The 55,574-nt window shown below is 59.0% G+C and carries 57 protein-coding genes and 1 pseudogene (2 of these 58 cut by a window edge); 40 read left to right on the top strand and 18 right to left on the bottom strand.

Annotated elements, in window-relative coordinates:
• The 6 genes from BLL42_RS06220 to BLL42_RS06195 form a co-directional block, all read left to right on the top strand.
• Positions 1–298: the final stretch of a flagellar motor protein gene (locus BLL42_RS06220; RefSeq protein ID WP_071551261.1), read on the top strand. The gene continues 443 nt to the left of window position 1, outside the view; only the last 298 of its 741 coding nucleotides appear in the window; its start codon lies off the left edge, out of view; the stop codon is at positions 296–298.
• A gap of 12 nt (positions 299–310) precedes the next feature.
• Positions 311–1,198 (top strand): flagellar motor protein MotD, encoded by an 888-nt coding sequence (gene motD / locus BLL42_RS06215; protein WP_071551260.1) that lies wholly within the window; start codon positions 311–313, stop codon positions 1,196–1,198.
• 50 nt (positions 1,199–1,248) lie between these two features.
• A complete protein-coding gene (locus BLL42_RS06210; protein ID WP_071551259.1) occupies positions 1,249–2,037 on the top strand; it encodes a ParA family protein in 789 nt (262 codons plus the stop codon).
• A gap of 34 nt (positions 2,038–2,071) precedes the next feature.
• Positions 2,072–2,968, top strand: a complete 897-nt coding sequence (locus BLL42_RS06205) for a CheW domain-containing protein (protein ID WP_071551258.1) — start codon at positions 2,072–2,074, stop codon at positions 2,966–2,968.
• Positions 2,969–3,056: 88 nt separating this feature from the next.
• On the top strand, positions 3,057–3,542 hold the full coding sequence (locus BLL42_RS06200) for a chemotaxis protein CheW (RefSeq protein WP_071551257.1): 486 nt from the start codon (positions 3,057–3,059) through the stop codon (positions 3,540–3,542).
• Entirely contained in the window at positions 3,543–3,935 is a 393-nt protein-coding gene (locus tag BLL42_RS06195) for a DUF2802 domain-containing protein (RefSeq protein ID WP_071551256.1), read from the top strand.
• A gap of 92 nt (positions 3,936–4,027) precedes the next feature.
• On the opposite strand, the gene BLL42_RS06190 is transcribed toward BLL42_RS06195, so the two are convergent.
• A complete protein-coding gene (locus BLL42_RS06190; protein ID WP_071551255.1) occupies positions 4,028–4,357 on the bottom strand; it encodes an EscU/YscU/HrcU family type III secretion system export apparatus switch protein in 330 nt (109 codons plus the stop codon).
• Positions 4,354–5,925: a flagellar hook-length control protein FliK gene (fliK, locus tag BLL42_RS06185; protein ID WP_071551254.1), complete on the bottom strand. Its 1,572-nt coding sequence runs from the start codon at positions 5,923–5,925 to the stop codon at positions 4,354–4,356. The genes BLL42_RS06190 and fliK overlap by 4 nt, the downstream gene beginning before the upstream one ends.
• 249 nt (positions 5,926–6,174) lie before the next feature.
• On the opposite strand from fliK, the gene ccmA reads away from it, so the two are divergent.
• From ccmA to BLL42_RS06135, 10 genes are all read left to right on the top strand, one after another.
• Entirely contained in the window at positions 6,175–6,756 is a 582-nt protein-coding gene (gene ccmA, locus BLL42_RS06180) for a cytochrome c biogenesis heme-transporting ATPase CcmA (protein ID WP_236721972.1), read from the top strand.
• On the top strand, positions 6,753–7,421 hold the full coding sequence (gene ccmB, locus BLL42_RS06175; RefSeq protein WP_071551252.1) for a heme exporter protein CcmB: 669 nt from the start codon (positions 6,753–6,755) through the stop codon (positions 7,419–7,421). Before ccmA ends, ccmB begins: the two co-directional genes overlap by 4 nt.
• Before the next feature lie 95 nt (positions 7,422–7,516).
• A complete protein-coding gene (locus tag BLL42_RS06170; RefSeq protein ID WP_054596312.1) occupies positions 7,517–8,269 on the top strand; it encodes a heme ABC transporter permease in 753 nt (250 codons plus the stop codon).
• A complete protein-coding gene (gene ccmD / locus BLL42_RS06165; RefSeq protein WP_019692354.1) occupies positions 8,269–8,445 on the top strand; it encodes a heme exporter protein CcmD in 177 nt (58 codons plus the stop codon). The genes BLL42_RS06170 and ccmD overlap by 1 nt, the downstream gene beginning before the upstream one ends.
• Positions 8,442–8,897, top strand: coding sequence for a cytochrome c maturation protein CcmE (gene ccmE, locus BLL42_RS06160; RefSeq protein ID WP_071551251.1), 456 nt, complete (start codon positions 8,442–8,444; stop codon positions 8,895–8,897). The genes ccmD and ccmE overlap by 4 nt, the downstream gene beginning before the upstream one ends.
• A 3-nt stretch (positions 8,898–8,900) precedes the next feature.
• Complete coding sequence (locus BLL42_RS06155; RefSeq protein ID WP_071551250.1) at positions 8,901–10,889, top strand: heme lyase CcmF/NrfE family subunit; 1,989 nt, start codon at positions 8,901–8,903, stop codon at positions 10,887–10,889.
• The gene (locus BLL42_RS06150) at positions 10,886–11,422 is read left to right on the top strand and encodes a DsbE family thiol:disulfide interchange protein (protein ID WP_071551249.1); all 537 of its coding nucleotides are present in this window, start codon (positions 10,886–10,888) and stop codon (positions 11,420–11,422) included. Before BLL42_RS06155 ends, BLL42_RS06150 begins: the two co-directional genes overlap by 4 nt.
• Positions 11,419–11,892, top strand: coding sequence for a cytochrome c-type biogenesis protein (locus BLL42_RS06145; protein ID WP_071551248.1), 474 nt, complete (start codon positions 11,419–11,421; stop codon positions 11,890–11,892). Before BLL42_RS06150 ends, BLL42_RS06145 begins: the two co-directional genes overlap by 4 nt.
• Positions 11,885–13,093 carry a c-type cytochrome biogenesis protein CcmI gene (gene ccmI / locus BLL42_RS06140; RefSeq protein ID WP_071551247.1) on the top strand — a complete coding sequence of 403 codons (1,209 nt, stop codon included), beginning with the start codon at positions 11,885–11,887 and terminating at the stop codon, positions 13,091–13,093. Before BLL42_RS06145 ends, ccmI begins: the two co-directional genes overlap by 8 nt.
• A 14-nt stretch (positions 13,094–13,107) precedes the next feature.
• On the top strand, positions 13,108–13,515 hold the full coding sequence (locus BLL42_RS06135) for a hypothetical protein (protein ID WP_071551246.1): 408 nt from the start codon (positions 13,108–13,110) through the stop codon (positions 13,513–13,515).
• A 54-nt stretch (positions 13,516–13,569) separates the two neighbouring features.
• Here BLL42_RS06135 and BLL42_RS06130 read toward each other — a convergent pair whose 3' ends face one another.
• Together BLL42_RS06130 and BLL42_RS06125 are read right to left on the bottom strand one after the other, a co-directional pair.
• Entirely contained in the window at positions 13,570–14,145 is a 576-nt protein-coding gene (locus BLL42_RS06130; protein WP_071551245.1) for a PIN domain-containing protein, read from the bottom strand.
• Positions 14,142–14,609, bottom strand: a complete 468-nt coding sequence (locus tag BLL42_RS06125) for a helix-turn-helix domain-containing protein (protein WP_071551244.1) — start codon at positions 14,607–14,609, stop codon at positions 14,142–14,144. The genes BLL42_RS06130 and BLL42_RS06125 overlap by 4 nt, the downstream gene beginning before the upstream one ends.
• A 154-nt stretch (positions 14,610–14,763) precedes the next feature.
• On the opposite strand from BLL42_RS06125, the pseudogene BLL42_RS06120 reads away from it, so the two are divergent.
• Positions 14,764–14,895: pseudogene (locus BLL42_RS06120) on the top strand (type II toxin-antitoxin system HicB family antitoxin); the annotation flags it as partial.
• A 133-nt stretch (positions 14,896–15,028) separates the two neighbouring features.
• Entirely contained in the window at positions 15,029–15,658 is a 630-nt protein-coding gene (locus BLL42_RS06115) for a DUF5666 domain-containing protein (RefSeq protein ID WP_174553326.1), read from the top strand.
• Positions 15,659–15,719: 61 nt separating this feature from the next.
• Here BLL42_RS06115 and BLL42_RS06110 read toward each other — a convergent pair whose 3' ends face one another.
• From BLL42_RS06110 to gcl, 8 genes are all read right to left on the bottom strand, one after another.
• Positions 15,720–16,718, bottom strand: coding sequence for a sulfate ABC transporter substrate-binding protein (locus tag BLL42_RS06110; protein ID WP_071551243.1), 999 nt, complete (start codon positions 16,716–16,718; stop codon positions 15,720–15,722).
• 89 nt (positions 16,719–16,807) lie between these two features.
• Positions 16,808–17,632, bottom strand: coding sequence for an ion transporter (locus BLL42_RS06105; RefSeq protein ID WP_071551242.1), 825 nt, complete (start codon positions 17,630–17,632; stop codon positions 16,808–16,810).
• A 21-nt stretch (positions 17,633–17,653) separates the two neighbouring features.
• Positions 17,654–18,574, bottom strand: a complete 921-nt coding sequence (locus tag BLL42_RS06100) for an urea transporter (RefSeq protein WP_071551241.1) — start codon at positions 18,572–18,574, stop codon at positions 17,654–17,656.
• A gap of 155 nt (positions 18,575–18,729) precedes the next feature.
• Entirely contained in the window at positions 18,730–20,145 is a 1,416-nt protein-coding gene (gene pyk / locus BLL42_RS06095) for a pyruvate kinase (protein WP_071551240.1), read from the bottom strand.
• Positions 20,135–21,415, bottom strand: coding sequence for a glycerate kinase type-2 family protein (locus BLL42_RS06090; protein WP_071551239.1), 1,281 nt, complete (start codon positions 21,413–21,415; stop codon positions 20,135–20,137). Before BLL42_RS06090 ends, pyk begins: the two co-directional genes overlap by 11 nt.
• A 168-nt stretch (positions 21,416–21,583) precedes the next feature.
• Positions 21,584–22,471 (bottom strand): 2-hydroxy-3-oxopropionate reductase, encoded by an 888-nt coding sequence (locus BLL42_RS06085; RefSeq protein ID WP_071551238.1) that lies wholly within the window; start codon positions 22,469–22,471, stop codon positions 21,584–21,586.
• 145 nt (positions 22,472–22,616) lie between these two features.
• Complete coding sequence (gene hyi, locus BLL42_RS06080) at positions 22,617–23,399, bottom strand: hydroxypyruvate isomerase (protein ID WP_071551237.1); 783 nt, start codon at positions 23,397–23,399, stop codon at positions 22,617–22,619.
• Between the two features lie 145 nt (positions 23,400–23,544).
• Positions 23,545–25,320 carry a glyoxylate carboligase gene (gene gcl / locus BLL42_RS06075; RefSeq protein WP_071551236.1) on the bottom strand — a complete coding sequence of 592 codons (1,776 nt, stop codon included), beginning with the start codon at positions 25,318–25,320 and terminating at the stop codon, positions 23,545–23,547.
• Between the two features lie 268 nt (positions 25,321–25,588).
• Here gcl and BLL42_RS06070 point away from each other — a divergent pair, with 268 nt between their 5' ends.
• Positions 25,589–26,029 (top strand): GlcG/HbpS family heme-binding protein, encoded by a 441-nt coding sequence (locus BLL42_RS06070; RefSeq protein ID WP_071551235.1) that lies wholly within the window; start codon positions 25,589–25,591, stop codon positions 26,027–26,029.
• 73 nt (positions 26,030–26,102) lie between these two features.
• Here BLL42_RS06070 and BLL42_RS06065 read toward each other — a convergent pair whose 3' ends face one another.
• A complete protein-coding gene (locus tag BLL42_RS06065; protein WP_071551234.1) occupies positions 26,103–26,711 on the bottom strand; it encodes a TetR/AcrR family transcriptional regulator in 609 nt (202 codons plus the stop codon).
• 133 nt (positions 26,712–26,844) lie between these two features.
• Here BLL42_RS06065 and BLL42_RS06060 point away from each other — a divergent pair, with 133 nt between their 5' ends.
• On the top strand, positions 26,845–27,759 hold the full coding sequence (locus BLL42_RS06060) for a DUF808 domain-containing protein (RefSeq protein ID WP_071551233.1): 915 nt from the start codon (positions 26,845–26,847) through the stop codon (positions 27,757–27,759).
• 140 nt (positions 27,760–27,899) lie between these two features.
• Here the strand turns inward: BLL42_RS06060 and BLL42_RS06055 are convergent, their stop codons facing one another.
• On the bottom strand, positions 27,900–28,691 hold the full coding sequence (locus BLL42_RS06055; RefSeq protein WP_071551232.1) for an MlaA family lipoprotein: 792 nt from the start codon (positions 28,689–28,691) through the stop codon (positions 27,900–27,902).
• Positions 28,684–29,982: a lipid asymmetry maintenance lipase MlaY gene (mlaY, locus tag BLL42_RS06050; protein ID WP_071551231.1), complete on the bottom strand. Its 1,299-nt coding sequence runs from the start codon at positions 29,980–29,982 to the stop codon at positions 28,684–28,686. Before mlaY ends, BLL42_RS06055 begins: the two co-directional genes overlap by 8 nt.
• A gap of 223 nt (positions 29,983–30,205) precedes the next feature.
• Between mlaY and BLL42_RS06045 the strand changes: the two genes are divergently transcribed.
• Positions 30,206–30,577 (top strand): hypothetical protein, encoded by a 372-nt coding sequence (locus BLL42_RS06045; protein ID WP_071551230.1) that lies wholly within the window; start codon positions 30,206–30,208, stop codon positions 30,575–30,577.
• Positions 30,578–30,638: 61 nt separating this feature from the next.
• On the opposite strand, the gene BLL42_RS06040 is transcribed toward BLL42_RS06045, so the two are convergent.
• The gene (locus tag BLL42_RS06040) at positions 30,639–32,234 is read right to left on the bottom strand and encodes a glycoside hydrolase family 17 protein (protein ID WP_071551229.1); all 1,596 of its coding nucleotides are present in this window, start codon (positions 32,232–32,234) and stop codon (positions 30,639–30,641) included.
• 288 nt (positions 32,235–32,522) lie between these two features.
• Between BLL42_RS06040 and BLL42_RS06030 the strand changes: the two genes are divergently transcribed.
• The 3 genes from BLL42_RS06030 (at position 32,523) to BLL42_RS06020 (ending at position 35,568) form a co-directional block, all read left to right on the top strand.
• A complete protein-coding gene (locus BLL42_RS06030; RefSeq protein WP_071551228.1) occupies positions 32,523–33,374 on the top strand; it encodes a glycine betaine ABC transporter substrate-binding protein in 852 nt (283 codons plus the stop codon).
• Positions 33,375–33,601: 227 nt separating this feature from the next.
• Positions 33,602–33,913 (top strand): DUF485 domain-containing protein, encoded by a 312-nt coding sequence (locus tag BLL42_RS06025; protein ID WP_071551227.1) that lies wholly within the window; start codon positions 33,602–33,604, stop codon positions 33,911–33,913.
• Positions 33,910–35,568, top strand: coding sequence for a cation acetate symporter (locus BLL42_RS06020; protein ID WP_071551226.1), 1,659 nt, complete (start codon positions 33,910–33,912; stop codon positions 35,566–35,568). Before BLL42_RS06025 ends, BLL42_RS06020 begins: the two co-directional genes overlap by 4 nt.
• Positions 35,569–35,840: 272 nt before the next feature.
• Here BLL42_RS06020 and gltA read toward each other — a convergent pair whose 3' ends face one another.
• Entirely contained in the window at positions 35,841–37,130 is a 1,290-nt protein-coding gene (gltA, locus tag BLL42_RS06015) for a citrate synthase (RefSeq protein WP_071551225.1), read from the bottom strand.
• 363 nt (positions 37,131–37,493) lie between these two features.
• Between gltA and sdhC the strand changes: the two genes are divergently transcribed.
• The 12 genes from sdhC (at position 37,494) to BLL42_RS05955 (ending at position 51,858) form a co-directional block, all read left to right on the top strand.
• A complete protein-coding gene (gene sdhC, locus BLL42_RS06010; RefSeq protein ID WP_019692324.1) occupies positions 37,494–37,868 on the top strand; it encodes a succinate dehydrogenase, cytochrome b556 subunit in 375 nt (124 codons plus the stop codon).
• On the top strand, positions 37,862–38,230 hold the full coding sequence (gene sdhD / locus BLL42_RS06005; RefSeq protein WP_071551224.1) for a succinate dehydrogenase, hydrophobic membrane anchor protein: 369 nt from the start codon (positions 37,862–37,864) through the stop codon (positions 38,228–38,230). The genes sdhC and sdhD overlap by 7 nt, the downstream gene beginning before the upstream one ends.
• Before the next feature lie 3 nt (positions 38,231–38,233).
• Complete coding sequence (gene sdhA, locus BLL42_RS06000; protein WP_071551223.1) at positions 38,234–40,009, top strand: succinate dehydrogenase flavoprotein subunit; 1,776 nt, start codon at positions 38,234–38,236, stop codon at positions 40,007–40,009.
• An 11-nt stretch (positions 40,010–40,020) separates the two neighbouring features.
• Positions 40,021–40,725, top strand: coding sequence for a succinate dehydrogenase iron-sulfur subunit (locus BLL42_RS05995; protein WP_071551222.1), 705 nt, complete (start codon positions 40,021–40,023; stop codon positions 40,723–40,725).
• Positions 40,726–40,987: 262 nt separating this feature from the next.
• Positions 40,988–43,819: a 2-oxoglutarate dehydrogenase E1 component gene (locus BLL42_RS05990; protein WP_071551221.1), complete on the top strand. Its 2,832-nt coding sequence runs from the start codon at positions 40,988–40,990 to the stop codon at positions 43,817–43,819.
• A 42-nt stretch (positions 43,820–43,861) separates the two neighbouring features.
• On the top strand, positions 43,862–45,079 hold the full coding sequence (gene odhB, locus BLL42_RS05985) for a 2-oxoglutarate dehydrogenase complex dihydrolipoyllysine-residue succinyltransferase (RefSeq protein WP_071551220.1): 1,218 nt from the start codon (positions 43,862–43,864) through the stop codon (positions 45,077–45,079).
• Between the two features lie 110 nt (positions 45,080–45,189).
• The gene (gene lpdA / locus BLL42_RS05980) at positions 45,190–46,626 is read left to right on the top strand and encodes a dihydrolipoyl dehydrogenase (RefSeq protein ID WP_071551219.1); all 1,437 of its coding nucleotides are present in this window, start codon (positions 45,190–45,192) and stop codon (positions 46,624–46,626) included.
• A 196-nt stretch (positions 46,627–46,822) separates the two neighbouring features.
• Positions 46,823–47,989 carry an ADP-forming succinate--CoA ligase subunit beta gene (sucC, locus tag BLL42_RS05975; protein WP_008148602.1) on the top strand — a complete coding sequence of 389 codons (1,167 nt, stop codon included), beginning with the start codon at positions 46,823–46,825 and terminating at the stop codon, positions 47,987–47,989.
• Positions 47,989–48,870, top strand: coding sequence for a succinate--CoA ligase subunit alpha (gene sucD / locus BLL42_RS05970; RefSeq protein ID WP_019692317.1), 882 nt, complete (start codon positions 47,989–47,991; stop codon positions 48,868–48,870). The genes sucC and sucD overlap by 1 nt, the downstream gene beginning before the upstream one ends.
• A 391-nt stretch (positions 48,871–49,261) precedes the next feature.
• On the top strand, positions 49,262–50,575 hold the full coding sequence (gene brnQ / locus BLL42_RS05965; protein WP_071551218.1) for a branched-chain amino acid transport system II carrier protein: 1,314 nt from the start codon (positions 49,262–49,264) through the stop codon (positions 50,573–50,575).
• 144 nt (positions 50,576–50,719) lie between these two features.
• Positions 50,720–51,457, top strand: coding sequence for a DUF599 domain-containing protein (locus BLL42_RS05960; protein WP_071551217.1), 738 nt, complete (start codon positions 50,720–50,722; stop codon positions 51,455–51,457).
• Complete coding sequence (locus tag BLL42_RS05955) at positions 51,457–51,858, top strand: MAPEG family protein (protein WP_071551216.1); 402 nt, start codon at positions 51,457–51,459, stop codon at positions 51,856–51,858. The genes BLL42_RS05960 and BLL42_RS05955 overlap by 1 nt, the downstream gene beginning before the upstream one ends.
• Positions 51,859–51,924: 66 nt before the next feature.
• Here BLL42_RS05955 and BLL42_RS05950 read toward each other — a convergent pair whose 3' ends face one another.
• Complete coding sequence (locus BLL42_RS05950) at positions 51,925–52,164, bottom strand: hypothetical protein (protein WP_071551215.1); 240 nt, start codon at positions 52,162–52,164, stop codon at positions 51,925–51,927.
• A 159-nt stretch (positions 52,165–52,323) separates the two neighbouring features.
• Between BLL42_RS05950 and BLL42_RS05945 the strand changes: the two genes are divergently transcribed.
• From BLL42_RS05945 to BLL42_RS05930, 4 genes are all read left to right on the top strand, one after another.
• A complete protein-coding gene (locus BLL42_RS05945) occupies positions 52,324–52,800 on the top strand; it encodes a PaaI family thioesterase (RefSeq protein WP_071551214.1) in 477 nt (158 codons plus the stop codon).
• Entirely contained in the window at positions 52,797–53,249 is a 453-nt protein-coding gene (locus BLL42_RS05940; RefSeq protein ID WP_071551213.1) for a PaaI family thioesterase, read from the top strand. The genes BLL42_RS05945 and BLL42_RS05940 overlap by 4 nt, the downstream gene beginning before the upstream one ends.
• Positions 53,250–53,338: 89 nt before the next feature.
• Positions 53,339–55,243 (top strand): molecular chaperone HtpG, encoded by a 1,905-nt coding sequence (gene htpG / locus BLL42_RS05935; RefSeq protein WP_071555707.1) that lies wholly within the window; start codon positions 53,339–53,341, stop codon positions 55,241–55,243.
• 61 nt (positions 55,244–55,304) lie between these two features.
• On the top strand, positions 55,305–55,574 hold the beginning of the coding sequence (locus BLL42_RS05930; RefSeq protein ID WP_071551212.1) for a dienelactone hydrolase family protein. Its footprint extends 459 nt past the window's final position; only the first 270 of its 729 coding nucleotides appear in the window; its start codon is at positions 55,305–55,307; its stop codon lies off the right edge, out of view.

The following is a 55,574-nucleotide window of genomic DNA, read 5'->3' as shown; positions in this document are numbered from 1 at the left end:
CATGGGCGGCTACGCGCCGACCATCGGCATCATCGGTGCGGTCATGGGCCTGATTCACGTCATGGGTAACCTTGGCGATCCGTCGCAACTGGGTAGCGGCATTGCCGTGGCTTTTGTCGCGACCATCTACGGTGTGGCCAGCGCCAACCTGGTGTTGCTGCCGATTGCCAGCAAGCTCAAGTCCATCGCATTGCGCCAGTCGCGTTATCGCGAAATGCTGCTGGAAGGCATTCTGTCGATTGCCGAAGGTGAAAACCCTCGCTCCATCGAGTTGAAGCTTCAGGGTTTCATGGACTAAGGGAATAACCTCATGGCACGCCGCCGTCAGCATGATGAACACGTCAACCACGAGCGCTGGCTGGTGTCCTACGCGGACTTCATCACGCTGCTGTTCGCCTTTTTCGTGGTGATGTACTCCATCTCTTCGATCAACGAAGGCAAGTACAAGGAAATTTCCGAAGCGCTGGTCGGGGTCTTTACCAACTCAGACCGCGCCCTCAAGCCGATCCCCATCGGCGACGAGCGTCCGAAGACGGTCACCCCGGCCAAGCCGCTGGTCAAGGACAGCGAGCAGATCGACGCCGGCATCGCCCAGGCCGCCAAGGATCCGCTCAAAAGCATTGCCGACGACATCAGTGCAGCGTTTGGCGATTTGATCAGCTCCAACCAGATGACCGTGCGTGGCAACGAGCTGTGGGTCGAAATCGAACTCAACTCCAGCCTGCTGTTTGGTAGCGGCGATGCCATGCCCAGCGATATTGCGTTCAATATCATCGACAAGATCGCGGTGATTCTGAAACCGTTCGACAACCCGATTCACGTTGAAGGCTTCACCGACGATCAACCGATCCGCACCGCGCAGTACCCGACCAACTGGGAGCTGTCCTCGGCGCGTTCGGCGAGCATTGTGCGCATGCTGGCCATGCAGGGTGTCAACCCCGGGCGTCTGGCCTCGGTGGGGTACGGCGAGTTCCAGCCGGTAGCCAATAACGCGACCGTCGAAGGGCGTGCCCGTAACCGGCGGGTGGTGCTGGTGGTGTCGCGCAATCTTGATGTACGCCGCAGCCTGACCGGTACCGGGACCGCTAATGCAAAACCCGACGCCGCGTTGAAGCGTGCTGGCACACAAACTGCACCGACGCACGTTAAGTCGCCGGGACGCGAGAGTGCCGTCAATTCTCCGTCACCCGGCTTGTAACGTTGAGCTATTTCTCGGTTGTATCGATTCGGCCGGGAGGAACGATCTGAATGAGAGTCTGGGCAGTCGCCAATCAAAAGGGTGGTGTCGGTAAAACCACTTCCTCCATCGCTATAGCCGGTTTGCTGGCCGAGGCGGGCAAGCGCGTGGTTGTGGTCGATCTCGACCCGCACGGCTCCATGACCAGCTACTTCGGTTACGACCCCGACAGCCTGGAACACAGCAGCTACGACCTGTTTCTGCACAAGGGCAGCGTGCCGCAAGGCTTGCCCGGGCAGCTGTTGCTGCCGACCAGCGACGAACGTATTTCCCTGTTGCCGTCGAGCACCGCTCTGGCCACCCTTGAGCGCCAGTCGCCGGGGCAGAGTGGCCTGGGCCTGGTGATTGCCAAGAGCCTGGCGCAGTTGTGGCAGGACTTTGATTACGCGTTGATCGACAGCCCACCGTTGCTCGGCGTGCTGATGGTCAATGCCTTGGCGGCCAGCCAGCAACTGGTGATCCCGGTGCAGACCGAGCACCTGGCGGTGAAAGGTCTGGAGCGCATGGTCAACACCTTGGCGATGATCAACCGTTCGCGCAAACAAGCGCTGCCGTTCAGCATCGTGCCGACCTTGTTCGACCGTCGCACCCAAGCCTCGCTGGGAACCTTGCGGGTGCTGCGCGACATGTACCCGGAAGAGATCTGGCAAGGCTATATCCCGGTCGATACCCGACTGCGTGATGCCAGCCGTGCCGGCCTGACACCTTCGCAGTTCGACGGCAAGAGCCGTGGAGTACTGGCCTATCGTGCGTTGCTCAAACACTTGCTGGCCCAACAACTTGTTCCGCAGGTGGCTTGAGGTGAACCCGATTTCCTACGGGAGTAGTGTGCCAATGAGTCGGCCGGTGAAGATCACTTCGCGCCCGCAACTGGCGTTGCAGTCCTATCTGGATGCGTTGTTGCAAGACGCGACCGAGGAGTGGCCGTCAGAGGTTGAGGTATTACCCGAGGTTGTAGAAGTCGTCGCGGTCGTCGAAGCCATCGAGGCTGAAACCGTACTGGACGAATTTCAGGCAGCAGTGCTCGAAGAACAGGCTCGCGATGCACAAAAGCCAGTGGCCGCAGCTCCCGTTGCAGCGCCGGTTGCGAAGGCGCCCATCGTGGTGCCGGTGCTGGAAGCGCCGACACCGATTCTGGCGGCGGTCTCATTGGTCGCACCGTTGCTGCAAGCGCTGGTCGAGCCGATAGCCGAAATCCATCTGCCGCCGGGCAACACGCCACCGCCGGTGGTCGGCGATGACCGGCCAAGCTGGGCTGCCGAACCGTTTGAATGCCTGTTGTTCGACGTCGCCGGTTTGACCCTGGCCGTGCCGCTGGTGTGCCTGGGTTCGATTTACCCGTTGGCCGGTCATGAGCTGACGCCGTTGTTCGGTCAGCCGGAATGGTTTCTCGGGATTCTGCCGAGCCAGGCCGGCAACCTGAAGGTGCTGGATACCGCGCGCTGGGTCATGCCCGATCGCTATCGCGATGACTTTCGCCAGGGCCTGCAATACGTGATCTCGGTTCAGGGCTATGAGTGGGGGCTGGCGGTGCATCAGGTCAGCCGCTCGTTGCGCCTGGACCCGAACGAAATCAAATGGCGTAGCCATCGGGGTCAGCGGCCATGGCTGGCCGGGACGGTGATCGAGCACATGTGTGCGTTGCTGGATGTCTCGGAGCTGGCGGAGTTGATCGCCAGCGGTGGTGCCAAACACGTGGGCGGCAGCAAGCCGCTACACAAATCGACATAACAGCCGACATAACAAGTAGGCGACGGCATTGTTGAATGCCGCCACACAGAACACACACCGCCAGAAGCGGTTTTTCGAGGGGTCAGGTATGAGTAGTCACGCGACGAATGCAAAAGGTTCTGAAGATCCGATCCTGCAATGGGTAACCTTCAAACTGGACAATGAAACCTACGGCATCAACGTGATGCGCGTTCAGGAAGTCCTGCGTTACACCGAAATTGCTCCGGTTCCGGGTGCGCCAAGCTACGTGCTGGGCATCATCAACCTGCGCGGTAACGTGGTCACCGTGATCGACACCCGCCAGCGTTTCGGCCTGGGCACTGTCGAAGTCAGCGACAACACCCGTATCGTGATCATCGAAGCCGACAAGCAAGTGGTCGGGATCATGGTCGACAGCGTGGCTGAAGTGGTTTACCTGCGTCAGTCCGAGATCGAAACCGCGCCTAACGTCGGTAACGAAGAATCGGCCAAGTTCATCCAGGGCGTGTGCAACAAGAACAACGAACTGCTGATCCTGGTCGAGCTGGACAAGATGATGAGCGAAGAAGAGTGGTCGGAACTGGAGAGTATCTGATTGATTCTCGAGGTTGCTGTCATTGTACTGGGGCTCCTGTGGGTAGGGACCCTGGCGATGTTCCTGGCTTACACGCGCAAACAGCGAGAGCTGGCAGCGCTGCAAGCCCAGGGCGATGCGTTGCGAGATCAGCGCATCAAGGACTTGGCCAAGCGCGTCGACGACTACCAGAACGGTAACGTGCGCATGGGCGAAGACCTGCATGAACTGCGTGCCATGGTCAGGCCCTTGCCAGACAAGCTGGCCCAGCTGGAACAGCGCGATCCGTCGAGTCTGTCATTCGCCCAGGCAGCACGCCTGGTGGGGATGGGCGCCAGCGTCGACGAATTGACCCAGTCCTGCGGCCTGACCCAGGCCGAGGCTGAGTTGATGAGTAAGTTGCACAAGAACTGAGAAGATCAAAAGATCGCAGCTTTCGGTAGCTCCTACGACGAACACATCATCCGTAGGCGCTGCCGAAGGCTGCGATTTTTATGCGCGCCTGATTAGTAATCATCCCCGCGTTCTGTCACATCCTTCTCGACCATTGCTGCCTCTGAGCCATGCCCTTGCGGAAACTTGCCCTTGAGTTTCCAGGCGAACGCAATGATCTCGGCAATCGTGCGGTAGAGCTCTTCAGGGATGCTGTCTCCCAATTCCATTCTGGCCAGCAGCTTCACCAGCTCGGCGTTCTCGTAGATTGGTACTTCATAATCGCGGGCGATTGTCAGAATCGCTTCCGCCAGTTCGTCATCGCCTTTGGCGGTGAGCGTCGGGGCATGCTGGCCGTCGTATTTGAGGGCGATGGCCTGGCGCGGTGGTGTAGGGTTGTTCATGCGGTTTCGTCGACCCAGCGTTGTTCGAGGCGGGTTTGATTGCCTTGCGGCGGTGTGCCGAGGTGGCAATTCAGATCGCCAACGTTCAGGCCTGATGCCAGCAACTGCGCACGCAATCCACTCAGGTTACTTTCGATCAGGCTGGCGGTGTAGGGCCGTTCGGCCCAGAGTTGGCTGGAGAGTTTGCCCTGGGCAAGCTGTGCCTGGATCTGCAGCGGCCCGAGTGGTTCCATGTCGAACGCCAACTCGACGCGCCAGAGCCGTTGTTTCGGCTCGCGCTCGGCGGGTTTCTCCTGCTGTTCTTTCTCGGGTGTGTCCTCACGCTGAAACTTGACCTGCAACGGCACGATGTCTTGCAGGTTACGCATTGGGATTTCCAACTGCCAGGTGGTTTGCAGCTTGCCATCCTCGGTCATGCCGGTCTGTTCCAGGCTCGACAGTTGATGGCTTTGCAGGCGGGAAACGGCCGCCGCGGCCAGGCGCAACAAGTGTTCGAGGTCGCCTTCACCCTCCAGGCTTTGCAGCAACCGCGAGGTCAGGGGGAAGCTGCTCGGCTGCGGTTTGGCGCTGACCTGGCCGAGGGTGCCAAGGGCGCTGCGGACAAAGCTTGGCAGCGCCTGGGCCAGGGTATTGGCGGCGATGACCGCGTTGAAACTGGTATTGGCCGGCAGGCCAGGGGCCAATTGTGCGATCAGTCGCAGCAAATTGCCTTTCATGTCCGGCGTCAGGGCAGGGTTCTGTCCGGCGAGCAGCTTGGTTTCCAGAAACAACCCGCTGTTGGCCAGCGCCTGTGCCAAACCTTTGGGGGTGCTCAGTTGTTGAGCGTCTGGCAGGTCGGCGAGCAGTTTGTCGACGGCGGCGCGCAGGTCGTCGGAGGTGGTGTCGGAGGCTGGCAGGTTTTGCAAGGCATCGATCAGCCCGCTCAATGAGCCTTGGCGACTTTGCTGGGCCAGCAACTGCTGGGTTATCGCCAGTTGCTCCTGACGGCTGGCCAGTGGCACGAAACTCAGGCTTTGCGAGCCCTGGACCAAGGCGCTGAGCAGACTGCCAATGCGCAACGGTTGCGGGCTGTCGATGCTCAAGGTGCTGCCACTGAGCGCGGTATTGAGCAAACTCACCAGCGAGCGATAGACCGCCGGCTGCCCCGGTGTTTGCGGCATCAGCTGAGTGGTCAGCACTTTACCTTGCAGCAAGGTGCCGACCGGTAATTGCGAGGTGTCGAGACGGGTGAGGGTGGCGATGTTAGATGCGATGGCCTGCTGTACGGTGATCGCCAGGCTGCCAGCTGAAGGTTGGCTGACCGTCAGGCTGGTGCCTTGAGGCAACGGCTGGTTGCTGGTGGCTTGCACGGTCGTCTGACGGCCGCTGTCGAGTGTGACCTTGAGCAGCAGCTGGAAAGTCTGATCGTTCTGTTTGAGCGACAGCACTTCAGCACTGGCGCTCTGGCCGGCGGCGATCAAGCCTTCCATCGGGGTTTGCAACTTGAGCAACTCACCACTGACCACGAGCGGGCGCGAGGCGGCCGGCGTAGTAGGGGGCAGTGGAAGGATGTTCATCTCACCGGTCATCAGGTCACACCCTGTCGAAATTGCCCTCTTGGGAGTAGGACATGACATGTATAATGCCGCCCCGTTGTTGTCGGGGCGCGGAAAACATCGCAAATGTTTGACGCAGCTCTCTAGAACAGGCCGTCAATGCATTTATGCTGCGTCACTTTAACGGCCGCTCCACTGCCGACTTGAACCGTAAAGGCCCGCGATCTCTTGACCATCCCTCTACTAGAAGCCGTAGCGCTCGCCTGTGAGCGAGACTGGCGGATGCTCTTCGAAAACCTCGAATTGCGTCTGGGCAGCGGTGACATGTTGCAGATCAGCGGCCCCAACGGCAGCGGCAAGACCAGCCTGTTGCGCCTGCTCGCCGGTCTGATGCAGCCGACCAGTGGCCAGGTGTTGCTCAACGGCCAGCCCTTGAACACGCAACGTCCGGAGCTGGCCCACAACCTGATGTGGATTGGCCATGCCGCTGGCATCAAGGACCTGCTGACCCCCGAAGAGAACCTCAGCTGGCTGTGCGCGTTGCATCAGCCCGCCAGTCATGAGGCGATCTGGCAGGCGCTGGCAGCAGTAGGACTGCGCGGTTTTGAAGATGTTCCTTGCCACACCTTGTCCGCTGGCCAGCAACGTCGTGTGGCACTGGCCCGTTTGTATCTGGACAGCCCGGCGCTGTGGATTCTCGACGAGCCGTTTACCGCACTGGATAAACAAGGTGTTGCCCAGTTGGAAGAACACCTGGCCGCACACTGCGAGCGGGGCGGGATGGTGATTCTGACCACTCACCATACGTTGACCCGGATGCCGGCCGGTTACCGCGACATCGATTTGGGGCAGTGGGCCGTATGAGTGTTTTCGCATTGTTGGTCGCCCGTGAGGCGCGTTTGCTGTGTCGTCGTCCTGCCGAGCTGGCCAACCCCCTCGTATTCTTCGCCATTGTTGTCGCATTGTTCCCATTGGCGGTCGGACCTGAGACACAATTGTTGCAAAACTTGTCACCTGGGCTGGTCTGGGTCGCCGCCCTTTTATCGGTTTTGCTCTCGCTGGACGGGCTTTTCCGCAGTGATTTCGAGGACGGATCCCTTGAGCAGTGGGTCCTTTCGTCGCACCCCCTACCTCTTCTGGTTTTGGCAAAAGTGCTGGCACACTGGGCGTTTTCCGGCTTGGCACTGGTGTTGCTTGCCCCGTTATTGGCGTTGATGCTCGGTTTACCTGCCGCCTGTCTGCCGGTTTTGCTCTTGTCGCTGTTGCTCGGTACACCGGTACTGAGTTTGCTCGGTGCGGTGGGCGCGGCGCTGACGGTCGGTTTGAAGCGCGGCGGCTTGCTGCTGGCCTTGTTGATTCTGCCGCTGTACATCCCGGTGTTGATTCTCGGCAGTGGCGCTTTGCAGGCCGCCTTGCAGGGCATGCCGGCAACCGGTTACCTGCTGTGGCTTGGTAGCTTGACCGCCCTGGCGATAACCCTGACACCCTTTGCAATAGCCGCTGGCCTGAAGATCAGTGTCGGCGAATAATAATGAGGTCTGGTTAAAATTTAACCGCTTTTTTTTAAAAAAAGGCAGACCCAGACTCTTCGTGATGGCGAAGAGCAACCGTGATGGAAACAGTAATGAACTGGACCTGGTTTCATAAGCTCGGCTCGCCCAAATGGTTTTACGGCATCAGCGGCAAACTGCTGCCCTGGCTGAGCGTCGCGGCGTTGCTGCTGATCGGCGTCGGCGTGGTCTGGGGCCTGGCCTTTGCGCCGCCGGATTACCAACAAGGCAACAGCTTTCGGATCATCTACATTCACGTTCCGGCCGCCATGCTGGCGCAGTCCTGCTACGTGATGCTGGCGGTCTGCGGCATTGTCGGGCTGGTGTGGAAGATGAAACTGGCGGATGTCGCCCTGCAATGCGCGGCGCCGATCGGTGCCTGGATGACCGCTGTAGCGCTGGTCACCGGGGCAATCTGGGGCAAACCGACCTGGGGTTCGTGGTGGGTCTGGGATGCGCGCCTGACCTCGATGCTGATTCTGCTGTTTCTGTATTTCGGTCTTATTGCACTGGGCAATGCCATCAGCAATCGCGACAGCGCGGCCAAGGCCTGCGCGGTATTGGCGATTGTCGGAGTGATCAACATCCCGATCATCAAGTACTCGGTGGAGTGGTGGAACACCCTGCACCAGGGCGCGACCTTCAGCCTCACTGAAAAACCGGCAATGCCGGCCGAGATGTGGCTGCCGCTGCTGCTGACGGTACTGGGTTTCTACTGTTTCTTCGGCGCGGTGTTGTTGCTGCGCATGCGTCTTGAAGTGCTCAAGCGCGAAGCCCGTGCAAGCTGGGTCAAAGCCGAAGTGCAAAACAGCCTGGAGGCCGCGTAATGAGTTTTGCTTCATTCGGCGACTTCCTCGCCATGGGCCATCACGGTCTTTATGTCTGGTCGGCCTATGGCATCTGCCTGGCGGTACTGGCTCTCAACGTGGCTGCGCCGATCCTGGCCCGCAAGCGTTACCTGCAACAAGAGGCGCGTCGTCTGCGCCGGGAGAACAGCAAGTGAATCCGCTGCGTAAAAAGCGTCTTATCATTATTTTCGCGATCCTGATCGGTGTCGGCGCAGCTGTTGGCCTGGCCTTGAGTGCCTTGCAGCAGAACATCAACCTCTTTTACACGCCGACCCAGATCGCCAATGGCGAAGCCCCGCAAGACACGCGCATCCGTGCGGGTGGCATGGTCGAGAAGGGCTCGCTGCAACGTTCCGGCGACTCGCTGGACGTGAAATTCATCGTCACCGACTTCAACAAATCCGTGACCATCACCTACCGCGGCATCCTCCCGGACCTGTTCCGCGAAGGGCAGGGCATCGTTGCGTTGGGCAAACTGAATGCAGACGGCGTGGTGGTGGCTGACGAAGTGCTGGCCAAGCACGACGAGAAGTACATGCCGCCCGAAGTGACCAAGGCCCTGAAAGACAGCGGTCAATCTGCTCCAACACCCGCGAAGGAGGGTTGATCGATGACCTCAGGCATCTTTATTCCCGAATTGGGCCATCTGGCGATGATCCTCGCCCTGTGCTTTGCCATCGTCCAGGCCATTGTGCCGTTGCTCGGTGCCTGGCGCGGTGACCGGATGTGGATGGGGCTGGCGCAACCCGCTGCCTGGGGCCAGTTTACGTTTCTGGTGTTCGCCTTCGGCTGCTTGACCTACGCCTTCATGACCGATGACTTTTCGGTTGGTTATGTTGCCAACAACTCCAACAGCACCTTGCCGTGGTACTACAAGTTCAGCGCGGTATGGGGTGCCCACGAAGGCTCCTTGCTGCTCTGGGCGCTGATTCTCGGCGGCTGGACCTTCGCCGTGTCGATCTTCTCCCGGCAGTTGCCGCAGGTCATGCTGGCTCGCGTGCTGGCGGTGATGGGCATGATCAGCACTGGTTTCCTGCTGTTCCTGATTCTCACGTCGAACCCGTTCGCACGCATCCTGCCGCAGATTCCCACGGATGGTCATGACCTCAACCCGTTGCTGCAAGACATCGGCCTGATCGTTCACCCGCCAATGCTCTACATGGGTTACGTCGGTTTTTCGGTGGCGTTTGCCTTCGCTATTGCTGCCCTGCTCGGTGGTCGTCTGGATGCGGCGTGGGCGCGCTGGTCGCGACCTTGGACCATTGTCGCCTGGGCATTCCTCGGCATCGGCATCACCCTCGGCTCCTGGTGGGCTTACTACGTACTCGGTTGGGGTGGCTGGTGGTTCTGGGACCCGGTGGAAAACGCCTCGTTCATGCCATGGCTGGTGGGTACGGCGCTGATTCACTCGTTGGCCGTGACCGAAAAACGCGGTGTGTTCAAAAGCTGGACCGTGTTGCTGGCGATTGCCGCGTTCTCGCTGAGCCTGCTGGGGACCTTCCTGGTGCGTTCCGGCGTGCTGACCTCGGTGCACGCGTTTGCCTCGGACCCTGAGCGCGGCGTGTTCATCCTGATCTTCCTGCTGTTTGTGGTCGGCGGTTCGCTGACGCTGTTCGCCCTGCGCGCCCCGGTGGTCAAGAGCCACGTCGGCTTCAATCTGTGGTCACGTGAAACCCTGCTGCTGGGCAACAACCTGGTGCTGGTGGTCGCGGCTTCGATGATTTTGCTCGGGACCTTGTATCCGCTGCTGCTCGATGCCCTGACCGGCGCCAAGATGTCGGTCGGCCCGCCGTATTTCAACGCGTTGTTCATTCCGTTGATGGCGTTGCTGATGGGGGTGATGGCGGTGGGTGTACTGGTGCGCTGGAAAGACACCCCGGTGAAATGGCTGATGAGCATGCTGACCCCGGTGTTGCTCGGCAGCGCTGCTTTGGCGGTCGTGGCCGGGATCGCTTACGGCGACTTCAACTGGGCCGTGCTGGCGACCTTCATGCTCGCGGCCTGGGTGTTGCTGGCCGGTGTGCGTGACATTTTCGACAAGACGCGCAACAAAGGCCTGATCAAAGGCCTGCCGAGCCTGACCCGCAGCTATTGGGGCATGCAGATTGCGCACTTGGGGATTGCCGTATGCGCGCTGGGTGTGGTGCTTTCGAGCCAGAACAGCGCGGAGCGCGATCTGCGTCTGGCGCCGGGCGAGTCGATGGACCTGGCCGGTTATCACTTCATTTTCGAAGGCGCCAAGCACTTCGAAGGACCGAACTTCACCTCCGACAAAGGCACCATTCGGGTAATTCGATCGGGTAAGGAAGTCGCCGTGCTGCACCCGGAAAAACGTCTGTACACCGTACAGAACACAATGATGACCGAAGCCGGCATCGACGCCGGTTTCACCCGTGACCTGTACGTGGCCCTTGGCGAGCCACTGGAAAATGGCGCCTGGGCTGTGCGCGTGCACGTCAAACCGTTCGTGCGCTGGATCTGGCTCGGCGGTTTGCTGACAGGTTTCGGTGGGTTGCTGGCGGCGCTGGATCGTCGTTATCGGGTCAAGGTGAAAAGTCGCGTGCGTGAAGCGCTGGGCATGACGGGAGCCACTGCATGAGACGTTGGTTAATGGTGTTGCCACTGGCGCTGTTTCTGGTGGTGGCGGTGTTTCTTTACCGGGGGCTGTACCTGAACCCGGCCGAGCTGCCCTCGGCGATGATCGGCAAGCCGTTCCCCGAGTTTTCCCTGCCGGCCGTGCAGGGCGACAAGACCTTGACCCGCGCCGATCTGCTGGGCAAGCCGGCATTGGTCAACGTCTGGGGCACCTGGTGCATTTCCTGCCGGGTCGAGCACCCGGTGCTGAACAAACTGGCCCAGCAGGGCGTGCTGATCTACGGCGTCAACTACAAGGACGTCAATGCTGACGCCTTGAAATGGCTGGTCGAGTTCCACAACCCGTACCTGCTGGACATCCGTGACGAGGACGGCTCCCTGGGCCTGAACCTCGGTGTTTACGGCGCGCCGGAAACCTTCTTTATCGACGCCAAAGGCATCATCCGCGACAAATACGTCGGAGTGATCGACGAAGTGGTCTGGCGTGAACAACTGGCGGCCAAGTATCAGGCGCTGGTCGACGAGGCCAAGCCATGAAGCGCTGGATTGCTGCCGCCGTACTCGGCCTGAGTATTGCCGGTGTCGCTCACGCGGCCATTGATACTTATGAGTTCGCCAATGACGCCGAGCGCGAGCGTTTTCACGAACTGACCAAAGAATTGCGTTGCCCCAAGTGCCAGAATCAGGACATTGCCGATTCCAACGCACCGATCGCCACTGACCTGCGCAAAGAGATTTTCCGCATGCTCGGCGAGGGCAAGGACAACCAGCAGATCATCGACTTCATGGTCGACCGCTATGGCGACTTCGTGCGCTACAAGCCTGCCCTGACCGGCAAGACTGCATTGCTGTGGTTTGGCCCGGCCGGGTTGTTGCTCGGTGGGGTGCTGGTGATCGCCGTGATCGTCCGCCGTCGTCGTGCCGAGCGCACGGCAGGCCCGGACACGCTTTCTGCCGAGGAACGCAAGCGCCTCGACCAACTGTTGGATAAAACCAAGAATGATTGATTTCTGGCTCGCTGCAGGTCTGCTTCTACTGGTTGCCCTGAGTTTTCTGTTGATCCCGGTTCTGCGTGGGCGTCGCGCCCAGCGTGAAGAGGACCGTACCGCGCTGAACGTGGCGCTTTATCAGGAGCGCGTGGCTGAGTTGCAGACTCAGCAGGCCGAAGGCGTACTCGATTCGACGCAAATGAGCGCCGGGCGTGACGAAGCGGCTCGCGAACTGCTGGCCGACACCGAAGGTGCCGACACGGGCCGGGTTTCCCGTCTGGGCAAGCCGCTGCCGCTGCTGGCCGCGATCCTGGTGCCGGTGTTGGGCCTGGGTCTGTACTTGCATTTCGGCGCCAGCGACAAGGTCGAACTGACCCGTGAATTCGCCCAGGCACCACAGTCGATGGAAGAGATGACCCGTCGTCTGGAGCGCGCTGTTGCGGCTCAACCGGACTCCGCTGAAGGCCTGTATTTCCTGGGGCGTACCTACATGGCTCAGGACCGTCCTGGCGACGCGGCGAAGATCTTCGAACGCACCGTGGCATTGGCTGGCCGTCAGCCCGAATTGCTCGGCCAGTGGGCCCAGGCGCAGTATTTTGCCGACAACAAAAAGTGGTCGGACAAGATCCAGGCGCTGACCGACGAGGCACTCAAAGCCGATCCTAAAGAAGTCACCAGCCTTGGGTTGTTGGGCATTGCGGCCTTCGAAGGCGAACGTTATCAGGACGCCATCGATTACTGGAATCGTCTGTTGGCGCAATTGCCACCTGAAGATAACTCCCGCAGCGCGCTGCAAGGCGGTATTGCGCGGGCGACCGAAAAGCTGCAAGAGAGCGGCGGTGCTGTCGTCAAGGCGCCTGTCGTAGCGGCCAAGCCTTCGGCATTGCTGAAAGTGACGGTTGATCTGGCAGCAGATTTGAAAGCCAAGGTTCAACCGGGTGACAGCGTGTTCATCTTCGCTCGCGCCACTTCAGGCCCTCCGGCGCCATTGGCGGCCAAGCGCCTGACCGTTGCCGACCTGCCAGCGACCGTCGAACTGGGCGATGCAGACGCAATGATGCCGCAGTTGAAACTGTCTAACTTTCCTGAAGTCCAACTGGTCGCGCGCGTTTCCCGTGCCGGCCAACCGACTGCCGGCGAATGGGTCGGTCGCAGCGAGCCTTTGGCCAGCAGCACCACCGCGCCGCAACAATTGACCATCGACAGTCCCGACAAATAACCAGGAAAACCGCTATGACCGCCATCGCTCGTATCACCCTGCTCAGTCTTGTTTTGGGGTTAAGCGCATGTGCGGTCCAGCCGCCTTCAGATGAAGGCCGCTTGCCGCCGATTCCACCATCGGGCCCAGGCAGCAAACCGACGCCGACGACCGCCCCCGGCAAACCGGTGACGCCGAACAAGCCCGCCAAACCACAGCCGCGCACCTCGGCGAGCTTCGCTCCACCACCCGGCGGCAACAGCCATTGGGATGCGAAACTCGGTGTCTACGTCCTCGACGACCAGACCGACACCTTCTACCGCCAGCGCACCTACTACCGCTGGAACAACGGCTGGAGCCGCAGCATCAGCCCGAATGGGCCCTGGGAGGAGACGGATGTCCATGGCGTACCGCCGGGATTGGGCAAGCAATACAGTCAGTAACGTGAACGGCGACCTCAGGGTCGCCGTTTTTGCATTTGCGTCTAGCGAAGAGCGTTAAAGAATGGCTCGGTATTCGGTCAACGCCTTTACCGACTGCACCAGGCCTTGGCGCAGCAGCAAATCCAGGTAGGTATCGATATTCATTGGTGGCATTTTCAGTTGCTGGCGCTGCCGTTGGGCTGACGCAATAACCGCCGCAGGATCCAGGTCGAAAAGGTTATCGATAAATTCGTCGGGGTGCTGGGCTTCGATGCCAAAGGGGTCGAGCTTTCTGGTGGGGAAGTCTTTTTGATTGAAGGTCACGATGACGCTGGCATTACAGCGTATGGCGGCAGCCAGGACATGACGATCATTGACATCCGGCAGCGAAAGTCCTTCGATCAGGTTTTCGTAGCCGGTCACGCAGGCGTCGGGTATGGCCCGATTCATCAGGTCGGATGTGCGATCCAATTGTTCTGGCGTCAGATCAGGACGGTTTTTCAGAAGATTCCTTTTCCACTCGTTGTGTATCTCCAGCGTCCATCTCGCTCGAAACCGTCCGGAAAGTGCGAGCCACATCAGAAAGTCGCGTAGGGGGGCGGGGTAAAGAACACAAGCATCGTATACAACGGTAAAAGAGGAATGCCTCACTCGTATCCGAACCTCAACGCCTGTGCCTGTTCTGCGAGTAATGCCATTGCTTGCTCACTGGCTGCATCGCGCTTGCATTTATAGTCCATCAATTCGGCAAAACGCACACGCCGGTGCTTGCCGGTTTTGTGGTAGGACAGTTCCCCGGATTCCAGCAGTTTGATCAGGTGTGGGCGTGAGACGTTGAGCAGGTCGGCGGCTTCTTGCGTGGTGAGTTCTGCGTGGACCGGCACTACTTTGACCGCATTGCCCGCTGCCAGCTCTGCCAGGATATCGACAAGCAACCGCAGGGCCGAAGTCGGGAGTTCGACACTGTGAGCTTCATTCTGCTCATCGAAAATCTGAATCCGCTGAGTGTCGAACCGAGTAGCGAGATAGCCTGCCAAGGCGCGCTGACCTTCGATGGCGGCCTGTACCTCACGCTCCATGGGTAGATTGATCGGGGGACGAGTGACGGTCGACATGATGATTTCCGGCGTTTTGAATAGGCGATGCAGAAAGGCTATTCGAATTAAACGAAAATCGCAATAAACGAAACTCTCGACCCACTCTTCTACGCAAATCACGGCTCGATTCAAAAACAATCGTACGTCATGCGTTGGTTTTTTGTGCTTGAGTACCGAGAAGGTCAACGTGACGTTGCCCGGCTACGTTATCCAGCGAATTGACCGCTATGTACGTGAGCACAACGTCAAAAGCCGCTCTTCGTTTTTGGCGGATGCGGCGATGGAGAAGTTGGTGCGGCATTGAGGGCCATCCGCAAGTGGCGTTCCGATGCTCGCGAAGCTTTTATCTTGTTCCGTAGCGCGCCTATGATCTGTGTGGGCGGTTGGGCCCTCGGGTATCAGTCCTTTTCAACGTTCCATCAGTGGAAACCGGCCCCATGAAAACGATGTTTGGTAGCCTGATACGCAACATTGGTGTGATTTCCCTGGGCGGCTTGCTGATTGCCACTTCGGTGCTGGCCGAGGACGCACCGGGCATGCGTATTGGCGTGCGCGGTGAAATCACGAGTGTGTCCGAAGAGGTCCTGAAAGTGCACACCAACAGGGGCGAGAACGTGCTCATCCAGTTGACCAAGGATACAAAGGTCCGCGCGGTGACCTTGGCCAATATCGAAGACATCAAGCCTGGCAGCTACATTGGCTCGGCGGCGATACCGCAAGCCGATGGCACGCTCAAGGCGCTGGAAGTGCATGTGTTCCCACCCGAAATGGCCGGCACCGGCGACGGCCACCGCCCGTTCGATCTGGTCAAGGGCAGCAGCATGACCAACGGCAGCGTCGGCGACCTGGTGGTCAGCAATGGCCGCACGCTGACGGTCAACTACAAGGGCGGCCAGCAGACCATCCTGGTGCCGGAAGACGTGCCGATCGTCAACCTGACGCTAGCTGACCGCAGCCTGCTCAAAGTCGGGGTCAAGGTCGTGTTGTTCGCCACCCAAAGCGCCGACGGCCCCCTGACGGCGCAATCGATCTCGGCCGGCAAGGATGGTGTGGTGCCGCCGATGTGAGTCACCGGCAAGTATTAAAAAGGCGACCCGAAGGTCGCCTTTTTCATGACTGATCCAGCACTTACTGCCCGCTGTAAATCTGATCGAAAATCCCGCCGTCGTTGAAGTGGGTTTTCTGCACGGTGCGCCAGTCACCGAAGGTTTTCTCTACCGACAGGAAGTCGACTTTCGGGAAGCGGTCGGTGTGCTTGGCAAGCACTGCCGGGTCACGCGGACGCAGGTAGTTGGCGGCGGCGATTTCCTGGCCTTCCGGGGACCACAAGTACTTCAGGTATTCCTCGGCGACAGCGCGGGTGCCTTTCTTGTCGACGACTTTGTCGACCACGCTGACTGGCGGCTCGGCTTCGGCGGAGACGCTTGGGTAGATCACTTCGAACTGGTCGCGGCCGAACTCGCGGGCGATCATTTCCGCTTCGTTTTCGAAGGTCACCAGCACGTCACCGATCTGGTTGGTCATGAAGGTGGTGGTGGCTGCGCGGCCGCCGGTGTCAAGTACCGGGGCTTGTTTGAACAGCTTGCCGACGAATTCCTTGGCCTTGTTCTCGTCACCGCCGTTTTTCAGCACATAACCCCAGGCCGACAAATAGGTGTAGCGGCCGTTGCCCGAGGTTTTCGGGTTTGGCACGATCACTTGCACGCCGTCCTTGAGCAGGTCCGGCCAGTCTTTCAGGGCTTTCGGATTGCCCTTGCGAACGATAAACACGGTGGCGGACGTGAACGGCGCGCTGTGGTCCGGCAGGCGAGTCACCCAGTCTTCTGGCACCAGTTTGCCGTTATCGGCCAAGGCGTTGATGTCGGTGGCCATGTTCATGGTGATGACGTCAGCCGGCAGACCGTCGATCACTGAACGGGCCTGTTTGCTGGAGCCGCCGAAGGACATCTGCAAGGTGATGTTTTCGTTGTGCTCGGCTTGCCAGTGTTTCTGGAAGGCAGTGTTGTAGTCCTTGTAGAAGTCGCGCATCACGTCGTAGGAAACGTTGAGCAGGGTGGGTGCGGCCTGGGCCACGCTCGCGAGGGCCAGGCCTGCGGCCAGAAGTGAGGCGCCAAAGATCTTTTTCACTGCACATTCCTTTTGTTCGAGATGAAGGCAATTTGCCGTCGACTATAGCCGGGGCTGCATATCTCTTTAAAGATTAAAAAGTACTTTGCTTATTCCATTTTCTTGAACAGTGCATTGCCACAACGTGAGCAGAATGCCGCGCTGGGTTCATGGTGGTTCTTGCTGCACACCGGGCAGTCATGTTCCAGCTGTTCGCCGCGCATGGCTGTGGCCAGTTCGGCAGTGAATATCCCGGTAGGGACGGCGATGATCGAGTAACCGGTGATCATCACCATCGACGAAATAACCTGCCCCAAGGCGGTCTTGGGTACGATGTCGCCGTAGCCGACGGTGGTCAGGGTGACGATCGCCCAATAGATCCCTTTGGGAATGCTGGTAAAGCCATGCTCCGGGCCTTCGACCACGTACATCAGCGTGCCGAACACGGTAACCAGGGTGCAGACACTGAGCAGGAATACGATGATTTTCTGTTTGCTGCCGCGCAGGGCATCGAGCAGGTAATGGGCCTGCTTCAGGTAGGGGAGCAGTTTGAGCACGCGAAAGATCCGCAGCATACGGATGATTCGGATGATCAGCAGGTACTGCGCGTCGCTGTAATACAGCGCAAGGATCCCCGGAACAATCGCCAGCAAGTCCACCAGCCCATAAAAACTGAAGGCGTAACGCAGCGGTTTGGGCGAGCAGTACAGGCGCAGAATGTACTCCGCCAGGAAGATGATCGTGAAGCCCCATTCGAGGTACGCCAGAAGGTCGGCGAAGTTCTGATGAACCTCATCGATGCTGTCGAGGATCACCACCACCAGGCTGGCGAGGATGATCAGCAACAGCGTGCTGTCGAAGCGCCGCCCGGCCACCGTGTCGGTATGGAAAATGATCACGTACAGGCGGTTGCGCCACGTGTCGTTGCTGTTCATACAAATCGCCTTGGCCATAAATCAGCGCAGCCTAGGTTGATTCTCCGAGGTTTGGCAAGGCGTACTGTCTGTGGCCGCTTGGCGCAGCAGGCGAATCCCCGAACGCAGCAACCAGCAGGCGAGGATGAACGGCGCGGTCAAGGTCGCCAACCCCACGGCAGCGAAAGCCGGTGTGAGGAGGATCGCCAGCGCGATACCCAGCAATGGCAACCAGGGTTGGCGGCGTTGCTGGCTGAAGGCGAGGGCGGCGAGTGCCGGGTTGTAGCCATGCAGGCCGAGCAATGCACCGGAAGTCTCGTTCAGCCACAAGGCGCAGAGCAGACCCGCGCCGGAACCGGCCAGCGCCCAGAGAGCAGCGCGGCGGTTGGCAAGCAATAGCCCGGCGGCGATCAACACGCCGGCCAAGGGATGGTCGAGGAAGATGACTTGGCCCAGGCCTTTGAACTCGGCGCCGAGCAAGCTCAGGAAATCAAGTGCTGGCAGTGATACAGGTGTCGGCTGTGCAGGGTCGGCAAAGCTCAGCAGTATCCAGCCCAATCCCACGAAAGGTGCGGTGTAGGCGGGCAGAAAATGCTGGTCGCGAGCGCGCTTGAGCCATTGCTGGGTGACGATTGCACTCAGTCCGCCGCAGGCGAGGATCAGTGGCGGCAGTATGGCTGACCAACGAAATTGCAGGCTCAGTAACAGGCCAAGCAATACGCCGTTGTAGCTGAAGAGCCCGGCCTGGCGATCAGCCTTGGCGTAGCCGCGACGTTGTGCGGTGAGCAAACCGGCCACGCCGCCCAACAGGGCGCCGCCGAGCAACGTCGGAGCGGTAAACAGGATGGCCAGCAGGCACAGCAGACCGCACAAAGGATTGCGCTGGAGGAAAATCTGGCTGAAGCCGTTGAGCAGGGCGGTGGCCCAGTCGGGGCAGTGGGTGTTGAAGTGATGTGAGGGCATGGTGGTGTTTATTTGAATGAGCAGCAGGTGCCGGGACGACCGCTACGCGGCCGAACGCAGGCTGCGCCAGCTGCTACGAAATTACGGATGACGCCGCTCCCGTAGCAGCTGCCGAAGGCTGCGTTCGAGCGCGTAGCGCTCGCTGAATCGATGGGTTAGATCAACGTCTCTATACGTAACGAGTTAGTCGATCCCGGCTGACCGAAAGGCACGCCCGCGGTGATCAACAACGTGTCGCCGCGCTTGGCCATGCCTTGCGCCTGGGCGATTTCCAGTGCGGTGGAGCACACCTCGTCGACCTGTCGCAGACGGTCGTTGACCACCGAATGCACGCCCCACGCGACGCTCAAGCGCCGCGCTGTTTGCAGGTTCGGCGTCAGATTGAGGATCGGCACTGCTGGCCGCTCCCGCGCAGCACGCAAACTCGAGCTGCCGGACTCGCTGTAGTTCACCAACACCGCCACCGGCAGGATGTTGCTGATCCGGCGGATCGCACAGCTGATAGCGTCCGAGGTCGTGGCGCAAGCTTTGGGTCGGCTGACGTCCAGTTGTGCCTGGTAATCCGGACCGCTCTCGACCTGGCGGATGATCTTGCTCATCATCTGCACCGCTTCAAGCGGGTAATCGCCAGAGGCGGTTTCCGCCGACAGCATCACCGCGTCAGCACCTTCTGCTACAGCATTGGCGACGTCGGTCACCTCGGCACGCGTCGGCGCCGGAGAGAAGCGCATCGACTCGAGCATCTGGGTCGCTACCACCACCGGTTTGCCGAGCTGGCGGCAGGTGCTGATAATGTCTTTCTGGATCTGCGGCACGCTCTCGGCCGGTACTTCCACACCCAGATCGCCACGGGCAACCATGATCGCGTCGCTCAGTTCGGCGATTTCGCGCAGTTGTTCAACGGCCGACGGCTTTTCGATTTTCGCCATCAAAAAGGCTTTGTTGCCGATCAGTGCGCGCGCTTCACGAATGTCTTCAGGACGCTGCACAAACGACAGCGCGACCCAATCGACACCCAACTCCAGACCGAAACTCAGATCACGACGATCCTTGGCGGTCAGCGGGCTGAGGTCGAGCACCGCTTGCGGCACGTTGACGCCTTTACGGTCCGACAGCTCGCCGCCATTGAGCACCGTGGTGTCGATGGCATCGGCGTACTGGGTCACCACCCGCAAACGCAGTTTGCCGTCGTCCAGCAGCAGGTCCATGCCGGGTTCCAGCGCGGCGATGATTTCCGGGTGCGGCAGGTTGACCCGACGCTCATCACCCGGCGTGGCATCGAGGTCCAGGCGCAGGGCTTGACCGCGCACCAGTTGCACCTTGCCTTCGGCAAACTTGCCGACCCGCAGTTTCGGACCTTGCAGGTCCATCAGAATGCCGAGCGGGTAATTGAGTTGCCGCTCGACTTCGCGGATCCACTGGTAGCGCTGGGCGTGGTCGGCGTGATCGCCATGGCTGAAGTTCAGGCGAAAGATGTTCACCCCGGCTTCGACCAACTCGCGGATGTCATCAATGCCGTCGGTGGCGGGGCCGAGGGTGGCGAGGATTTTGACCTTTTTATCAGGCGTCATGTTCAGGGCTCTCGAGGATCAGGATGGCGCGGAAGTCGTTGACGTTGGTGCGCGTTGGCTCGGTGACGATCAACCCGTCGAGCGCCGCGAAATAGCCATAGCCATTGTTGTTGTCCAACTCATCGGGGGCGCTCAAACCCAGGGCGGTGGCGCGGGCATAGCTGTCCGGGGTCATGATTGCGCCGGCGTTGTCTTCGGAGCCGTCGATGCCGTCGGTATCACCGGCCAGTGCGTAGACGCCGGGCAGGCCTTTGAGGCTGTCGGTCAGGCTCAGCAGGAATTCGGCGTTGCGTCCGCCACGGCCATTGCCGCGCACGGTGACGGTGGTTTCACCGCCAGAAAGAATCACGCAGGGCGCCGCCAGCGGCTGACCGTGCAGCACCACTTGGCGCGCGATGCCGGCGTGGACTTTCGCCACTTCGCGGGATTCGCCTTCCAGATCGCCGAGAATCAACGGGCTGAAGCCGGCCTGACGGGCTTTTACTGCGGCCGCTTCCAGGGATTGCTGCGGGCGGGCGATCAGTTGGAAATGGCTGCGGGCGAGGCTCGGATCACCGGGTTTTACCGTCTCCGATTCAGGACTTTGCAACCAGCTGCGCACCGACGCCGGAACCTCGATGGCGTAACGTTTGAGAATGTCCAGGGCTTGTGCCGAGGTGCTCGGATCGGCCACGGTCGGGCCGGAAGCGATCACGGTCGCGAGGTCGCCCGGGACATCGGAAATCGCGTAGGTGTAAACAGTGGCTGGCCAGCAGGCTTTGCCCAGACGGCCGCCCTTGATCGCCGAGAGGTGCTTGCGCACGCAGTTCATCTCGCCAATGGTAGCGCCGGATTTGAGCAGGGCTTTGTTGATCGCCTGTTTGTCGGCCAGGGTAATGCCGGCGGCTGGCAGAGCGAGCAAAGCCGAACCGCCGCCCGACAGCAGGAAGATCACGCGATCGTTTTCGCTCAGGTGGCTGACCAGTTCCAACACCCGTTTGGCCACGGCCAGACCTGCCGCATCAGGCACCGGGTGGGCGGCTTCGACCACTTCGATTTTTTCGCAAGGAGCGCCGTGACCGTAGCGGGTGACCACCAGGCCAGAGACTTCACCCTGCCAGCAGCGCTCGACCACCTGGGCCATGGCCGCGGCGGCTTTGCCGGCACCAATGACGATCACTCGACCACTGCGATCTTTGGGTAAATGGGCTTCGAGGACATGCTGCGGATGGGCCGCGTCGATGGCTGTGGCAAACAGCTCGCGCAGGATTTGTTGCGGATCGACCGACATGGCGGGCTCCCGGATTTCTTGTTATTAGGTGATCGCAGATCTCGGCAGCTCCTGGGCAAATCGGGTATCACCTCGAATGAGTGAGCCCGGCTTCGTAGGCGCTGGCGAAGCCTGCGATCTTTTTACAGATGCACTTCAAGATCAAAAGATCGCAGCCTGCGGCAGCTCCTACTTGCGAATCGAGAAGTTCGCCATGTGTTCCAGACCCTTGATCAGCGCCGAGTGGTCCCAGTTGCTGCCACCGATGGCCGCGCAGGTGCTGAACACTTGCTGGGTGCTCGCGGTGTTGGGCAGGTTGATGCCCAGTTCGCGAGCGCCGGCCAGGGCCAGGTTGAGATCCTTCTGGTGCAGGCTGATGCGGAAGCCTGGATCGAAGGTGCCTTTGATCATGCGCTCACCGTGCACTTCGAGAATCTTCGACGAGGCGAAACCGCCCATCAGCGCTTCACGCACCTTGGCTGGATCGGCACCGTTCTTCGAGGCGAACAGCAGGGCTTCGGCAACGGCCTGGATGTTCAGCGCAACGATGATCTGGTTCGCCACTTTCGCGGTTTGACCGTCGCCATTGCCGCCGACCAGAGTGATGTTCTTGCCCATGCTCTGGAACAGCGGCAGTGCGCGTTCGAACGCATCGCTGTCGCCACCGACCATGATGCTCAGGGTCGCGGCTTTAGCGCCAACTTCACCACCGGACACCGGGGCGTCGAGGTATTGCGCGCCTTTCTCGTTGATCTTCGCCGCGAAGGCTTTGGTCGCGGTCGGCGAGATCGAGCTCATGTCGATGACCACTTTGCCTTTGCCAACACCGGCGGCGACGCCGTCGGCACGGAACAGCACGTCGTCGACCTGTGGGGTATCCGGCACCATGACAATGATGAATTCGGCTTCCTGAGCGACTTCTTTCGGGCTCGCCAGAGCGACCGCGCCGGCGGCGACCAGGTCAGCCGGAGCGGGGTCGTGGTGCGCCGACAGGAACAGACTGTGACCGGCTTTCTGCAGGTTCAACGCCATTGGGTGGCCCATGATGCCGGTGCCGATAAATCCGATTTTAGCCATGAGAAAATCCTCTTGTTTTTATTGCAGCTCGTGTAGGAGCTGCCGAAGGCTGCGATCTTTTGACTTTTTAAAAAGCCGAAGATCAAAAGATCGTCCGAACGCGGCCCGAGCCTTCGCCAGCTCCTACAGTGATGTCAGTGTTCGATCAGATTGCGTTATGCGTCTTCAACCAACCCAAACCCGCTTCAGTGGTGGTCAGCGGTTTGTATTCACAGCCGACCCAGCCCTGGTAACCGATGCGGTCCAGGTGTTCGAACAGGAAGCGGTAGTTGATTTCACCAGTGCCCGGCTCATTGCGGCCCGGGTTGTCGGCCAGTTGAATGTGGTTGATCTCGTCCAGGTGCGTGGTCATGGTGCGGGCCAGGTCGCCCTCCATGATTTGCATGTGGTAAATGTCGTATTGCAGGAACAGGTTGGCACTGCCCACGTGTTCGCGAATCGATAGCGCCTGAGCGGTGTTGTTCAGGTAGAAGCCCGGGATGTCGCGGGTGTTGATGGCTTCCATCACCAGTTTGATGCCCACCGCTTGCAGCTTGTCGGCGGCGTATTTGAGGTTGGCGACGAAGGTCTTTTCAACGATGGCATCGTCTACGCCTTGTGGGCGGACACCGGCCAGGCAGTTGACTTGGGTGTTGCCCAGAACCTGTGCATAAGCGATCGCCAGATCGACCCCGGCGCGGAACTCTTCCACCCGATCCGGATGGCAGGCGATCCCGCGTTCACCCTTGGCCCAGTCACCGGCCGGCAGGTTGAACAGCACTTGGGTCAGACCGTTCGCATCAAGTTGTGCCTTGATGTCGGCGGAGCTGAAATCGTACGGGAACAGGTATTCGACACCACTGAAGCCGGCTTTGGCGGCCGCTTCAAAGCGGGCAAGAAAATCCTGCTCGGTAAACAGCATGGACAGGTTGGCTGCGAAACGCGGCATGGTGGTCTCCTGTAAAAAATATGTGCCTGTAGCAGCTGCCGAGGCACGAGGCTGCGTTGGGCTGCGAAGCGGCCCCCGACGGCGGTCCTGCGGACACGCAACGCAGCCTCGTGCCTCGGCAGCTGCTACAGGTGACAAGTCATTCTTAATCCAGCAACGAAATCGCCGTGGGGGCGTCGCTGCCGACCAGCGCCAGGTCTTCGAATTCGTTGACCGCGTTGATCTCGGTGCCCATGGAAATGTTGGTCACGCGTTCCAGGATAATCTCGACGATCACTGGAACCTTGAATTCCTCGATCAGCTCTTCGGCCTTGCGCAGGGCAGGGGCGATGTCCTTTGGCTCGAACACGCGCAGTGCCTTGCAACCCAGGCCCTCGGCCACTGCGACGTGGTCAACCCCGTAACCGTTGAGCTCTGGTGCGTTGAGGTTGTCGAAGGACAGCTGCACGCAGTAGTCCATGTCGAAACCGCGCTGCGCCTGACGGATCAGACCCAGGTACGAGTTGTTCACCACGACGTGGATGTACGGCAGTTTGAACTGCGCGCCCACCGCCAACTCTTCGATCATGAACTGGAAGTCGTAGTCGCCCGAGAGTGCCACAACCTTGCGGTTCGGGTCAGCCTTGACCACGCCCAGCGCTGCCGGAATGGTCCAGCCCAGAGGGCCTGCCTGACCGCAGTTGATCCAGTGACGCGGTTTGTAGACGTGCAGGAACTGCGCGCCGGCAATCTGCGACAGACCGATGGTGCTGACGTAGCAGGTGTCTTTGCCGAACACCTGGTTCATCTCTTCATACACGCGCTGCGGCTTGACCGGCACATTGTCGAAGTGAGTCTTGCGGTGCAGGCTGGCTTTGCGCTGCTGGCAGTCTTGCAGCCAGGCGCTGCGGTCCTTCAGTTTGCCGGCGGCTTTCCACTCGCGGGCGACTTCGATGAACATTTTCAGTGCCAGACCGGCGTCGGAAACGATGCCCTGATCCGGGGTGAACACACGGCCGATCTGGGTCGGCTCGATGTCGACGTGAATGAATTTGCGGCCTTCGGTGTACACCTCAACCGAACCGGTGTGACGGTTGGCCCAGCGGTTACCCACGCCCAGCACCACGTCGGATTTGAGCATCGTCGCATTGCCGTAACGGTGCGAAGTCTGCAAGCCGACCATGCCGACCATCAGCGGGTGATCGTCCGGAATCGTGCCCCAGCCCATCAGCGTCGGGATAACCGGGATGCCGGTCAGCTCGGCGAATTCCACCAGCAGGTCGCTGGCATCGGCGTTGATGATGCCGCCGCCAGCCACCAGCAATGGGCGTTCAGCCTGATCGAGCATGGCCAGGGCTTTCTCGACTTGCTTGCGGGTGGCCGCTGGTTTGGCCAGTGGCAGAGGTTCGTAAGCGTCGATGTCAAACTCGATTTCGGCCATCTGCACGTCGAACGGCAGGTCGATCAGCACCGGGCCCGGACGGCCGGAGCGCATTTCATAGAAGGCTTTCTGGAACGCGTAAGGCACTTGGCCCGGTTCCAGAACGGTGGTCGCCCATTTGGTCACCGGCTTGACGATGCTGGTGATGTCGACCGCCTGGAAGTCTTCCTTGTGCATACGGGCGCGGGGAGCTTGCCCGGTGATGCAAAGAATCGGGATCGAGTCAGCCGAGGCGCTGTAGAGCCCGGTGACCATGTCGGTGCCGGCAGGGCCGGAGGTGCCGATGCACACGCCGATGTTGCCAGCCTTGGTGCGGGTGTAACCCTCGGCCATGTGCGAGGCGCCTTCTACGTGGCGAGCGAGGACGTGATCGATGCCGCCGACCTTTTGCAGGGCGGAGTACAGCGGGTTGATTGCAGCGCCCGGAATGCCAAAAGCGGTATCAACCCCTTCACGGCGCATCACCAGAACGGCGGCTTCGATTGCTCTCATTTTGCTCATGGTTTTGTGCCTCTTTACGTTTTGTAATTGTATACAAGTGTCTTTGCGCAGAGTGTATTCACGGCGGACGGCGCAGGTCAATCCATTTTCTCAAGCGGCTGTTTCATTCGTCGGAGAGCCATAAACGCTGTGGCGTTTCGTCGCACGAGCTGCTTTTCGAGAATTATTGTATACAAAAAAATAACTCATTGTGTTCTATTTGTTGCGTCGGGCTTCTCAACAAAAAGAATCCCAAAGGCTTTCCCATAACAAGATAAGGACGGCACCCATGAGCGCTTTAACCTTGAAAGTCGCAGTCAGCCTGACCGGTCAGGCCATCGCCTTCGGGCGCAAGATCGCCGCGGCACCGCTGACCATTGCAGTACTTGATGCGGGCGGGCATTTGTTGAGCTTGCAGCGTGAAGACGGCGCGAGCCTGCTTCGTCCACAGATCGCCATCGGTAAGGCCTGGGGCGCGATTGCGCTGGGCAAGGGCTCACGGCTATTGGCACTGGACGCGCAACAGCGCCCGGCGTTTATCGCCGCGTTGAACAGCCTGGGGCAGGGCAGCGTGGTGCCCGCGCCGGGCGGGGTGCTGATTCGTGATCAGGAGGGGGGCGTGCTGGGGGCCATCGGCATCAGCGGCGACACCTCGGACATCGATGAACAATGCGCGATCAGCGCAATCGAGGCGCTGGGATTGCGGGCGGATGCGGGTGCGACGGCTTAATCACGATTAAAAGATCGCCGCCTGCGGCAGCTCCTACAAATAAGCGCGTTCGACGTAGGAGCCTGCGATCTTTTTATCGATCTGGCTCGCAGCCCTTGAGTACCAGGCGAATGATGGTCTGCGCGGCCGCTTCGTAGTCGCTTTCATCCAGTTTGGCCTTGCCGGTGACGGCGGAGATCTGCCAGTCGAAGTCGGCGTAGGTCTGGGTGGCGGCCCAGATGCTGAACATCAGGTGGTTGGGGTCGATCGGGGCGATCTGGCCGCGATCGATCCAGGTCTGGATGCAGTCGATGTTGTGCTTGGCCTGGGCGTTGAGCTGTTCGACCAGGTCGGCGCTCAGGTGCGGCGCACCGTGCATGATCTCGCTGGCAAACACCTTTGACGCGAACGGCAGGTCACGGGAGATGCGAATCTTCGAGCGGATGTAGCCGCTGAGCACTTCGCTCGGCACGCCATCGGCGTTGAACGGCGTCGAGGCCTGGAGAATCGGCTCGATGATGCTTTCCAGGACCTCACGGTAAAGGTTTTCCTTGGATTTGAAGTAGTAATAGACGTTGGGCTTGGGCAACCCCGCCTTGGCCGCGATGTCACTGGTTTTGGTCGCGGCGAAGCCTTTGTCGGCAAACTCTTCACTGGCAGCACGCAGGATCAGTTCTTTATTGCGTTCGCGGATAGTGCTCATAAACCAGGTGATTCCTTGCCTGTGCTGGCGGTTGCGCATGGTAGCACCGGCCTCGCGCGGCGCTCAAGAATGCCCTTAAGCGGCGCGGCACGTTATGCTGCGCACCCTTTATTCCCGAAGGAAACCATGATTCATGGCCGGAAGCAGTTTGCTGGTGTTGATCGACGATATCGCCGCCGTACTCGACGACGTCGCGCTGATGACCAAGATGGCCGCTAAGAAGACCGCCGGCGTGCTCGGCGACGACTTGGCGCTCAACGCCCAGCAGGTATCCGGTGTGCGTGCCGAACGGGAAATTCCGGTGGTCTGGGCCGTAGCCAAGGGCTCGTTTCGCAACAAGCTGATCCTGGTGCCGTCGGCGCTGGCCATCAGTGCTTTCATTCCTTGGCTGGTCACACCCTTGTTGATGGTCGGTGGCGCTTATTTGTGTTTCGAAGGCTTCGAAAAACTCGCCCACACGTTCCTCCACAGCAAGGCTGAAGATCAGGCGGAACACGCGCAGTGGGTCGAAGCCGTAGCTGATCCGGCGACGGATCTGGTGGCGTACGAGCAGGACAAGATCAAAGGTGCGGTGCGCACCGACTTCATCCTTTCGGCTGAAATCATCGCCATTACCCTTGGCACCGTGGCCGGCGCAACGCTGATGCAGCAGGTGATCGTGGTGTCGGGCATCGCTATCGTCATGACCATCGGCGTTTATGGTCTGGTGGCGGGCATCGTCAAGCTCGACGACCTTGGTCTGTGGCTGACACGCAAGCCTGGGCAAATGGTCAAAAACATCGGCGGCGCGATCCTGCGTGCCGCGCCGTACATGATGAAAAGCCTTTCGGTGATCGGCACGGCGGCGATGTTTCTGGTCGGCGGCGGGATCCTGACCCACGGCGTGCCAGCGGTGCATCACTGGATCGAAGGCGTCAGTCAGAGCCTCGGCGGTTTCTCATGGATCGTGTCGAGCTTGCTCAACGCGGCAGCGGGGATAGTTGCGGGGGCTGTGGTGTTGGCTGGGGTGATGGCGGCAAGCAAAATCTGGCGGGCTGTAAAAGGCTGAAAAGATCGCAGCCTGCGGCAGCTCCAGATGTACGCCGATCTCCTGTAGGAACTGCCGCAGGCTGCGATCCTTTGATCTGCTTCTATATAAAAAAGGCCATTCGATCTGCATCGAATGGCCTTTTTTGTTGGCTGAATGCCTTACTCGGCAATCTGCAGCTTGCGCGCTTCGGTGTACACGTAACGCACTTTCTCGTACTCGAACGGCGAGTTCAGCTGGCCGTAGCGGAAGTTGGTCTGGTAGCGCTTGTCGATGCCGCGCAGGACCCAGATTTCCGGGTGGTTTGCGCTGACTTTCGAGACGTTCAGGTAGTTGATCGCCGACTCAGCCGAATAGTCGACCGCAAGACCGGCGGTATCACGCAGGTTTGATGGGCCGAGGATTGGCAGCATCAGGTAGGCACCACCCGGAACCCCGTAGAAGCCCAGCGTCTGGCCGAAGTCTTCGCTCTGGCGCGGCAGGCCCATGGCGGTGGCCGGGTCCCACAGACCGCCGATGCCGAGGGTGGTGTTGAGCAGCAGTCGCCCGGTGATGTCCAGCGAACGCTGGCCCTTGAACTGCAGCAAGCTGTTCACCAGGTTGGGCACGTCACCCAGGTTGTTGAAGAAGTTGCTGACACCGGTGCGCAGGAAGCTGGGGGTGATATAGCGATACCCGTCAACAACCGGCAAGGCCACCCATTGGTCGAAGCGGTAGTTGAAGTGGTAGACCCGACGGTTCCACGACTCCAGCGGGTCATAGACGTTCAACGCACTCAGGGTCGAGCGTTCGAATTCGCGCTGGTCCAGCCCCGGGTTGAACTTGAGTTTGGTCATCGGCTCGGTGAAGCCGTCCTGATCAACCACGGTCGTGGTGTTGGCCTTGCTGTTGTCGGCATTGGCATAGCCGCCTGCGCTGAGCAGTGCAGCGAGAAGAAGGAGGTGTTTAGCCACGGAAGAACTCCAGCATGGCGTCGGCGTTGACGCGGTAGTTGAGGTTGCCGCAATGGCCGCCGTGAGGGTAAACCGTCAGGCGATCGCCGAAGGTTTTACGCAAAAAGCCGAGGTCGCCCGGGCCGAGGATCACATCGTCGGCATTGTGCATCACGGCAATTTTCGGACTGTCGTGCAGGTAGTCCTTGAGCGCGTAGAGGCTGACCTGGTCAATCAACTGCAAGATGCTGCCGCCGTCGGTACGGGCGCGCCACATCGGGATCACCTGCTCGGTGAGGTAGCAGTCGAAATCACATTGCAGTGCACGTTTGAGGAATGGCGTGAGGCTGGTGCCTTCGGTGATCGGAAACTTGGGCGGGGTGATCAGGCCGCGTCGGTTGATCAGGTCCGAGGTGAAGGCGATGTCGGCCGCCGAAAAGCGGAACGAAGTGCCGATCAGCATGGCCATCTGTTCGTTGGTCAGGTGCTGTTTTGATTGCTGTAAGTCGTAGACCAGCGCGTCGTTGAGGTCGATGTAGCCTTTCTGCTGGAAGTAGCGCGTCAGCTTGTTGAGCACCAGTTCATAGAACGTGGTGCTGTTGTTGATGCCCTTGACCTCGGTTTGTACTAGCTTGTCGAGGTTGGTGATGGAGGTGTAGAGGTTGACCGGAGGGTTGAGCAGCAAGACTTTCTTGAAGTTGAAGCTGCGTCGGGTTTCATCCAGCTTGCTGACAAACGCCGCATCCAGTCCGCCCAGGCTGTAGCCAGTGAGGTAGTAGTCGGTGATCGGCAGCCTCGGGTTTTGCGCGCGAACGGCTTGCATCACGCGGTACATGTCCTCGGCATCTTCCTGGGACACGCCTGGAGTGGCGAAGCGCGACGCGGCGCTCATGAAGTCGAAACTGGTCGGCGAGGACAGTTGAACGACGTGATAACCGGCCTTGTAATAGAGCTTTTTCAGGTATTCGTTAATGCTGCTGTCGAAGCGTGCGCCAGTGCCGGCGATCAGGAAAATCAGCGGTGCAGCGTGATCCTGTGTGGCCATGCGATAGGTGAGCTTTTTCACTGCCCAGAAATTGTCCGGCAGGTTGAAGTCGCGCTCCGGGCGCAGCGTCAGGGTGTAATCCGATTGGTGGATCGCGTCATCGGATGGCAACTCGGGACGCAACTCCGGCGGGGTCGTGGCAAGGGTCGCCTCGAACGGGTTGGTCAAGGGGTAGCCATAACTGACGGCGTCGATGTCTGCCGCCAGTGCGGACGCACTCAAAATAAGGCCGCCTATCAAGGCAGCAAAGCGCAAGGAACGGAGCATGACTAAATCCCTGAGAGGAAGGTGCCTGATGAGGTTCGCAGGCTATGACCGCTGGTGTTGCGCCAAAGTGCCATGCGACGGTACCCAAGAGGCTGAATTCGGACCAATAGTGGCGTGACGATACACTTTGCAGCGATTGCCTGAACAGTTTTCTGATGGTCTTGCTTGCTTACCGCTGGCGGGCGATTAAGCTGGGCGCCGTTTTCGTTTATCGGAGTGCTCCATGTCTCGCCGTCTGCCCGTCATTATTTTGCTTATCGCCTTGCCGCTGTGGCTGGCCGCCAACTATGGCCTGCGTTATGTCCTGATGGAGGATGCCCAGTGGGTCGGTCTCTGCGTCGATGAGGCGAGCCGTTGGGAATGCCAGGCGCGTTCGACCCTGGGCTTGATGATTCACTTCAAGGTGATGGGCTGGGCTGCATGGGCGGCGGCGGTGCTGGGCTTTGTAGTGCCGGGCCGGGCCGGCTGGTGGCTGGCGGTGCTGGCGCTGGTGTTCGGGTTTCCGGCATTGGCGTTGTACAACACCGGCATTGCGGTATTTGCCGTGGTGATCGCGGGGTTGCGGTTGGTGCGTGCACAACGTACAGAGGCTTGAGCTTTATCGAGCGTGTCTAAAAAAGGGATGACCTGAGTCATCCCTTTTTTGTGTCTGGCGATCAGCCCTTGCGCACCCGCAAGCTACGCCACAGCGCGGCAACCATCAGCAGGCAAACCAGCGCCCAGCCCCAGGCTTGCTGGTTGAACAGGCCTTCGCGGTACAGTTGCGGGGCAATGCTGGCGCCGATGATGAAGGCCAGCAGTGCGATCTCCCGGCGCGGTGCCCTGACCGGGCGAATCAGGTAGACCAGCGCTGGCAGCAGCAGGGCGGCGCTTGGGAAGCTGCGATAGCGTGGTTCAAACACCAGCGCCAGCATCATCACCCCGGCAGCGAACCCGGAAGCGGCCAACAACCAGCCGGCACGACGCTCCAGCGCATTGAAGGCGCGTTCACGCCAACCGGTTCTGGTGCTGAGGAACAACGCCGCGTGGGCCAGTACCAAAAAGTTCAGACCGCTCAGTAACGCGGCCCAGATCCACTCATCGGCAAAGCGGCTGGTGACACGAGCCAGTTCACCCCAGGTGCCAATCGAGCACGCAGCGACCGCGCCCAGCAGTGGCAGCATCAACGCCGCGCGGGTGCTGCGTACACGGCCGCCCAGCATCAGCGTACCGAGGAATATCAGGCCACCGACTGCCAGCCATTGTGGCCAGAACGGCACGTTGGTAACCGGACCTGCCAGCACGCCCTTGTCCTGACGGTCTGCATCGAACAACCCCCAGTAGCCGCCTACCGCACCTTCACTGGCGCGTTTCCAGGGTTGGTCAAAGGCTTCGATCAGGTTGTAATGCCAGCCTTGCTGCTCGGCCATCGCCACAAAGCCACGAATGAATTTGGCTTCGTTGACCCGGCTCGGTACGGCGGTTTCCCGTTGACGACCTTCACTCGGCCAGCCGGTTTCGCCAATCATCACGTCCTTGGGGGCGAAGCGACTGCCGAAGATCTGCCGAACCTCGGCGACGTGCTGGAGAGCGGCGTCGATGTTGGACGGATCATCTTCCCAGTACGGCAGCAAGTGGATGGTCAGGAAGTCCACCGCCGGGGCGACTTCAGGGTGCTTGAGCCAGAACTCCCAGACGTCGGCGTAGGTGACCGGCTGTTTGACATGACTCTTGACGTGGTTGATCAGCTTGGCCAATTGTGCGCCGGTCACTTCCTTGCGCAGCAGGGTTTCGTTGCCGACGATCACTGCGCTGACCACGTCCGGGTTGGCGTTGGCTTCGGCGATCAGCAGTTCGACTTCCTTGGCGGTGTCCACCGGATTGCTGTTGACCCAGGCGCCGATCATCAGCTTCAGGCCATGTTTGCGCGCCAGCTCCGGCAGCGCTTCCAGGCCGGTCATCGAATAGGTGCGAATGCACTCGAAGCGGGTTGCCAGCAACGCGAGGTCGGCGTCCATGCGTTCAGGGCGCAGTTTGAACGGTTGATCGAATGGCGATTGGTCCTTATCGAACGGTGTGTACGAGGCGCACTGCAATTTGTGCGTGGCGCTGGCCACGTCCGGCAGCACCACCGGTTGACCGAGCCCGTACCAGTAACCACCAAGGGCAAACAGGCCAAGCAGGCAGGCAAATAGATAAGCGAAGAAAGGGAAGCGCGAGGTGGCGGGCATGGTCAGGCCGTCTGGGAACAAAGCCGCGCATCTTACCTGCATTTGCCCGGTGCTTGGTGACCTGCATAATTTTGACATGCAAAGTTCGGGCGGGAATCGCAGAGGCATTTTTGCGGGACGCGATTACTGGCGTTCTGATGTCGTTTCTCGATGCCTTGAGGTCGCAGTCAGAGCAGGTCGCCTTGGGCGCGAGGTTGATTATCGAGGCATCAGTACTCCGCTGATGTTCGAACGAGTTTGCGGTGAGGCGTGATGGGGGCGCTGTGCACCATAACAATACGTTGACGCTGCTCGGCATCCGTCGGGCGCAGCACTTTCGGGGAAGTAACGATGAAGATGCGACGACTCTTGGGCGCAGGTGCCGCTTTGGTGCTGGCGATCAGTTCTGCTGTGGCCAGTGCTGAAGGCAAGGCTGTGACGATTGGTTATGTCGACGGCTGGTCGGACAGCGTCGCCACAACCAACGTGGCTGCTGAAGTGATCAAGCAAAAGCTCGGTTACGACGTGAAGTTGCAAGCCGTGGCCACCGGGATCATGTGGCAGGGTGTGGCCACCGGCAAACTCGATGCGATGCTGTCAGCCTGGCTGCCAGTGACCCATGGCGAATACTGGGCGAAGAACAAGGATCAGGTCGTCGATTACGGCCCGAACTTCAAGGATGCGAAAATCGGCTTGATCGTGCCGGAGTACGTCAAGGCCAAGACCATTGACGATCTTAAAACCGACGATAGCTTCAAAGGTCGTATCGTCGGTATCGACGCCGGTTCAGGCGTGATGCTCAAGACCGATCAGGCGATCAAGGACTACGGTTTGAGCAACTACACCCTCAAGGCCAGTTCCGGTGCCGGCATGATTGCCGAGCTGACCCGTGCCGAGAAGAAAAACGAATCCATCGCTGTCACCGGTTGGGTGCCGCACTGGATGTTCGCCAAGTGGAAACTGCGCTTCCTGGACGACCCGAAAGGTGTTTATGGCGCGGCTGAAACCGTGAACAGCATCGGTAGCAAAGAACTGGCAACCAAAGCGCCAGAAGTCGCGAAGTTCCTGAAGAACTTCCAGTGGAAGTCGAAAGACGAAATTGGCGAAGTCATGTTGGCCATCCAGGATGGTGCAAAACCTGAAGTGGCCGCCAAGGACTGGGTGGTCAAACACCCGGAACGCGTCGCCGAGTGGACCCAGTAATTTGATCTAACGCGTCTAGTCAGTGCTTTCCAGGGCCGCTTGGCATTGATGCCAAGCGGCCCTTTGTGTTTCAGGCAGGTTAACGGCGTATTACCGTTATTTTTTTATCGGCTCAAAATTGGCGAAATGGTCATGTCGTTCTAATACTAAGGTCGTCTGGAACCTGTTCTGCAGCCGCATAGAGTGGATACGTTCCAACTAAAATCTGTGCTGCGAGGATAAAAACAATGAACGACAGCATTTACCTCTCGATTCAAAACAGCCCGCGCTTCAAGGAGCTGGTTCGTAAAAGGGAACGATTCGCCTGGATTCTTTCGGCGATCATGCTTGGGCTGTACGCAGGATTCATTCTTCTGATTGCTTACGGGCCGCATGTTCTAGGGGCGAAGATCAGCCCTGAGTCATCGATTACCTGGGGAATACCGATCGGTGTGGGGCTGATTGTGTCGGCCTTCGTCCTGACGGCCATCTACGTACGACGCGCCAACGGCGAATTCGACGACCTGAACAATGCGATTCTCAAGGAGGCTCAGCAATGATCCGGCGTCTATTGGCAGCTTTAGGCATTGCCGCCTTCGCACCGGCCGTTTGGGCGGCCGAGGCGCTCACCGGCGAAGTGCACAAACAACCGCTCAACGTTTCGGCGATCCTGATGTTCGTGGTGTTCGTCGGCGCAACGCTGTGCATCACTTACTGGGCCTCCAAGCGCAACAAGTCGGCAGCCGACTACTACGCGGCGGGTGGCCGGATCACCGGTTTGCAAAACGGTCTGGCGATTGCCGGTGACTACATGTCGGCGGCGTCCTTCCTGGGGATTTCCGCGCTGGTGTTTGCGTCAGGCTACGATGGCCTGATCTACTCGATCGGCTTCCTGGTGGGCTGGCCGATCATTCTGTTCCTGATCGCCGAGCGTCTGCGTAACCTGGGTAAGTACACGTTTGCCGACGTGGCGTCCTACCGCCTCGGGCAAACCCAGATCCGCACGCTGTCGGCCTGCGGTTCGCTGGTGGTGGTGGCCTTCTACCTGATCGCGCAAATGGTCGGTGCCGGCAAGCTGATTCAGCTGCTGTTCGGTCTTGATTACCATGTTGCGGTGATTCTGGTGGGGATCCTGATGTGCCTCTATGTGTTGTTCGGCGGCATGCTGGCGACCACCTGGGTGCAGATCATCAAGGCTGTGCTGTTGTTATCCGGTGCGTCGTTCATGGCGCTGATGGTGATGAAGCACGTCAACTTCGATTTCAACACGCTGTTCTCCGAAGCGATCAAGGTTCACCCTAAAGGTGAAGCGATCATGAGTCCGGGCGGTCTGGTGAAAGACCCGGTCTCGGCATTTTCCCTGGGCTTGGCGTTGATGTTCGGCACCGCTGGCTTGCCGCATATCCTGATGCGTTTCTTCACCGTGAGTGATGCTAAAGAAGCCCGTAAAAGTGTGTTGTACGCCACAGGCTTCATTGGCTATTTCTATATCCTGACGTTCATCATCGGCTTCGGCGCAATCTTGCTGGTCAGCACTAACCCGGCCTTCAAGGACGCTACAGGCGCGCTGTTGGGCGGCAACAACATGGCGGCGGTGCACCTGGCCAACGCGGTGGGCGGCAGTATCTTCCTCGGCTTCATCTCGGCGGTGGCCTTCGCCACCATTCTGGCAGTGGTTGCCGGTTTGACCCTGGCCGGGGCCACGGCGGTGTCTCACGACCTGTACGCCAGTGTGATCAAGAAGGGCAAGGCTAACGAGAAGGATGAGATCCGTGTTTCGAAGATCACCACCATCGCCTTGGGCGTGTTGGCGATTGTTCTGGGCATCCTGTTCGAAAGCCAGAACATCGCGTTCATGGTGGGTCTGGCGTTTTCAATCGCTGCCAGCTGCAATTTCCCGGTACTGCTGCTTTCCATGTACTGGAAGAAGCTGACGACTCGCGGTGCGATGGTTGGCGGCTGGATGGGGCTGGTCAGTGCGGTGGGCCTGATGGTGCTGGGGCCAACCATTTGGGTGCAGATCATGGGGCACGAGAAGGCGATCTTCCCGTATGAGTACCCGGCGCTGTTCTCGATGGCCATTGCCTTTGTCGGGATCTGGTTCTTCTCCGTCACTGACAAGTCTGCTGCGGCTGACAATGAGCGGGCGCTGTTCTTCCCGCAATTCGTTCGCTCGCAGACGGGGTTGGGGGCGAGTGGGGCGGTGTCGCACTAACGTATAGGGTTGTATAAGCGTCTATATATAAGCTGCGTTAAATAGAAGTGCCCCGGTCGAGAGATCGGGGCATTTTTGTTTGTCTGTATCAAAGGCAAGATCAAAGGATCGCAGCCTGCGGCAGCTCCTACCCCGATCGTATTCCCTGCAGGAGCTGCCGTAGGCTGCGATCTTTTGATCTACAGAACTGCACAAACAAAAACGGCCTCTGCTCTTGTACAGGAGGCAGAGGCCGTTTCCGGTGCAGCTAAGACGTTATCGCAAGACGGGTCTTATTTGCGGTCTTCCAGTTTGGTGATGTCACGCGACTCGTAGCCGGTGTACAGCTGGCGCGGACGGCCAATCTTGTACGGGCTGGAGAGCATTTCTTTCCAGTGGGAGATCCAGCCGACGGTCCGCGCCAGGGCGAAGATCACGGTGAACATGCTGGTTGGAATGCCGATCGCCTTGAGGATGATCCCCGAGTAGAAGTCGACGTTCGGGTACAGCGAGCGTTCGATGAAGTACGGGTCGGTCAGGGCGATCTCTTCCAGGCGCATGGCCAGTTCGAGTTGCGGATCGTTCTGGATGCCCAGTTCCTTGAGCACTTCGTCGCAGGTCTTTTTCATGACGGTAGCGCGTGGGTCGCGGTTTTTGTAAACCCGGTGACCGAAGCCCATCAGTTTGAACGGATCGTTCTTGTCCTTGGCCTTGGCGATGAACTTGTCGATGTTCGAGACATCGCCAATTTCGTCGAGCATGGTCAGCACTGCTTCGTTGGCGCCGCCGTGAGCCGGGCCCCAGAGTGCAGCGATACCGGCAGCGATACAGGCGAACGGGTTGGCACCCGACGAGCCTGCCAGGCGTACGGTGGAGGTCGATGCGTTCTGCTCGTGGTCGGCATGGAGGATGAAGATCCGGTCCATGGCCTTGGCGAGTACCGGGCTGATCGGTTTGATCTCGCACGGGGTGTTGAACATCATGTGCAGGAAGTTTTCCGCGTACGACAGGTCGTTGCGCGGGTACATCATGGGTTGACCCATGGAGTACTTGTAAACCATCGCTGCCAGGGTTGGCATCTTGGCAACCAGGCGGATCGCGGAGATTTCGCGATGCTGCGGGTTATTGATGTCCAGGGAGTCGTGGTAGAAGGCCGAAAGGGCGCCGACTACACCGCACATGACGGCCATTGGGTGGGCGTCGCGACGGAAACCGTTGAAGAAGGTCTTCAGCTGTTCATGAACCATGGTGTGATTCTTGACGGTGCTGACGAACTGGGCCTTTTGCTCTGCAGTCGGCAGTTCGCCGTTGAGCAGCAAGTAGCAGGTTTCCAGGTAGTCCGATTGCTCGGCGAGTTGCTCGATCGGGTAGCCGCGGTGAAGCAGAATGCCGTTGTCGCCGTCGATATAGGTAATCTTCGACTCGCAAGAGGCGGTCGACATGAAACCCGGGTCAAAAGTGAAACGGCCCGTGGCCGTCAGGCCCCGTACGTCGATTACATCGGGACCAACGGTGCCGGTTAAAATGGGCAGCTCGACGGGGGCTGCGCCCTCGATGATCAACTGCGCTTTTTTGTCAGCCATGTGGCCTCCTATTTATGCTTGAAATCATCAGACAGACCCCCCACGCAGGGCCCGCACCACTATAGTGAGATAAATTCGAATGTCAATTTGCCTAAAGTCTTGCTCCAGAAGGCTTTAACCGGACTTTTTCCTCGAAATTACCTGCCGTTTACGCCTTTTATTCCGCTTGTGCAATGAGCTATTAGGGGAAGGTGAACGCGTTGTCATTAGTAGCCTAACTGTCTATACTCGGCCACCGACCGCCAGGGGCTTTTGGGCCTGCTTTATTGGGGGTCGCATCCCTGGGTAGTGGTTACCTGACCAGTGCACTCCCCAACAACTTTGCCCTGATTGTTAGGGGCTCTTCAGTGTGAAAAAAAAGCCGTGAAAAGCCAACGACCTGTAAACCTAGACCTAAGGACCATCAAACTCCCCATCACCGGCGTTACGTCGTTTCTTCACCGTGTTTCCGGCATCATCCTCTTCCTGGGCCTTGGCATCATGCTGTATGCATTGAGCAAATCCCTGGGTTCCGAGGAAGGTTTTGCCGAGGTGAAGGCATGCTTGACCAGTCCGCTGGCCAAGTTCGTAGCATGGGGCCTGCTGTCCGCCTTGCTGTATCACATGGTGGCCGGTGTGCGCCATCTGATCATGGACATGGGCATCGGTGAAACGCTGGAAGGCGGCAAGCTGGGCTCGAAAATCGTCATCGCCGTTTCCGTGGTGATGATCGTTCTGGCGGGAGTTTGGATATGGTAACCAGCGTTACGAACCTATCGCGTTCGGGCCTCTATGACTGGATGGCGCAGCGTGTGTCTGCGGTCGTTCTCGCGGCTTATTTCATTTTCCTGATCGGATATCTCGTTGCGAACCCTGGCCTTGGCTACGCCCAATGGCACTTGCTGTTCTCCCACAACGGGATGCGTATCTTCAGTCTACTGGCCCTGGTTGCCCTTGGCGCTCACGCCTGGGTCGGCATGTGGACCATCGCGACCGACTACCTGACGCCAATGGCGCTGGGCAAGTCCGCGACTGCAGTACGTTTCCTTTTCCAGGCGGTATGCGGCGTTGCGATGTTCGCTTACTTCGTCTGGGGTGTGCAGATTCTCTGGGGTATCTGATTCATGTCTAACTCAGTAAATACGCTTTCGTTCGACGCCATCATCATTGGCGGCGGCGGTGCTGGCATGCGCGCTGCGCTGCAACTGGCACAAGGCGGTCACAAGACTGCCGTTATCACCAAGGTTTTCCCGACTCGCTCGCACACCGTATCCGCACAGGGTGGCATCACCTGCGCCATCGCGTCCGCTGATCCGAACGATGACTGGCGCTGGCACATGTACGATACCGTCAAGGGTTCCGATTACATCGGTGACCAGGACGCTATCGAATACATGTGTTCCGTAGGTCCGGAAGCGGTCTTCGAACTCGAGCACATGGGCTTGCCGTTCTCCCGTACCGAACAGGGTCGCATCTACCAGCGTCCGTTCGGCGGTCAGTCGAAAGACTTCGGTAAAGGTGGCCAGGCTGCCCGTACCTGCGCTGCCGCCGACCGTACCGGTCACGCGCTGCTGCACACCCTGTACCAGGCCAACCTGAAGGCCGGCACCGTATTCCTCAACGAATACTACGGCGTCGACCTGGTGAAGAACGAAGATGGTGCCTTTGTCGGCATGATCGTGATCTGCATCGAAACCGGCGAAACCTCCTACATTCGCGCTAACGCCACCGTATTGGCGACCGGCGGTGCAGGTCGTATCTACTCGTCCACCACCAATGCCCTGATCAACACCGGTGACGGCGTCGGCATGGCGCTGCGTGCTGGCGTGCCGGTACAAGACATCGAAATGTGGCAGTTCCACCCGACCGGCATTGCCGGCGCCGGTGTATTGGTTACCGAAGGCTGCCGCGGTGAAGGCGGTTACCTGATCAACAAGCACGGCGAGCGTTTCATGGAGCGTTATGCTCCGAACGCCAAAGACCTTGCCGGTCGTGACGTTGTTGCTCGTTCGATGGTTAAGGAAATCATCGCCGGCAACGGTTGTGGTCCGGATGGCGACCACGTAATGCTGAAACTCGATCACCTCGGTGAAGAAGTTCTGCACAGCCGCCTGCCAGGCATCATGGAACTGTCCAAGACCTTCGCTCACGTCGATCCAGCCGTAGCGCCGATCCCGGTTGTTCCAACTTGCCACTATATGATGGGCGGCGTTGCCACCAACATTCATGGCCAGGCAATCACTCAGGACGCCGACGGCGTTGACCAGATCATCCCTGGTCTGTTCGCGGTCGGTGAAGTGGCGTGCGTATCGGTTCACGGTGCCAACCGTCTGGGCGGCAACTCGCTGCTCGACCTGGTGGTATTCGGTCGTGCCGCTGGCCTGTTCCTGGAGCAGACCCTGAAAGAAGGTGTTGACTACACCCGCGCTCGCCAGTCCGACATCGACGCAGCCCTGGCTCGTCTCGATGGCCTGAACTCGCGTACCGAAGGCGAAGACGTCGCTACCTTGCGTAAAGAGCTGCAAAGCTGCATGCAGAACTACTTCGGTGTATTCCGTACCGGCGAATACATGCAGAAGGGTATTGCTCAACTGGCTGATCTGCGTGGCCGTATCGCCAACGTCAAGATCAACGATAAGAGCCAGGCGTTCAACACCGCTCGTATCGAAGCGCTGGAACTGCAAAACCTGCTGGAAGTGGCCGAAGCTACTGCCATTGCTGCAGAAATCCGCAAAGAGTCCCGCGGCGCTCACGCCCGTGAAGACTACGAAGACCGCGACGACGAAAACTGGCTGTGCCACACCCTGTACTTCCCGGGTGACAAGCGCGTTACCAAGCGTGCCGTGAACTTCTCGCCGAAGACTGTTCCGACTTTTGAACCTAAGATTCGGACTTACTAAGGGTGGCCGATATGTTGCAAGTCAGTGTTTATCGCTACAACCCTGATCAGGACGCAGCGCCGTTCATGCAGGAATTCCAGGTCGATACCGGTGGTAAAGACCTGATGGTGCTGGACGTGCTGGCCCTGATCAAAGAGCAGGACGAAGGTTTCTCCTATCGTCGCTCTTGCCGTGAAGGCGTCTGCGGTTCCGACGGCATGAACATCAACGGCAAAAACGGTCTGGCCTGCGTCACGCCGCTGTCTGCTGTCGTCAAAGGTAACAAGTTGATCGTTCGTCCTCTGCCAGGTTTGCCGGTTATCCGTGACCTGGTCGTCGATATGAGCATCTTCTACAAGCAATACGAGAAGGTTAAGCCTTTCCTGCAGAACGACACGCCGGCTCCGGCCATCGAGCGTCTGCAGTCCCCTGAAGAGCGTGAAAAGCTCGACGGTCTGTACGAGTGCATCCTGTGCGCTTGCTGCTCGACCTCTTGCCCGTCCTTCTGGTGGAACCCGGACAAGTTCCTGGGTCCAGCTGCTCTGCTGCAAGCCTACCGCTTCCTGGCAGACAGCCGCGACACCAAGACTTCCGAGCGTCTGGCTTCGCTGGATGACCCGTTCAGCGTATTCCGCTGCCGCGGGATCATGAACTGCGTCAACGTATGTCCGAAAGGCCTGAACCCGACTAAGGCGATCGGTCACATACGTAACATGCTGCTGCAAAGCGGCGTGTGATTCAGCTGTTGTACCCGTAGGACTGCTGTACCCGTAGAGGCTAAGGCGCGGGCTTCAACCCGCGTCGTAGCTATAGCCAGAGTGGCAGCCCATAAGGCTGCGGCTCTTATTTTGAAGAAATGAGACAAGCAGGGGCATCCGGGCTGGTACCCGGACTATCAGCGTGATCCTAAGTGGCTTGTTTTGGTCGCTGCACTCGGACTTCTGCAAGCTTGCTCGGTGTCTTCGCCGATGGTGTTCCCCTAACCGAGGGTGACCAAGCATGCAAGAAAGCGTGATGCAGCGCATGTGGAACAGCGGCTATCTTTCAGGTGGTAACGCTGCCTATGTGGAAGAGCTTTATGAGCTCTACCTGCACGACCCTAACGCTGTGCCAGAAGAGTGGCGCACCAAATTTCAGACGTTGCCCGCTGACGGCAACGCTGCCACCGATGTATCGCACTCGACGATTCGCGATCATTTCGTGCTGCTGGCAAAGAACCAGCGCCGCGCCCAGCCGGTTTCCGCCGGCAGCGTGAGCAGTGAGCACGAGAAGAAGCAAGTTGAAGTACTGCGACTGATCCAGGCCTACCGTATGCGTGGCCACCAGGCAGCCCAGCTTGACCCGCTGGGGCTGTGGCAGCGTCCTGCACCTGCAGACCTGTCGATCAATCATTACGGCTTGACCAATGCCGATCTTGATACGACCTTCCGTGCCGGCGACCTGTTCATCGGCAAAGAGGAAGCGAGCCTACGCGAAATTCACGAAGCGTTGCAGCAGACATATTGCCGCACCATCGGCGCTGAATTTACGCACATCGTCGATTCCGAGCAGCGCCACTGGTTCCAGCAGCGTCTGGAAGGCGTGCGTGGCCGTCCGGTGTATTCGGCCGATATCAAGAGCCATCTGCTTGAGCGCGTCACCGCAGGCGAAGGCCTGGAAAAATACCTGGGTACCAAATACCCGGGCACCAAGCGTTTCGGCCTGGAAGGCGGCGAGAGCCTGATTCCGATGCTCGACGAGCTGATCCAGCGCTCCGGTTCCTACGGCACCAAGGAAATCGTCATCGGCATGGCCCACCGTGGCCGTCTGAACGTGCTGGTCAACACCTTCGGCAAGAACCCGCGCGAGCTGTTCGACGAGTTCGAAGGCAAGAAGAAGGTAGAGCTGGGTTCCGGTGACGTTAAATACCACCAGGGCTTCTCCTCCAACGTGATGACCGCAGGCGGCGAAGTCCACCTGGCCATGGCATTCAACCCGTCCCACCTGGAAATCGTTTCGCCAGTGGTCGAGGGTTCGGTGCGTGCCCGTCAGGATCGTCGTAACGATCCGACCGGTGAGAAGGTCCTGCCGATTTCCATCCACGGTGACGCGGCATTCGCCGGTCAGGGCGTGGTCATGGAAACCTTCCAGATGTCGCAGACCCGTGGCTTCCGGACCGGCGGTACGGTTCACATCGTGATCAACAACCAGGTTGGCTTCACCATCAGCAACCCGGAAGATTCGCGCTCCACCGAGTACGCCACCGACGTTGCGAAAATGATTCAGGCGCCGATCCTCCATGTGAATGGTGATGATCCGGAAGCCGTATTGTTCGTGACCCAGCTGGCCATCGACTATCGCATGCAGTTCAAGCGCGACGTAGTGATCGACCTGGTCTGCTACCGTCGTCGCGGCCACAACGAAGCGGACGAGCCAAGCGGCACCCAGCCTCTGATGTATCAGCAGATCACCAAGCAGCGCACCACTCGTGAGCTGTATGCCGATCGTCTGACCCAGAGCGGTGTGCTTGACGTTGCACGTGTTCAGGCGAAAGTCGACGAATACCGCAACGCGCTGGACAACGGTCTGCACGTAGTGAAAAGCCTGGTCAAGGAACCGAACAAAGAACTGTTCGTCGACTGGCGTCCGTACCTGGGCCACGCCTGGACTGCGCGTCACGACACCACGTTCGATCTCAAGACCCTGCAAGAGCTGTCCGCCAAGCTGCTGGAAATCCCGGAAGGTTTCGTGGTTCAGCGCCAGGTTGCGAAGATCTACGAAGACCGTCAGAAAATGCAAGCCGGCGGCCTGCCGATCAACTGGGGTTACGCCGAAACCATGGCGTACGCGACCCTGGCGTTCGAAGGTCACCCGATTCGCATGACCGGCCAGGACATCGGCCGCGGTACGTTCTCGCACCGTCATGCGGTATTGCACAACCAGAAAGACGCGGGCACCTACATCCCGTTGCAACACCTGTACGAAGGCCAGCCACGTTTCGACCTGTACGATTCGTTCCTGTCCGAAGAAGCCGTACTGGCGTTCGAATACGGCTACTCCACCACCACGCCTGAGGCACTGGTGATCTGGGAAGCCCAGTTCGGCGACTTCGCCAACGGTGCCCAGGTGGTTATCGACCAGTTCATCACCAGCGGTGAGCACAAGTGGGGCCGTCTGTGCGGTCTGACCATGTTGCTGCCTCACGGTTATGAAGGTCAGGGGCCGGAGCACTCCTCGGCTCGTCTGGAGCGTTACCTGCAGCTGTGCGCCGAGCACAACATTCAGGTGTGCATGCCGACTACGCCGGCCCAGATCTACCACTTGCTGCGTCGCCAGGTGATTCGTCCTCTGCGCAAACCACTGGTAGTCCTGACTCCGAAGTCGCTGTTGCGTCACAAACTGGCCATCTCGACCCTGGAAGATCTGGCCGAAGGTTCGTTCCAGACCGTTATTCCGGAAATCGATGCGCATGATCCGAAAAAGGTCACTCGTCTCGTGCTGTGTAGCGGCAAGGTCTATTACGACCTGCTGGAAAAACGCCGTGCCGAAGGTCGTGACGACATCGCCATCGTGCGTCTTGAGCAGCTGTACCCATTCCCTGAGGACGACTTGATTGAAGTCCTGGCTCCTTATTCCAACCTCAAACACATCGTTTGGTGCCAGGAAGAGCCGATGAACCAGGGTGCCTGGTACTGCAGCCAACACCACATGCGTCGCATCATCAGCGGTCACAACAAATCTCTCGTACTTGAGTACGCGGGCCGTGACGCTTCTGCTGCACCTGCTTGTGGTTATGCATCGATGCACGCCGAGCAGCAGGAAAAACTGCTGCAAGACGCCTTTACTGTTTAACGCCTTCGCGCACCTGAAACCGAATTTAAGGAACCACAGACAATGGCTATCGAGATCAAAGCCCCCACTTTCCCGGAATCGGTTGCCGATGGCACCGTTGCCACCTGGCACAAAAAACCGGGCGACGCGGTCAAGCGCGACGACCTGATCGTCGACATCGAAACCGATAAAGTCGTACTGGAAGTGTTGGCTACCGCTGATGGCGTGCTGGGCGCTATCGTCAAGAACGAAGGCGACACCGTTCTGTCCGACGAAGTCCTGGGCTCCATCGAAGCGGGCGGTGCTGCTGCCGCTCCAGCCGCTGCTCCAGCTGCCGCTGCTCAAGCTGCTGCGCCTGCCGCTGTTGGCGAAGATGATCCTGTTGCTGCACCGGCTGCTCGCAAGCTGGCTGAAGAAAACGGCATCAACATCGCTTCCGTTGCCGGTACTGGCAAAGGCGGTCGTGTGACCAAGGAAGACGTGGTTGCAGCGGTTGCTGCCAAGAAAGCCGCACCGGCAGCCGCGCCTGCCAAGGCCGCTGCCCCGGCTGCCGCTGCTCCTGTGTTCGCTGCCGGCGACCGCACCGAGAAGCGCGTACCGATGACCCGCGTACGTGCCACCGTGGCCAAGCGCCTGGTTGAAGCCCAGTCGAACATGGCGATGCTGACGACCTTCAACGAAGTCGACATGACTGAAGTCATGGCCCTGCGTTCGAAGTACAAGGACCTGTTCGAGAAGTCCCACAATGGCGTGCGCCTGGGCTTCATGTCGTTCTTCGTGAAAGCGGCCACCGAAGCGCTGAAACGCTTCCCGGCTGTCAACGCTTCCATCGACGGCGGCGACATCGTCTACCACGGCTACGCTGACGTCGGCGTTGCCGTGTCCAGCGACCGTGGCCTGGTGGTGCCGGTTCTGCGTAACGCCGAACTGATGAGCCTGGCTGAAATCGAAGGCGGCATCGCTACCTTCGGCAAGAAGGCTCGCGACGGCAAGCTGACCATCGACGAGATGACCGGCGGTACGTTCACTATCACCAACGGTGGTACATTCGGCTCGATGATGTCGACCCCGATCGTCAACCCGCCGCAAGCGGCAATCCTGGGCATGCACAACATTCTGCAGCGTCCAATGGCGATCAACGGTCAAGTTGTTATCCGTCCGATGATGTATCTGGCTCTGTCCTACGATCACCGTTTGATCGACGGCAAAGAAGCTGTGACCTTCCTGGTTACCATCAAGAACCTGCTGGAAGACCCGGCTCGTTTGCTGCTGGATATCTGATTTCGTTGCACGGGCCGTTCAGCGATGAGCGGCCCTTCTGTAATGACCAGCTTCGTCCCACGACGGTCCTCAAAAGGGGCCGTCCGGTTTGATTCGAGAAGGAATGACACATGACTCAGAAATTCGACGTGGTAGTGATTGGCGCGGGCCCTGGCGGCTACGTGGCTGCCATTAAAGCAGCGCAATTGGGCCTCTCGACTGCCTGCATCGAGAAATACACCGACAAAGAGGGCAAACTGGCTCTCGGCGGTACTTGCCTGAACGTTGGTTGCATTCCATCCAAGGCGCTGCTGGACAGCTCCTGGAAATTCCACGAAGCACAAGACGGCTTCGCGATCCACGGTATCAATCACGCTGGCGTGACCATGGACGTGCCAGCAATGGTCGGCCGCAAGGCCAACATCGTCAAAGGCCTGACCTCTGGCGTTGCTACCCTGTTCAAAGCCAACGGCGTGACCTCCCTGCAAGGCCACGGCAAACTGCTGGCCGGCAAGAAAGTCGAACTGACCAAGCCTGACGGCACCGTCGAAATCATCGAAGCCGAGAACGTGATCCTGGCTCCAGGTTCGCGTCCGATCGACATTCCACCTGCTCCGGTTGACCAGAACGTGATCGTCGATTCGACCGGCGCTCTGGAATTCCAGTCCGTACCTAAGCGTCTGGGCGTCATCGGCGCTGGCGTGATCGGTCTGGAGTTGGGTTCGGTCTGGTCCCGTCTGGGCGCAGAAGTTACCGTTCTCGAAGCGCTGGACACCTTCCTGATGGCGGCTGACGCTGCTGTTTCCAAGGAAGCGCTGAAAACCCTGACCAAACAGGGTCTGGACATCAAGCTGGGCGCTCGCGTTACCGGTTCCAAAGTGAACGGCGACGAAGTCGTTGTGAACTACACCGATGCCAACGGCGAACAGAACATCACTTTCGACAAGCTGATCGTAGCCGTTGGTCGCCGTCCAGTGACCACTGATCTGCTGTCCGCCGATTGCGGCGTGACCCTCGACGAGCGCGGTTTCGTGCACGTTGACGATCACTGCGCCACCACCGTACCGGGCGTTTACGCCATCGGCGACGTGGTTCGCGGCATGATGCTGGCGCACAAGGCCTCGGAAGAGGGCATCATGGTTGTCGAGCGCATCAAGGGCCACAAAGCCCAGATGAACTATGACCTGATCCCTTCGGTTATTTATACTCACCCGGAAATTGCATGGGTCGGTAAAACCGAGCAGGCCTTGAAAGCTGAAGGCGTTGAAGTTAACGTCGGCACTTTCCCGTTCGCAGCCTCTGGCCGTGCCATGGCAGCCAACGATACCGGTGGTTTCGTCAAAGTTATCGCCGATGCCAAGACTGACCGCGTATTGGGCGTTCACGTGATTGGTCCGAGCGCAGCAGAACTGGTACAGCAGGGCGCAATCGGCATGGAATTCGGCACGAGCGCCGAAGACCTGGGCATGATGGTTTTCTCCCATCCGACCCTGTCCGAAGCCTTGCACGAAGCAGCTCTGGCAGTGAATGGCGGCGCCATTCACATCGCCAACCGCAAGAAGCGTTAAGACAATAAGAAACCACGGCGGAATGGCCCGTCGTGAGCCTTGCGTGCAAGACTCACCGCGGAATATCCGCTGGACGCAGCCTTGCGTAGTCTCACCGGTTATCCGGAACACCTACGCAAGCAGCAGTCACAGGTGGTGCGGCACTTGAATGAGTGCAGCACCGAATGCGCAGTACCTAACGAAGACGGTAATAAGCATGAATCTTCACGAGTATCAGGGTAAGCAGCTGTTCGCTGAATACGGCCTGCCAGTATCCCAGGGTTTCGCCGTAGACACCCCGGAAGCAGCAGCAGAAGCGTGCGACAAAATCGGCGGGACCGAATGGGTTGTCAAAGCCCAGGTTCACGCTGGTGGTCGCGGTAAAGCGGGCGGCGTCAAGCTGGTTCGCAGCAAAGAAGACGCTAAAGCATTCGCTCAACAGTGGTTGGGCAAGCGTCTGGTGACTTACCAGACTGATGCCAATGGTCAGCCAGTCACCAAGATCCTGGTTGAATCGTGCACTGATATTGCTAAAGAGCTGTACCTGGGCGCTGTCGTTGACCGTTCGAGCCGTCGCATCGTGTTCATGGCTTCCACCGAAGGTGGCGTGGACATCGAGAAAATCGCTCACGACACCCCTGAGAAAATCCTCAAGGCCACGATCGATCCACTGGTTGGCGCTCAGCCATTCCAGGGTCGCGAGCTGGCCTTCCAGCTGGGTCTGGAAGGCAAGCAAGTTGCTCAGTTCGCCAAGATCTTCGTAGGTCTGGCCAAGCTGTTCAAGGATCACGACCTGGCTCTGCTGGAAGTGAACCCACTGGTGATCAAGGCTGACGGCGATCTGCACTGCCTGGACGCCAAGATCAACATCGACGCCAACGCCATGTACCGTCAGCCTAAGCTGAAGACTTTCCACGATCCGTCGCAAGACGATCCGCGCGAAGCGCACGCTGCCAAGTTCGAACTGAACTACGTAGCACTGGAAGGCAACATCGGTTGCATGGTCAACGGTGCTGGCCTGGCCATGGGTACCATGGACATCGTCAACCTGCATGGCGGCAAACCAGCCAACTTCCTCGACGTGGGCGGCGGTGCTACCAAAGAACGCGTGACCGAAGCGTTCAAGATCATCCTGTCCGACACTAACGTCGCGGCAGTATTGGTCAACATCTTCGGCGGCATCGTTCGCTGCGACATGATTGCCGAAGGCATCATCGGCGCGGTGAAAGAAGTCGGCGTGAAAATCCCGGTTGTTGTTCGCCTTGAAGGCAACAACGCTGAGCTGGGCGCTAAAGTACTGGCAGAAAGCGGTTTGAACATCATCGCTGCTACCAGCCTGACCGACGCTGCTCAACAAGTTGTTAAAGCTGCGGAGGGCAAATAATGAGCGTCCTGATCAATAAAGACACCAAAGTTATCTGCCAGGGTATTACCGGTTCGCAAGGTAGTTTCCACACCCAGCAAGCTATCGAGTACGGCACCAAGATGGTTGGCGGCGTAACGCCAGGCAAAGGCGGCACCGAGCACCTGGGTCTGCCAGTGTTCAACACCGTGAAAGACGCTGTAGCTGCCACTGGCGCCACCGCCAGCGTGATCTACGTTCCAGCTCCTTTCTGCAAGGACTCGATCCTTGAAGCAGCGTTCGGCGGCATCAAGCTGATCGTTTGCATCACTGAAGGCATACCTACCCTGGACATGCTGGATGCCAAGGTCAAGTGCGACGAACTGGGCGTGATCCTGATCGGCCCTAACTGCCCAGGCGTGATCACTCCAGGCGAATGCAAGATCGGCATCATGCCAGGTCACATTCACTTGCCAGGCAAGGTCGGTATCGTTTCGCGTTCCGGCACCCTGACCTACGAAGCTGTGAAGCAGACTACTGACGCCGGTTTCGGTCAGTCGACTTGCGTCGGCATCGGTGGTGACCCGATCCCGGGTTCGAACTTCATCGACATCCTGAAACTGTTCCAGGAAGACCCGAAGACCGAAGCGATCGTCATGATCGGTGAGATCGGCGGTTCGGCTGAAGAAGAAGCGGCTGCCTACATCAAGGCACACGTGACCAAGCCGGTTGTTTCCTACATCGCTGGTGTGACTGCCCCTGCGGGCAAGCGCATGGGCCATGCTGGCGCAATCATCTCTGGCGGCAAAGGCACTGCAGACGAGAAATTCGCTGCTCTGCAAGACGCAGGCGTTAAAACCGTGCGTTCGCTGGCAGACATCGGCAAGGCCCTGGCCGAGCTGACTGGCTGGGCTGTCAAGTAAGCCTCGCGCTTAACTGACGCTCCACCAAACAAAGGCCACCTTCGGGTGGCCTTTGTCGTTTCTGCGGGTTTTGTTGCGTACAGCCCGGAAAGATCGCAGCCTGCGGCAGCTCCTACAAGCGCTCGACATGCCTTGTAGGAGCTGCCGCAGGCTGCGATCTTTTGATCGTTTAATATGTAAACACGACATGGGTATGTCGTGTATCGGATAGTTCGCCCTGTAATAGTGCGTTTGTCAGACAAATTCGTTACGCTAGCCGCCATTTTGCGTTTGCTGCCCACAAGGACGCTGCGCGCTAAACGGGTCAGTCCTATACGGACCGACAGCATTTCCCTCACCCATAAGGGAAATCCCTCTCTAAATTCCGATTCAGTAGTGTGGTATTTCCTTAATGAAAGTGTTGAAAGGCCAGGACATCCTGGCACTCGGCTTTATGACGTTTGCCCTGTTCGTCGGGGCTGGCAACATCATCTTCCCGCCTATCGTCGGTTTGCAGTCTGGACCTAACGTCTGGATGGCGGCGCTGGGCTTTCTGATCACCGCAGTCGGTCTGCCGGTGATCACTGTCGTCGCGCTGGCCAAGGTCGGTGGCGCCATGGACGCGTTGAGCAGCCCGATCGGTAAAATCGCCGGTGGCGTGCTGGCCGCTGCGTGCTACCTCGCTGTGGGCCCGCTGTTCGCCACCCCGCGTACCGCGACCGTGTCTTTCGAAGTGGGCCTGGCGCCGCTGACCGGAGAAAGTCCGCTGGGGCTGTTTCTCTACAGCTCGGTGTACTTCCTGTTGGTGTTCTTCATCTCGTTGTATCCCGGCCGTCTGCTGGACACCGTTGGCCGTTTCCTCGCGCCATTGAAGATCATTGCGCTGGCCGTGCTCGGCATTGCCGCGTTCGCCTTGCCGGCGGGCGACATCGGCACTGCAACGCCAGAGTACGTTGCGGCACCGTTCTCCCAAGGGTTCATCAATGGTTACCTGACCATGGATACCCTTGGCGCGCTGGTGTTCGGTATCGTCATCGTCAACGCTATTCGTTCTCGCGGTGTCGAGTCTCCAGCGTTGATCACTCGTTACGCGATCATCGCCGGGCTGATTGCTGGTGTCGGTCTGGCGCTGGTGTACGTGAGTCTGTTCCGCCTGGGATCGGGCAGCCATGAAGTGGCCGTCGGCGCTACCAACGGCGCAGCGGTATTGCATGCTTATGTGCAACACACCTTCGGCTCCCTGGGCAGCGGTTTCCTCGCGGTGCTGATCTCGCTGGCCTGTCTGGTGACGGCGGTCGGTCTGACCTGCGCTTGCGCCGAGTATTTCAGTCGTGTGCTACCTCTGTCCTACAAGACGCTGGTGATCATCCTGGCGGCGTTCTCGCTGCTGGTGTCCAACCTGGGTTTGACCAAGCTGATCGCGTTCTCGATCCCGGTACTGACTGCGATTTACCCACCTTGCATCGTTCTGGTGGCGCTCAGCTTCTGCAAGGATTTCTGGCTTGAGCAAGGTCGCATCGTTGGCCCGGTAATGCTGGTGTCGTTCCTGTTCGGCATGATCGACGCGCTCAAGGGCGCGGGTCTGGCAGACTGGATGCCGACTCAATTGGCGCACTTGCCGCTGTCCGAGCAAGGTCTGGCGTGGTTGGTGCCATGCGTCTTTACTCTGCTAGTTGCATTCGCCTGCGACCGTTTGCTGGGCAAGCGCAGCGAAGCCTTGGCTTAACGCTTCGAGGCCCGCCACAAGCGGGCCTTGAGCCACAATGGAAATGCCCCGTATCAATCGATACGGGGCATTTTTTATTGGGGCAGTGTCTTTTTCCTTGAGCTAACGTCGAAGCTCCTACGCCAACGTCTTACAGGGAATTGCATGTCGTTCATCCATACCAATCTGATCCACATTCTTGCCGCGCTCTGGTTTGTTATCTGCTGGGGCGGTTACACCCGTTACGCTATCTGGAAGGGTCGTGATACCGCGTGCCTGGCCAGTGTGCTGCACCTTTACCGCGAAGACTGGATGCGTCGGATGCTGCTGCGTGACAATCGCATCGCTGACGCCAGTGTGGTGGGCAACCTGGAGCGTAACGCCTCGTTCTTTGCCTCGAGTACCTTGATCATCCTCGCCGGTATTCTCACGGTGCTGGGTTCCTCTGAGCGGGCGCTGTCGTTGCTGGCGGACATTCCGATGGTTCAGCAGGCTTCCCAAGGCATGTCGGAGATCAAGCTGCTGTGCCTGGCGCTGGTGTTCGTCTATGCCTTCTTCACCTTCAGTTGGTGCATGCGCCAATACAACTTCGCGGCGATCCTGATCGGCTCGGCGCCGATGATCGGCGAGCGCCACGTTTCCGAGCAGGAGCGAAAGGCCTTTGCTTCGCGCGCCGCGCGGGTGATCTCGATGGCGGCCAACCAATTCAACTTCGGCCTGCGTTCTTATTACTTTGGCATGACCATGCTCGCCTGGTTCGTCAGCCCGTGGCTGTTCATGTTGATGAGCACGGGGGTGGTGCTGGTGTTGTATCGCCGGGAGTTTCATTCCGACGTGCTCGACGTTATGGTCTATACCCCTACAGAGGCACCATTGCCTGAGGCGATTAAAGAGGTGAGCTGATGAGTATCCCGTTCTGGTGCGTGTTTATCAGTGCAGTGCTGATCTTCGTCGCCCGCATGCCAGTGGCCAAGGCCATGAAAGAGCAGGGCGGTTACAACAATCACCTGCCGCGCGCGCAGCAAGCACAGCTCACTGGCTTTGGCGCTCGCGCACTGGCCGCGCATCAGAACAGTTTCGAGGCCTTCATGTTGTTTGCGGTAGGGGTGTTGATGGCGCACACCACGCAAACGGCGGGGTGGCTGATCGACGGGTTGGCAATCATCTTTGTGATTGCCCGGGTGATCTACTTGCTGTGCTACTGGGCAGACCTGGCCTGGCAACGAAGTCTGGTGTGGTTTGTCGGCTTAGTCTGTTCGTTGTTGCTGATGATTAGTCCGACCCTGCGCACGGTGCTGCTCTAACGCGTTATCGACGAACACAATAAAACCCGCACTTGGCGGGCTTTATTTTTGTAGCGCTAAAACCGATTAGTTGGTTTTAGGGGCGGCTGCTTCAGTGGCTGCTTTGGTCGTATCAGCCTGAGCTTTGTCAGCATCGGCGGCTTCTTTCGCCGCGTCGTTCACTTTATCCTGAGATTCGCTCATTTTTTGCTGGGCTTGCGCAGCTGGTTGGTTAACATCTTGAGCTTTGTCCTCGGGTTTTTTACCGCAGGCAGCGATGCCGAGGGACGCGGTCAACATCAAGGCAATAGCTAAAGTCTTACGCATGGGGTGTTTCTCCTGGTGGAAGTATCTACTTGCCCTTTCGAGCGCAGCACCAGGGATTAAGTTCCATGTTTCCTACGGATATATAAGATTTATCTTGGGTGGAACTTTTTCTTAGTCCCTCTACTGCTATGCAACGACACTAAAAAGAGCCTTTATCGAATGACCGACAACCCCATTTTCGAGCGTGCGACGCGGTTTTTATCGGCGCTGCGACATTGCCAGGTGCTCGGGTTACGCGTGCACAGTGCCAGTCACGACGGGCTGACAATCACGTTGCCGTACAGCCCGCAGATCGTGGGTAATCCGCAAACCGGGGTGATTCATGGCGGTGCCATTACCTCGTTGATGGACACTGCGTGTGGCATGGCAACGCTCTGCGTTTTGCCGGAGTTTGAGGTGTGTCCGACCCTCGATTTGCGTATCGACTACATGCATCCGGCCGAACCGCATAAAGAGGTGCATGGCTTCGCCCAGTGCTACCGGGTGACGACCGACGTGATCTTCACCCGTGGGTTTGCCTACCAGGACGATCCAGAGCAGCCGATCGCCCATGTGGTCGGAACCTTCATGCGCATGGGCAAGGGGGTCAAAGGCACCAAAGTTTTTGGTGGCGTCATCCGTGGTGGTTCGAAATGACTGATAACTTCAAAGAACAATTGCAGCAGGCCCACGAGCGTGGGGATTACGCCTCGCTGCTGCACCTGATTCCCTACGCCAAGCTGATCGGTGTCGAGTGCTCGCGTCTGGGCGATGAGCTGCTTTTTCGTCTGCCGGCGAACAAAGACAATATTGGTAACCCTTTGCTGCCGGCGATTCATGGCGGGGTGATTGCCGGGTTCATGGAGCTGGCGGCGGCCCTGCATTTGCTGATCTTCACCGGCTCCCCGGGTGTGCCGAAGATTATTGACTTCTCTCTCGACTACCTGCGCGCCGGGCAGTTTCGTGACACCTACGCCAAATGCCAGGTGTGCCGTCAGGGGCGGCGGGTCGCCAACGTTGCGATAACCGCGTGGCAGAGCACTCAAACCGAGCCGATTGCCACGGCGCGTGCGCATTTCAAGATTGAAGAGGCCCCCAGCCCTTGAAATTCCCGTCATAGCCCCCAACTTTGATGACATCCCGCCGTCACCCCTTCTGGGTGCGGCCACTGCCATCCAATCGGAGTTTGATGACCATGAGCGTGGAAACTCAAAAGGAAACCCTGGGCTTCCAGACCGAGGTGAAGCAACTGCTGCACCTGATGATCCATTCGCTGTATTCCAACAAGGAAATTTTCCTTCGCGAACTGATCTCCAACGCCTCTGACGCTGTCGACAAATTACGTTTCGAAGCGCTGTCCAAGCCTGAATTGCTGGAAGGTGGCGCCGAGCTGAAAATTCGTGTGAGCTTCGACAAGGACGCGAAAACCGTCACTCTCGAAGACAACGGTATCGGCATGAGCCGTGACGATGTCGTGACCCACCTGGGCACCATCGCCAAATCCGGCACTGCCGACTTCATGAAACACCTGTCCGGCGATCAGAAGAAAGATTCGCACCTGATCGGTCAGTTCGGCGTGGGTTTCTACTCTGCATTCATCGTTGCCGATAAAGTTGACGTATTCAGTCGCCGTGCCGGCCTCGCTGCCAGCGAAGGCGTGCACTGGTCGTCCAAGGGCGAAGGCGAATTCGACGTCGCCACTGTCGAGAAAGCCGACCGCGGTACGCGCATCGTCCTGCACCTGAAATCCGCTGAAGACGAGTTCGCCGATGGCTGGCGTCTGCGCAACATCATCAAGAAGTACTCCGACCACATCGCTCTGCCGATCGAACTGCCGAAAGAAGTGGCAGCCGCTGAAGGCGAAGAGCAGCCGGCCGTTGAATGGGAAACCGTCAACCGCGCCAGCGCGCTGTGGACTCGTCCGCGTACCGAAGTAAAAGACGAGGAATACCAGGAGTTCTACAAGCACATCGCTCACGATTTCGAGAACCCGCTGAGCTGGAGCCACAACAAGGTTGAAGGCAAGCTGGAGTACAACTCGCTGCTTTACGTGCCGGCCCGTGCTCCGTTCGACCTGTATCAGCGTGAAGCGCCACGCGGCCTGAAGCTGTACGTGCAGCGTGTGTTCGTCATGGACCAGGCTGAGTCGTTCCTGCCGCTGTACCTGCGCTTCATCAAAGGCGTGGTCGATTCCAACGACCTGTCGCTGAACGTGTCGCGGGAAATCCTGCAGAAAGACCCGATCATCGATTCGATGAAGTCGGCGCTGACCAAGCGCGTTCTGGACATGCTGGAAAAACTGGCGAAGAACGAGCCTGAGCAATACAAAGGCTTCTGGAAAAACTTCGGTCAGGTCATGAAAGAAGGCCCGGCTGAAGACTTCGCCAACAAAGAGAAAATCGCTGGCCTGCTGCGTTTCGCCTCCACCCAGGGTGAAGAAGGCGAGCAAGTGGTCGCACTGGCCGAATACCTGGCTCGCGCCAAGGAAGGTCAGGACAAGATCTACTACCTGACCGGCGAAACGTATGCGCAGGTCAAGAACAGCCCGCACCTGGAAGTCTTCCGCAAGAAAGGCATCGAAGTGCTGCTGCTGACCGACCGTATCGACGAGTGGCTGATGAGCTACCTCAGTGACTTCGACGGCAAGAGCTTTGTCGACGTGGCACGCGGTGACCTGGACCTGGGCAACCTGGACTCGGAAGAGGACAAGAAAGCCGCAGAAGAAGTTGCCAAGAGCAAAGAAGGTCTGGTTGAGCGGATCAAGACGGCTCTGGGTGAAACGGTCAGCGAAGTACGGGTTTCCCACCGTCTGACCGACTCCCCGGCGATTCTGGCTATCGGTGAGCAGGACCTGGGCCTGCAAATGCGTCAGATCCTTGAAGCCAGCGGTCAGAAGGTTCCGGATTCCAAGCCGATCTTCGAATTCAACCCGGCTCACCCGCTGATCGAAAAACTCGACGGTGAGCAGAGCGAAGAGCGTTTTGGCGACCTGTCGCACATCCTCTTCGATCAGGCAGCCCTGGCTGCCGGTGACAGCTTGAAAGACCCGGCTGCCTATGTGCGCCGTCTGAACAAGCTGTTGGTTGAACTATCGGTTTAACAGCGTTCCAGAAAAACCCGCTTCGGCGGGTTTTTTCATTCTTGAGTCTTAGGAGTCTGCAATGAGCCAAGTCACTGTGCGTTCCGTGGTCTATCAGGTTGATGGTCAGTCTTACGAAGGTCGTCTGGCGTTCGACGCCGGCCACACCGGCCCGCGTCCGGGCTTGCTGATGGCGCCGAACTGGATGGGTGTCAGCGCCGGGGCCGAGAAGATTGCCCAAGAGGTGGCCGCCAAAGGTTATGTGGTGTTGATTGCTGACCTGTATGGGCAGGCGATTCGTCCGCAGAATGGCGACGAGGCGGGCGCGGCGATGATGCCGCTGAAGAATGAC

It is taken from the genome of Pseudomonas frederiksbergensis (genome assembly GCF_001874645.1).
Taxonomy (GTDB): Bacteria; Pseudomonadota; Gammaproteobacteria; order Pseudomonadales; family Pseudomonadaceae; genus Aquipseudomonas; species Aquipseudomonas frederiksbergensis_B.
The sequence above is the reverse complement of the archived record's forward strand: the minus strand, read 5'-3'. Positions and strand labels throughout refer to the sequence as shown.

Bases quoted from the DNA above. Each gene is read 5' to 3' on its own strand.
- BLL42_RS05955 (WP_071551216.1), top strand. From the start codon at position 51,457: ATGAGTATCCCGTTCTGGTGCGTGTTTATCAGTGCAGTGCTGATCTTC.
- sucD (WP_019692317.1), top strand. From the start codon at position 47,989: ATGAGCGTCCTGATCAATAAAGACACCAAAGTTATCTGCCAGGGTATT.
- htpG (WP_071555707.1), top strand. From the start codon at position 53,339: ATGAGCGTGGAAACTCAAAAGGAAACCCTGGGCTTCCAGACCGAGGTG.
- fliK (WP_071551254.1), bottom strand. From the start codon at position 5,925: ATGACCGGTGAGATGAACATCCTTCCACTGCCCCCTACTACGCCGGCC.
- BLL42_RS06145 (WP_071551248.1), top strand. From the start codon at position 11,419: ATGAAGCGCTGGATTGCTGCCGCCGTACTCGGCCTGAGTATTGCCGGT.
- BLL42_RS06105 (WP_071551242.1), bottom strand. From the start codon at position 17,632: ATGAACAGCAACGACACGTGGCGCAACCGCCTGTACGTGATCATTTTC.
- BLL42_RS06150 (WP_071551249.1), top strand. From the start codon at position 10,886: ATGAGACGTTGGTTAATGGTGTTGCCACTGGCGCTGTTTCTGGTGGTG.
- lpdA (WP_071551219.1), top strand. From the start codon at position 45,190: ATGACTCAGAAATTCGACGTGGTAGTGATTGGCGCGGGCCCTGGCGGC.
- odhB (WP_071551220.1), top strand. From the start codon at position 43,862: ATGGCTATCGAGATCAAAGCCCCCACTTTCCCGGAATCGGTTGCCGAT.
- BLL42_RS06030 (WP_071551228.1), top strand. From the start codon at position 32,523: ATGAAGATGCGACGACTCTTGGGCGCAGGTGCCGCTTTGGTGCTGGCG.
- gltA (WP_071551225.1), bottom strand. From the start codon at position 37,130: ATGGCTGACAAAAAAGCGCAGTTGATCATCGAGGGCGCAGCCCCCGTC.
- ccmD (WP_019692354.1), top strand. From the start codon at position 8,269: ATGAGTTTTGCTTCATTCGGCGACTTCCTCGCCATGGGCCATCACGGT.
- BLL42_RS06115 (WP_174553326.1), top strand. From the start codon at position 15,029: ATGAAAACGATGTTTGGTAGCCTGATACGCAACATTGGTGTGATTTCC.
- sdhD (WP_071551224.1), top strand. From the start codon at position 37,862: ATGGTAACCAGCGTTACGAACCTATCGCGTTCGGGCCTCTATGACTGG.
- BLL42_RS06125 (WP_071551244.1), bottom strand. From the start codon at position 14,609: ATGTCGACCGTCACTCGTCCCCCGATCAATCTACCCATGGAGCGTGAG.
- gcl (WP_071551236.1), bottom strand. From the start codon at position 25,320: ATGAGCAAAATGAGAGCAATCGAAGCCGCCGTTCTGGTGATGCGCCGT.
- BLL42_RS06100 (WP_071551241.1), bottom strand. From the start codon at position 18,574: ATGCCCTCACATCACTTCAACACCCACTGCCCCGACTGGGCCACCGCC.
- BLL42_RS05995 (WP_071551222.1), top strand. From the start codon at position 40,021: ATGTTGCAAGTCAGTGTTTATCGCTACAACCCTGATCAGGACGCAGCG.
- BLL42_RS05945 (WP_071551214.1), top strand. From the start codon at position 52,324: ATGACCGACAACCCCATTTTCGAGCGTGCGACGCGGTTTTTATCGGCG.
- BLL42_RS06060 (WP_071551233.1), top strand. From the start codon at position 26,845: ATGGCCGGAAGCAGTTTGCTGGTGTTGATCGACGATATCGCCGCCGTA.
- BLL42_RS06045 (WP_071551230.1), top strand. From the start codon at position 30,206: ATGTCTCGCCGTCTGCCCGTCATTATTTTGCTTATCGCCTTGCCGCTG.
- BLL42_RS06090 (WP_071551239.1), bottom strand. From the start codon at position 21,415: ATGTCGGTCGATCCGCAACAAATCCTGCGCGAGCTGTTTGCCACAGCC.
- sdhA (WP_071551223.1), top strand. From the start codon at position 38,234: ATGTCTAACTCAGTAAATACGCTTTCGTTCGACGCCATCATCATTGGC.
- ccmI (WP_071551247.1), top strand. From the start codon at position 11,885: ATGATTGATTTCTGGCTCGCTGCAGGTCTGCTTCTACTGGTTGCCCTG.
- pyk (WP_071551240.1), bottom strand. From the start codon at position 20,145: ATGACGCCTGATAAAAAGGTCAAAATCCTCGCCACCCTCGGCCCCGCC.
- BLL42_RS06190 (WP_071551255.1), bottom strand. From the start codon at position 4,357: ATGAACAACCCTACACCACCGCGCCAGGCCATCGCCCTCAAATACGAC.
- BLL42_RS06200 (WP_071551257.1), top strand. From the start codon at position 3,057: ATGAGTAGTCACGCGACGAATGCAAAAGGTTCTGAAGATCCGATCCTG.
- BLL42_RS06020 (WP_071551226.1), top strand. From the start codon at position 33,910: ATGATCCGGCGTCTATTGGCAGCTTTAGGCATTGCCGCCTTCGCACCG.
- mlaY (WP_071551231.1), bottom strand. From the start codon at position 29,982: ATGCTCCGTTCCTTGCGCTTTGCTGCCTTGATAGGCGGCCTTATTTTG.
- sucC (WP_008148602.1), top strand. From the start codon at position 46,823: ATGAATCTTCACGAGTATCAGGGTAAGCAGCTGTTCGCTGAATACGGC.
- BLL42_RS06025 (WP_071551227.1), top strand. From the start codon at position 33,602: ATGAACGACAGCATTTACCTCTCGATTCAAAACAGCCCGCGCTTCAAG.
- BLL42_RS05990 (WP_071551221.1), top strand. From the start codon at position 40,988: ATGCAAGAAAGCGTGATGCAGCGCATGTGGAACAGCGGCTATCTTTCA.
- BLL42_RS06210 (WP_071551259.1), top strand. From the start codon at position 1,249: ATGAGAGTCTGGGCAGTCGCCAATCAAAAGGGTGGTGTCGGTAAAACC.
- hyi (WP_071551237.1), bottom strand. From the start codon at position 23,399: ATGCCGCGTTTCGCAGCCAACCTGTCCATGCTGTTTACCGAGCAGGAT.
- brnQ (WP_071551218.1), top strand. From the start codon at position 49,262: ATGAAAGTGTTGAAAGGCCAGGACATCCTGGCACTCGGCTTTATGACG.
- BLL42_RS05960 (WP_071551217.1), top strand. From the start codon at position 50,720: ATGTCGTTCATCCATACCAATCTGATCCACATTCTTGCCGCGCTCTGG.
- BLL42_RS05940 (WP_071551213.1), top strand. From the start codon at position 52,797: ATGACTGATAACTTCAAAGAACAATTGCAGCAGGCCCACGAGCGTGGG.
- ccmB (WP_071551252.1), top strand. From the start codon at position 6,753: ATGAGTGTTTTCGCATTGTTGGTCGCCCGTGAGGCGCGTTTGCTGTGT.
- BLL42_RS06070 (WP_071551235.1), top strand. From the start codon at position 25,589: ATGAGCGCTTTAACCTTGAAAGTCGCAGTCAGCCTGACCGGTCAGGCC.
- motD (WP_071551260.1), top strand. From the start codon at position 311: ATGGCACGCCGCCGTCAGCATGATGAACACGTCAACCACGAGCGCTGG.
- BLL42_RS06170 (WP_054596312.1), top strand. From the start codon at position 7,517: ATGAACTGGACCTGGTTTCATAAGCTCGGCTCGCCCAAATGGTTTTAC.
- BLL42_RS06205 (WP_071551258.1), top strand. From the start codon at position 2,072: ATGAGTCGGCCGGTGAAGATCACTTCGCGCCCGCAACTGGCGTTGCAG.
- BLL42_RS05950 (WP_071551215.1), bottom strand. From the start codon at position 52,164: ATGCGTAAGACTTTAGCTATTGCCTTGATGTTGACCGCGTCCCTCGGC.
- BLL42_RS06155 (WP_071551250.1), top strand. From the start codon at position 8,901: ATGACCTCAGGCATCTTTATTCCCGAATTGGGCCATCTGGCGATGATC.
- BLL42_RS06135 (WP_071551246.1), top strand. From the start codon at position 13,108: ATGACCGCCATCGCTCGTATCACCCTGCTCAGTCTTGTTTTGGGGTTA.
- BLL42_RS06065 (WP_071551234.1), bottom strand. From the start codon at position 26,711: ATGAGCACTATCCGCGAACGCAATAAAGAACTGATCCTGCGTGCTGCC.
- BLL42_RS06085 (WP_071551238.1), bottom strand. From the start codon at position 22,471: ATGGCTAAAATCGGATTTATCGGCACCGGCATCATGGGCCACCCAATG.
- BLL42_RS06040 (WP_071551229.1), bottom strand. From the start codon at position 32,234: ATGCAGGTAAGATGCGCGGCTTTGTTCCCAGACGGCCTGACCATGCCC.
- ccmA (WP_236721972.1), top strand. From the start codon at position 6,175: ATGCTCTTCGAAAACCTCGAATTGCGTCTGGGCAGCGGTGACATGTTG.